The following is a 56,497-nucleotide window of genomic DNA, read 5'->3' on the forward strand; positions in this document are numbered from 1 at the left end:
GCTCCAGCTGAACGGCACTGATCTCTACTTTGACCGCAAGCTGGGCACCGGCGAATGCGTGATCGAGGGGACAGCCAGTGGGCGCAAGGTGCAGACCCGCTTTCTCAAGGTGGAGCAGAGGGAGATCATGCTCATGCCGGATATTCCTACCCAGACCCATCCGTGGAACAATGAGTACACCATCACTGTGAGCACCCGCTACACCGAGCACGGCACCCTGCGCACTTGCACCTACGAGCGCAGGCTGCGCACGCCCTTGGTGATACCGACTTTAGACCTAGGCCAAGCAACGGGTATTCTCAGCGGTGCCGCTGATGTGCCATACGTGCAGGTTGTAGGGGGTACCACTTCCGGTGAGGCTACCCTGCGCATCCAGGTGCTCTTGGATCTGCAAGCAGACTGTCTGCGCTTTAATCTGCTGGATATGACTGAAGGTGGGACGGCAGGCGCAGTTGTGAACGTCACCGCAAACGGCGACATCACCTTGCCAGGCTTTGCTGGTTCGCCAGTCACTACTCTGGATATCCGAGTGCTTGAGTACGCGGCCCTGAAGGAGATGCTGCGCAATGACTACAAGTGTCGGCTGGTGGATGTGCTGGTGATAACGTGAGGGGAGAGGTAATGACACGCACAGGGGCTTCCCCCTACCACCATATCGTAGCACGCTCTTCATAGAGGTCTCATGGCATTCCACCTTACAGCCCAGCTGCTCTACACCTACGGCGGGCCACCGCTGATAGGCGCGTTCATCGGGTATCTCACCAATGATATCGCCATCAGGATGCTCTTCCGACCTCTGCATCCCTGGCGCATTTGTGGGATCAGGGTCCCTTTTACACCAGGGATTATCCCCTCTAAACGACACCAGTTCGCCGAAAACATAGGGGCGATGGTGGGCGACCAGCTTCTCACCTCCCAAGACATTGGTGCGGCGATGTCCGCTGAACGGTTTCAGGCGCATCTGCGCCTTATTGCTGAGGAGAAGGTAAACGACTTCCTGGGCAAGGAGCTTGGCCCACTACTCAACCTGGTGCCGCAGCCGTTTCGCGTTCATGCAAAGATTGGCCTGCGCACCCTCAAGCACCAGGTTCGTACTGGCATTCTGACCTATTTGCGCTCTCCTGCCTGTGCCAAGGCAGTGAATGTCGCCCTAGCTGATCAGCTCAGACGACTCGGCAGCCGCAAGCTGGATGAGCTACTACGGCCTGACGACCGTCAGGATTTGTATGCAGCATTGGCCGCTCTGAGTACAGGCGTATTGACTGAACCCGCTACTGCCGCGCGGCTGACTAGCTGGATCGAGACCGCCCTAACTGAGGCTGCCGTAGCAGGCAAAACGGTTGGGGATCTCCTGCCGACTAGCCTGCGGGAACTGGCCTGTACCCTGATCGCCGAGCACGCCCCGCAGGTTTTAGCTGAGGCTGCCGTTATTATGGCAGAACCCTCTATACGCGCGAAGGTGGCCCAGGCCGTGCGTGGTGGCATTGATCATTTCATTGATAACCTCGGGCCAATGGCAGCTATGGCGAAGGGTTTTCTCAACATGGACAGCTTGGATGGGCTGATTAGTACCTGGCTGACCGAGCACGAGGGTAACTTGGCTGCTTGGATGAAGCAGCCAGAGATCGAGACACGTACCGCCGAGGCATTGCGCAAGCAGGCCGAGACCTTCTTTGCAACGCCGTTGGCCGAGTTGTTGGTCAAGGTTGAGCCAGAACAGCTGCGGCGGGTGTGTCAGCAGGCCGCAACTCAGTTACTTACCTCGCTTGCGGAAGGTCAACTGCTGCCCTCCCTACTGAGGGAGCAGCTGGAGGCATTGCTGGAGCACGGCCAGATCAGTCTGGCTGACCTGAGTGGTCGGCTACCCCTGGCCAGCCGCCGCAAACTCCGCCAGGCCCTGAGCAACGAACTGCACGCGCTGACTGACTCTGAACCGCTGCGGCGACTGGTCAGTAGGCTGATCAACTCCTTGCTTGACCAGCTTGTGGCCCGGCCTACCAGTGTGCTCCGCGATCTGCTGCCTACTGAGTTGCGCAGGAGCATCATTGATTATCTCGTCCTCACGGCCAACCGCTTGCTGATCCGGGAGGTACCTGGTCTGACTGAATCCCTGCGTATCCGTGAGCTGGTACGGAATAAGGTGGATTCCCTTGATCTGCTACGGCTTGAACGCCTGCTCCTCTCGATTATGGAAGAGCAGTTCAAGTACATTAATCTGTTCGGCGCACTGCTGGGTTTCCTGATCGGCCTGATCAATGTAGCGGTGATGGGGCTGTTGTAAAGGGAGGGGAACGGGCAGCTCTTACGCATAACTTGCTTTACTCGTTACGATTCCACTGGAGGTACAGTTTGCTCACTGCTGTGCCACTGTGTTCAAAAATCACGACTTACTCAGTTCGTTTAAGTCTGTCCATGCCCATCAATAGACGATTGTCAGGTGAGAAGTTGTTTTTTTACAATGGTACAGATTTTTGTATTGCTATCGTTGTCGGTACATGCTATAGTAGGGCATAACTTCAGGGAGGAGAGCAATGTTGAATCTTCCTTTCAGGCTGTTGACAGCTGTTCATATCTGCTGTATACAACAGCAAGCGAGGTTAAGTTTCCCTCTCTGGGAGGCCAATGTTTTGGCTGATGCGAAAAAGCGTAGCACGAAGAGCATCCCTGTTCAGTATGGATGCTGCTGTCATGATTCATGTGCAGGTTATTAAATTGATGCTGCAACCACACAAACAAAGGAAAGGAGGCAGGTAAATGAAGAAGGATCGCGTGGCTCTTGGAGCGGCAGCTCTCTTGGCTTTGGCCGGTTTTGCAAATGCAGGAACGACAGCCCCGTCGCAGGATTTTGGCGGAGGTTATGTTCCTGAGAATCCTGGCGTTCAGGATCAGGGGCCAACTGTAGAGCAGCTACAGCCGATGCAAGAGGAGCCGGTGGTTCAGGAGCAGGCTCCAGCTGCACAGCAGGAGCAGGTTGTGTATGATGACGCAACTCAAAGCGCAGGTCCGGATCAGATGTTGTCCGGTGGTGCGCCTGGAGTGCCAGTTAATGCCAAGCCTGGCGAGTGCTACTCCCGTTGTATCGCTCCTGCGAAATACAAGAATGTGACCGAGAGGATCATGGTTAAACCCGCTACCGAGCGGATTGAGACCATCCCAGCTAAGTACAGATGGGTTGATAAGCAGGTCGTGGCCAAAGAGGCTTCTGAGCGGATTGAAACCACCCCGCCGAAGTTTGCATGGCGCACTGAACGGATCGTCCTCCGTCCAGCCTCCGAGCGGTTACGGGCTATTCCTGCTCAGTATGAGACCCGGCAGGAGCAGGTTGTAATCAAACCCGCCTCTACTCGGATCGTTACCACTCCACCGGTCTTTAGAACGGTGAAGCAGAAAGTGCTGGTGCAGGCTGCTTCCACTAAATGGATCAGAACTGCAGTGCCTTGCTCTCCTGAAGATGTAAAGCTTGGTCTGACTGATTGCGAGACCCTGTGCTTGGTCGAGACTCCGGCAATGTACAAGACCGTGATCAAAAAGATATTGGTCACTCCTCCGCAAGAGAAGCAAGTCACCATTCCGGCTGAGTTCGAGACCATCACCAAAGATGTGTTGGTTGCTCCGGCCCGGGTAGAGAAGGAAGTTATCCCCGCCGAGTACCAGACCGTCAGGAAAAAGGTCATGATCGAGCCGGCTAAGACGGTCAGGATTCCTGTACCTGCTGAGTACAAGACTATCCGTGTCAAAGAGGTTGTGCAGGAGGCGAGCGAGCGTCGTATTCCGGTACCTGCTGAGTACCAGACAATCACCAAGCGCGTCAAAATCAGCGACAGCCAGATCGTTTGGCGGGCAGTGTTGTGCGAGGATCAAATCAAAGACAGCAAGGTGCTGGGCGTTCAGAAAGCACTGTCTCAGGAAGGCTTTGACCCTGGCCCGATTGACGGCAACTACAATGAGCAGACTCAGCAAGCTATCCGGGCCTTCCAGCGGTCCAAGGGCTTGCCAGAGGGTGGTGGCATGACCATCGAGACTCTCGAAGCTCTGGGTGTTTACGAGTAAACACTAAACTGAGTTAGTTGTAAGGCAGGGATGCTTTTTTTAGAGTCCCTGCCTTTTTTATTTCTACTCTTAAACTCTCCAAACTCTGACAGCGGCATCCCTTCCTAAGGGAAAAAGTCGTTTTATTCTGTCGTGTTGATCAGTGACAAGAATTCCTACCTGTTGTGTCTTCTGTCAATCCACCTTGTCAAATTGAGCATTAAGGGCTATTATTTGCCTTGTGACTACATTACCCTGTCCCTTAGGGTGTTGTGTAATAAATGAGTGTCGCCAGCGAAGGGGTATTCTCCCCTGAGCTTCGCAATAAAGAGCAAAAATAATAGCTATGTCTGCCTGTTCGCGCCTCACTTCTTCCTCATCCATCTACGTCGCTGGTCATCGCGGCTTAGTCGGCAGCGCGATCTGCCGTGCGCTGACGCAAGCGGGCTGCACGAATCTGCTTACCCGCAGCCGTGCCGAGCTGGATTTGACCGATCAGGCTGCTGTGCGCGGCTTTTTCACCGAGGCGCGGCCTGAATTCGTTTTTCTTGCGGCGGCCAAGGTCGGCGGCATTCACGCCAACAACAGCAGCCCGGCGGATTTCATCCGCGACAACCTGCTGATCCAGACCAATATCATTGACGCGGCCTGGCGCAGCGGGGTGAAGAAGCTGCTCTTTCTCGGTTCGTCCTGCATTTACCCCAAGTTCGCGCCGCAGCCGATGAAAGAGGAGCATCTCCTCAGCGGCACATTGGAGCCGACAAATGAATGGTATGCTGTGGCCAAGATTGCAGGTATTAAGCTTTGCCAAGCCTATCGGCAACAGCACGGCTTTGATGCCATCAGCTTGATGCCCACCAATCTCTACGGGCCGCACGACAATTTCGACTTGCACAGCTCGCATGTCTTGTCTGCGCTTATCAGGAAATTCCACGAGGCCAAGCTGAATCAGCTGCCGGAGGTGGAAATCTGGGGCAGCGGCACGCCAAAGCGGGAGTTTCTTCACGTTGACGACCTTGCTTCCGCCTGCCTCTTCCTGATGGATAAGTACAGCGGCGGAGAAATCATCAATGTCGGTTCAGGGCAGGAAGTCACTATCGCCGAACTGGCCGCCTTGGTCAAAGAAATTGTCGGCTTTCGAGGCGGACTCCGCTACAACACCGCCATGCCTGACGGCACACCCAGAAAACTGCTGGATGTCACCAAACTCACCGCCTTGGGCTGGCAGAGTAAAATTAGCCTGCGGGACGGCATTGCCGCCACTTACCAGTGGTTTCTCGATCATGAACAGCAGGCCCGCTTGTAAATGAACAGCCTGCTCGCCTTTCTCCGTCTGCTCTATGACCGGCGCAAACTGATCGCTGCGATGGCGGCGCGGGAGCTGCGCGCCCAGTATGTTGCCTCCTCGTTGGGGCTACTCTGGACGTTGATTCATCCGGTGGTGATGATCACGGTCTTCTGGTTCGTTTTCAGCGTCGGCTTCAAGACTCAGCCGCTCAATGACGTGCCTTTTGTCGTCTGGCTCACCGCTGGTCTGGCCCCGTGGTACATCTTTTCCGATATTGTCAGCGGCTCGACCGGCATCATCATCGCCCATGCCCATCTGGTCAAGAAAACGCTCTTTTCCTCCCAGCTGCTGCCGCTGGTGAAAATTCTGTCCAGCTTGGCGACACACGGTATCTTTCTCGCTGTGCTACTGGTACTGCTGATTTTTCAGCAAATGCCTTTCAGTCTCTATTATCTGCAAGCCCTGTATTACCTGCTCTGCCTGCTGACGCTCTCGCTGGGCATTGCTTGGGCCTTAGCTGCGCTCAACGTCTTTGTCCGCGACGTTGCCCAGCTCGTGGCCGTGGCCCTGCAAATCGGCTTCTGGGTCACGCCGATTTTCTGGGACATCAAGATGATGAGTCCGCACATCCAGCGGCTGCTCAAGCTCAATCCGGCCTACTACATTGTGCAGGGCTACCGCGAGTCCTTCATCACCTTTCAGCCCTTCTGGTCGCACCCGCTGCACACTGCCTATTTCTGGACGGTCACGGCAGCGGCACTGGCCTGCGGTGCATATATTTTCAGGAAGCTGAAGCCCCAGTTTCCTGACGTGCTCTGAATCATGTCTGATTTGGCCATTTCTGTCCGCGAGGCGAGCAAGGTTTATGCGCTCTATAGCAAGCCGGTGCACCGGCTATTAGAAATATTCCATCCTCGCGGCAGAAAATATCACACGCCCTTCTGCGCCTTGGACAAAGTCAGCTTCGAGCTGCACCGGGGCGAGGCCCTTGGCCTGATTGGGCGCAACGGCAGCGGCAAGTCCTCGCTCCTCCAGCTCATCACCGGCATTCAGCAGCCGACGAGCGGCACGGTGCAGGTCAATGGCCGCATCTCCGCCCTGCTGGAGCTAGGCGCAGGCTTTAACCCGGAATTCACAGGCCGGGAGAATGTGTATCTAAATACAGCGATTCAGGGCATCTCCGAAGAGGACACCGATGCCCGCTTCCAGCGCATCGCCGAGTTCGCCGACATTGGCGAGTTCATTGACCGCCCGGTGAAGACCTATTCCAGCGGCATGTACATCCGCCTCGCCTTTGCCGCCGCAGTCAGCGTCCAGCCGGAAATCCTGATCGTGGACGAGGCCCTTGCTGTTGGCGACATCTTCTTCCAGCAGAAGTGCATGACCCACATGAAGAAGATGATGGAAGGCTGCACCATCGTTTTGGTCAGCCACGACATGCACTCCATCGTCAACCTCTGTAATCGGGTGCTGCTGCTGGAAAACGGGCGCGTGACCTTTGACGGCGCCCCAGTGCAGGCGGTGAGCAAATACACTAAAATCCTCCACGAGGAGCAGTTTAGCGGTGGCAAGAAGCGGGTTAAGCGCGAGACCTCCCTCTCTTCCCCTGCTGTCAGTGCTGGTTTGCCAGAGGACTTTGCCGAATGGATCAAAGTGCCGCCGGAAAAACGCTCTGGGGTCGAGCAGGTGGTGATTGAATACCTGAGCATCACCTGCGAGGGCAAGCCAGTCAATCTGGTGCAGAAAGGCGACCTGATCACCATCCGCCTACTGGTTCATGCCGCAACCGATTTGGATGAGCTGATTTTCGGCTACAATGTCAAAGACCGGATTGGCAATGCCTTGTTCGGGGAAAACAGCCTCTGCCTGAACGCACCCGCCCCGCACTTGGCTGCCGGACATAGCCTTGTCGAGTATTCCTTTTACTGGCCGGAAGTATATCCTTACAAATACACCATCACCGTTGGCATTGGCCAGGGAGAGGTCGCATTAGGCCATGTGGTGCAGTGCTGGGCGCATGACATTGTTTCGCTGACCGCCGTAACTCCTGGGCGTTCGATTCATGGGATGTTCAACAATGAGCTGAATTCGCTGGCGATTACTCCAGTGCAGACAACTGAGGATGCACTCTAGTGCCTGTTCACACCAGATAAGAACGAGTCGTTTACCAAGGAGTTTGGCTCGATAGAAGAGGAGTTCTGCCAACTTGCAAAGGAGTTGTACTCGGCAAGAAAGGAGTTTAGCCAAGCCGCAAAGGAATCTTGCTGACTTGCAAAGGAGTTTGAGTCGGCCAAACTCCTTTGCGGCTGACTAGGAAAGCAGTTTGGCCAAGCCGAACTCCTCTTCTGCCGAGTACAACTCCTTTGCAAGTTGGCAGAACTCCTCTTCTATCGAGCCAAACTCCTTGGCAAACAGGAAAAGGTCGACAGAAATTCGCTGTTCGAGATTCACCAAGAAGCAAAAATCAACAGGCTCCAATCAATCTGCCAACAAAGAAACACGATGTATGAGCAACACATTATAAACGACAGCGGCACATTGCGGCAGATTGAAGAAGCCCTGCTGGCCACCTATTTTAAAAACTACGACCAGGCCTTTCTCCAGACAGAAACCGGGCAGGAGGACATCAAGGCTAATGTCTTCCGCCGTTACAACAATTCGCTGACCCATGTGGTGCCGTGGGTGGCCCGGCAGATCGACCTGCGCGGCAAAACCTTGGTGGAGATCGGCAGTGGCACTGGCTCCAGCACCGCTGCCTTTGCCCATTTTGTCGAAAAGATAGATGGCTACGACATTGACGGGCAGGCTCTGGCCGGAGCGCAGGCGCGGCTGAAGGTGATGGGGCTGAACAACGTGGATCTGCATCTTGTCGAGGCAGAGCAGTTGGTTGAAACCCTGCGGAAAAATCATCCCAACGGCGCAGATATCGTTTTGCTTTTTGCCGTACTGGAGCACCAAACCATTCGCGAGCGGCACGAGACCCTTAAGCTGTGCTGGCAGCTGTTAAATCCAGATGGTTTGCTGGTTGTCACGGAAACCCCGAATCTTTTGCAATACACCGATTTTCACACGTCGCTCCTGCCGTTTCTTCATCTCTTGCCCGCAACACTGTATGCCCGCTATGCGGACCACTCTCCCAGAGAAGGCTTTGGCGGCTGCTTTGCCAAAGCTGATTCCATGTCCTTGCAGGAGTTGGACACCTCGATCATGCGCTGGGGTCGGGGTGCGAGCTTTCATGATTTTGAACTGGCTCTGGGCAAGGATCACGGCAGCTATCTTGTCGCGCATGGCTTTGAGGAGGAAATTCTGAGCTGGGTGGATGTGCATTTTGAGGAGGAGCTGCTGCGTCATTATTTCCTGACCAAAAAGTTGGATGTCCCTCTGGCCTTTTCCAGGGTGGTACTGAATGTGATCTACAAAAAAAGTGAAAGGCCTAGCGCAGAGCTTGCGCTTGTGCCGGAAAGCATTTTTGTTGCCGATAAACAGTTACTGAGAGAACAGAATTCAATCATTAGAACTCTGAATGAACGGCTGGCGGTCACGGAAAAACATCTTAACGAGGTTCTTTCCTCAAAACGCTGGCGCATCGGCAATCTTATCGCCGCACCGTACCGGAAACTGAAGGCCCTGTTGTCATGAAGGTCGTTTCCTTTGAGTTTGCTTTCATTGCTGGGTTGAACAAAACACAGGCTATGGAAGTCATAGTTGAAGATATGGGTTTATTTTAACTGGCTCAAGTAACGGAACTCAATGCCGCGCGTTTCTGTCATTATCCCCTGCTTCAATCAGGGACAGTTTGTCGATGAAGCGGTTGGTTCAGTCCTCGCACAGACATACCAGGACTTTGAGATTATTATTGTCAACGATGGATCCACAGACAATGAGACCAACCATATCCTAGCTGACTGTACACGGGACAAAACCCGTGTCATCACGACCTCCAACCAAGGCTTATCGTCAGCCAGGAATAATGGTATTCGGGAGGCGGTGGGGGAGTATATCCTGCCGTTGGATGCAGACGACCGTATCGGCCCGACCTATCTGGAGCAGGCTGTCCGTCTGCTAGATGCTGACCCGGAATTAGGCATTGTTTACTGCAAGGGGCAATATTTCGGCGACCGGAACAGCGAGTGGTTGCTGCCTGACTATAGTCTGGAGGAAATGCTGCTCAATAACGTCATCTTCTGCACTGCCTTTTTCAGAAGAGTGGACTGGGAGGAGGGAGGAGGCTTTGACCCTGCAATGATCTACGGCTGGGAGGATTATGATTTCTGGCTCTCCCTGATTGAGCGTGGACGGCAGGTCAAGAGAATTCCAGAAATACTCTTTGACTACCGAATCCGCTCCGATTCCATGCTGCGCAGCCGGGAAAAAAAGCAGAAGGTCGAGACTCTGGTCAAAATTTTTCATAAACATGAAGCCCTCTATCGACAGCATATAGCTGTCCTTTTTGACCGATTGGTTGACATCAAGGGTGTGTATCTGGAGGCTGTCCTTTTTAGCCGTGAGCGAAACAGCGATACGCAGGAGGTGTTAGGCACCAGAAAGGTGGACATCCAGACCAAGACCTTGGTCTTTGAGCAAATCAGGCTGAAGAATAATGCTCTCCTGGAATTACGCCTGCTCAATGAGCAGGCAATCATCAGCATCAATGCCGTGCAGTTGCGGAATGGCGAGAAAACCGCAGAGGATGTGTTTTTTACGAGCAATGCGGTACTTACTGAGAGCAGTCTCCATTTTTTCAACACCAAAGAGCCTCGGCTGATGCTCCACACAAATGCACAGCCGCAGAGCGAACTAAGCCTAATCATTGATTTGGAGTATCTCATTATCGGCGACAGTGTTCCTGAACATATTATCAAAAAGCTCAAAGATGAGCTTGCCACTTCTCAACATCTGCTCGCCGCTCTGAAAGAATATATCGGGAAAAAGGCGGCAGCGCATTCATGTTCCTTTAAAAATACGGTCAAAAGGATATGGCTATTTTTTACCAGCAGGGCGTATCGCGCTATTTCCCGTTCTGGTCTTTTTGATCGAAAATTTTATCTGGCTGAATACCCAGATGTCTTTTTTCAAGGAACGGATCCACTGATCCATTACTGTGAAGCAGGGTGGAAAGAAAACCGAAAACCGAATGCCTCGTTTGCCCCAGAAATGTATAGAAAACGCCAACATCTACCTTCCGAGGTGCATCCCCTGCTGCATTACCTTGAACATAAGCGGCTAGACTAAGCCATGAAACGAACCGGCATCATCATCCTTAACTGGAATGCCGCTGAAGAGACGATTGGGTGTGTCCGGCATCTACAGTCCTTTCTCAGCGAGGAAAAGACCATCTATGTTGTAGACAACAACTCAGCTCCGAAGGACAAGGAAAAGCTGCGCAACAGCGGTCTGGCTGCCGTATTTATCTGGAACGATCAAAACCTTGGTTATGCAGGCGGCAATAATGTCGGCATCCGTAGGGCCGTGAGTGAAGGTCACGAGTTTATCCTGTTGATGAACAACGATGCCAGAATTGAGGAAAAGGATTTTCGGCTCTTAGAACAGGCAATGGCTACGGAGCCAAACTTGGGTATCGTCGGGCCGATTATCCGCGACAAACCCGGCGGCGCGATACTCAACGCGGGTGGCAGGGATATAGGCCGTCATTATATCTCCCATTTCAAGACTCCTGTTCAGTCAGATGCGCTTTACGATGTTGCCTATGTCTCTGGTACTGTCTGTCTGCTCCGTGCATCCCTGTTTGACCTGATTGGCCTGCTGGATGAAGATTTTTTTTTCAGCGGTGAGGTTGCCGATTTTTGCACAAGAGCGCGGAAAAAAATGCTCACCTCAACTGGTTACTGCCGCATAACAGTACAGCCTCTTGCCTCTGCGGTGCATGATCTCTCCGCCTCGCATGGAAATCGAGGCGGAATCTATACATACTACACAGTCCGCAATCGTTTTTTGTATATTCGCAAACATCTGCGTTTATCCATTCCGATTCTCTTCCCATATTGGACGGCCCTCCATCTGCGCCATACTTTTTTCTGCATTAAAGAGAAAAAAAAGGTGGAATTGCAGATGGTGTTGAAAGGCCTACTGCATGGTCTGATCGGAAAATTCGGCCCTCTTGCCGGAACAGCATAAATGGACATCCAATTTGTGCAACATCTTTTGGCAACCGTTGAGGATACCTCTGTCAATTCCCCGGAACTGGCAAGGAGCTGGGTCAACGGCGTAACAGAGTGCCATCTCAATCCAGACCGGACCAATATCCTGCGTCTCTTGGCACTTGGGCCGGAACTGAATGTCTTAGAGATTGGCTGTTCAAGCGGAATACTATCCAGATACCTTGGCGAGCAAGGCCACCAGGTCACAGGAATCAAGACGGGGCCGAATTGTCTCGCAGCGGCCAAGCTGCGCTGCGCAGATATGGCCAACGTCACCTTTGCCGCAGACGCAGATGAGATTACTGCGGCCCTGGAAAAGACCTACGATCTCGTCCTATTGGTGCCACCTCTGGCTGAGTTGCTGGAGACGGTTCTGCAAGGCGGCGACAGCAGAGAACAGGGAGTCAGCGCAGTCGGAGAGATTGCCGCATCTCTGCGGATACTCATGAGTCTCCTAACTGAAAACGGGCTGCTTGTTCTTGGTACCGGCAACCGACTGGGCTTAAAGTACTGGCTGGGAGCGACAGAAGAGTATTATGGCAGACCGTATGCTGGTTTGTGGGGCTACGGTTCACGTGAACAGAGTCCCTGGATGTTCTGCCGCAACGAATGGCTGGATATCCTGCGGCAAGCGGATATACCGCATCACCGTTTTCTCTACCCCTTCCCGGATCACCAGTTTGCGCATCTGATGCTCTCTGATGATTTTATCCGTACTGATCCCTATGCCCATTCTCTCCTCTACCGGATGAGATCGCGGGATGTATCCGTACCGGACTGGTTACCAGATCAGGATGAATTTCTCTATTGGAAATCACTCCATCAGGCCGGTCATCTCCAGGATTTTGCCAACTCCTTTCTCCTTGTTGCCGCCAAGAAACAGGCCGTATTGACCGAGGTTTTTCTCTATGATTTTATCAGGCTCTCGAAAAGCCAACGGCAGCGCAAATACCATACGCTTACCTACAAGGAAAAACAACTGCCGGTAGTAGTTAAGAAGCAGGTTGAGGAAAAAAAAGCCCCAGACATTAGCGATCATGCCGCAGTATCGCATGAGCCTTCCTCCCATACCTATATCCGAGGCCCGCTGCTTGCCGAATTGTGGCTTGATGCCTTAGTCATGAGTGGCAGGACAGGTGATTTTAAAAAACTGCTCCAGGAATATTATCAGTTTCTGAAGGTAACACTCCAGCAAGCTGAACAACCAGGCCGGTATCTTGATCTGTTGCCCTTTAATATCATCTTTGATGCCAACGGTCACTATCAGGTATTTGATCAGGAATGGGGTGTGGACTGCGCTGATATCAGTCCTGAATTCATCCTATTCCGTGCCCTGCTCTGGTTTGGCTTTGCCCATGATGCGCATCTCAGCTGCCGCCTGGTTGAGGAGAAGCTGACCAATATCGCTGAATTTATCCACTTCGGTTTTCAGCTCCTTTCCTTGGAACAACAACCATCCTTTATCGAACAAGAAGGGCGTGTCCAGCACAGCATTGATCCGAGCCAAGGCGTAGAGCAGGTACGGGCGGTTCTGTACCAACCCTTTCAGCAGGCTATCAGGACATACCAGAGTACACTGTTCAAAACTGAGCTGTATTGGGTGACAGAGACCACTCCCTTGTCTGCCAACAACAGTCTGACGGTGCACGGCCAGACAGGACGCGAGCAGCAGACGCTTTTCTTTGCCCTGCCTGATCCTGTCGAGCAGCTGAAGATCCTCCGCTTTGATCCAGCGGACAGACCTGGCCTGCTCCATCTGCATCGCCTGACACTCTGGCAGGCCACTGCCGATTCGGAGCAGGGTCGTGTCCTCTGGGAGGCGGTCGGCAGCCACAGAATCGCGGAACTTGCCATTTTGGAGAATCTGCATTACTGTTCTTCAGCTCTTGGCGAGGTGTTCCTCTCTGTTGGGCAGGATCCGCAGGTTATCATTGAACTGCCTGAATTCGTCACCGAGCAGAGCGGACAGGGGCGTTTGCTGTTTGAAGTGGTCATAGACTGGCCGCAGTCCGCAGATTACCTGGTTGTTCTTGACGAGATCCAGACCCAGCGACGTTTACTGGCCAACATGCAAGAGACTGCCCGGCTCCACTTGGCAAAAGAACAGGTCCGGTTGCAAGAAGAACAGCGGCGTTTAGGGGAACTCCAGGAACACATGGCCATCATGCGTGAACGCCTTGTTGCCTTGGAATACAAACTTGATGCCGTCCGTAGAACATGCGTAGGCAGACTTCTGCGGAAGTTAAAATTCTCTCCGTTCCAGTTTTAAGTGCATCAAGCGCAGAGCCAAGAAGAGCCTATTTGCCGGGCAGAGAACTCATGCGGCTTCCTGTTGGAATGAGGTGGCATTTTCCTGCTTGCAGAGGAGTTTTGGGAAGAGTAGTGCTCGTTGAGAAAGGAGTTTGGCTCGGCCAGAAAGGAGTTGGAGTCGGCAGAAGAGGAGTTTTGCTTGGCAGAACTCCTTTCCTGATTAGCCACAAAGGAGTTTGGCCGACTCAAACTCCTTGCCAAGTCGGCAAGACTCCTTTGCGGCTTGGCCAAACTCCTTTGGTACTCGGCCAGACTTCTTTGCTGCCGACTCAAACTCCTTTGCAAGTCGGCAGAACTCCTCTTTGGCCGAGCCAAACTCCTTGGCCAGCGAGCAAAAAAGGAAGCGAAAGAGGTATTACGCGGTTGCTCAGAATATCGTGATCTGCTGAACTTACTTTGAATTTTTCCTCTTGCCTAGTGAACTGATTGGTAGGTTCGTTTATTTGCGATGAGGGTACATAATGTTAATAGGCTCGCAGGCATGGACGAATCTTCCCCAGGCCTTTTCCAGGGTGATCCTGAGCGTGATCTGTAAAAATTTTGTCATCAGCAGGCTCAATGAACAGCGGGCGACTGAAAAACATCTCAATGTGGTTCTTTCCTCGCAACGCTGGCGCATTGGCCAGTTTGTCGCCATGTCCTCCTGGCAACTGAAGGCTTGGCTGGCATGAAGATTGGCTTTTTGCTTGGTTCACCCGGCATCAGCGGCGGCAGCTACGTCATCTACGAACATGCCTCCCGCCTCAAGCGCAGAGGACACCAAGTTGCCATCATTACCCGGCATGAAGTCAACGCCGCTGAATATAGTTGGCACCCTTGCGCCCATGAGTTGGACTGGCTTTATCTTGAACAAGCGCGAGCAGAATCTTTCGATGTGCTTCTTGCCACGTGGTGGAAGACTCCTTTGCTGTTCTCCGAGCTGCAATCAGTGCATTATGCCTATTTTGTCCAGTCCATTGAAAGCCGATTCTTTCCGCCGCCAGATCCGCAGCACTACAAAAACCTAGACAGGATCATCTGGCGGGAGATGTGTGATAAAACATACTCCTATGCCGTTCCAATGCTCACTGAGGCGGCTTGGATTCAGGAATATCTCTACAAGAACTACAATAACCAGGCTTGGCTGGTCCGTAACGGCATTCGCAAGGACATCTATACTGTAGATGGCGAGACAATTGATCTCCGTAAGCCGGATCGCTTTCGGGTGCTGGTGGAAGGGCCGGTTGATGTGTTCTTTAAGAACGTGCCGACGGCAATCAAGCTGGCCAAAGAGGCGGGTGTGGATGAAATCTGGCTGCTTACCTCCTCGGCTATTCAGCAGTACCCTGGAGTTGACCGGGTTTTCTCCCAGATACCCATCCATGAAACTCCTGCGGTGTACCGTTCCTGCGATCTGGTACTCAAACTGAGTTATGTAGAGGGAATGTTCGGCCCGCCGCTGGAGATGTTTCACTGTGGTGGCACAGCATTGGTCTATGATGTCACTGGTCATGACGAGTACATTGTCCACGATCAGAATAGCTATGTGGTGGCCAAGGATAACGAGCAGGAGGTTGTTCGACTTCTCCAGCATCTCAAAGACAATCCGCAGGAACTGGCCCGGCTCAAGCAGGGTGCAGCGGAAACAGCAGCGGCTTGGCCGGATTGGGAAATCTGCTCTACCCAGTTTGAACAGGCCTTGCGCGAAATAGTCGCGGGAAAACCGGTCAGCCGGGAGTATCTAGTGCGCTACACCAAGGAGCTGCTTGATAGCCTGCAACCCTCTATCAATGCCAAGATACAAGAAGCCTTTGCCGCCCGGGAACAGGCTGATTGGACAGGAGCAGCGGTGAATCGGAATAACTTTTGCCGCTTCTACTGGGATGGCCAAGGCGAATTCACTGACAGAAAATTACAGCATCGGCATTATCTGAGTGGAGAATGGACAACGCTCTCCTTTGAATTGCCAGTTGAAGAAACACCTCTCTGGCTCCGGCTTGATCCTAGCCTCCGTATCGGTATCACCGAACTGGCTTTTATCACTGTGCGGAACATAAGCCAGGACAGAGAAATCATGGCCTTCAGGGAGCAGGAGGAGTTCCAGCTTCTTTTCTTAGCACAGGATTTGAAGTGGATTTGTCCTGAACGAAAAAATCTCCTCTTCACCTATGGCCATGCGCCAATCATCCTCTTGCCACGGCTTGAGGAAAACAGCGTAGCCCTCGGCGACCTGCTCGAAGTCTCAGTTAGGTTGAAAGAAACCGGTATGCAGCAGCTCAGTATCACTGAACGTCAAACGCATGAGGCTGGCGACAGTAGAAATTCCATGCGGCTGCATTGGGACGGAGCTGGAAAATTCAACAGGAAGAAATCGCTGCTCCAGCCTTATCCAAGCGACGAATGGACAACAGTCTCCTTTGAGCTGTCGGTTCAGGAATCCCCGCTCTGGCTCCGGCTTGATCCCAGCTGTCGCGCTGCTCTCCTTGAACTGGCCTCTATCACCGTGCACAACAAGACTCAGGACAGAGAAATCATGCGGCTGCAAAAGCAGGAGGAGTTTCAGTTACTCCTGCTGAGTGCTGATTTGACGTGGATCTTTCCTGAGCGAAAAGATATTGTCTTTTCCTGTGGTGCAGATCCCTTTCTGATCATGCCGAAAATAGAGCAGGACAAGGCTGCGCTTGATGATCTGCTTGAAATCAGGATTAAGCTGAAAGAGACTAGCCCGCAGCATTTTTTTAAACAGCATCAGGTCTGTCTTACCGACAGAACAGTTCCGCGCTGGAAACGACTGCTTCAGCTCTTTAAGAAAAATCTCTGATTTTGCCCCCAATGGGACGCGCCAAACCACACCAGCAATATTCCAGACGTTTTTTCTGTACCGTCTTACCCCTCTTCGGTATCCTGCTACTGTATGCCTACCTTTTTGATCCTTGGCAGCTTTTTCATCAGCCTTGGTTCAGAAAACCAGTATTTATCAGTAATGCCCGCTTTCAAAATGCAGGCCTTATCAACAGCTATGAATTTGATTCGGTAATCCTTGGCAACAGCATGGCGGAAAATTTTTCTGCCAAGGAAGCATCAGCAATCCTGAGCGGCAAGTTTGTCAATCTTTCTATGGCTGGTTCCTTGTTCAGCGAGCGGCAAATTGTGCTTCAGCATCTTTTCCGCAAGAAAAAGGTCAGACAGGTTATTATTTCGCTGGATCATTTGCCCTATGTCCACGCTGGTCAGTACAGCAAAGATATGCCGCCGGAGAAATTTGTCTTTCTCTACAACCGCAATCCCTTGGATGACTTCCGTCTTTATTTTGATGTCCAGCTGCTCCGCTGCTGGAATTTTATGCAGAACAACTCCTGCTGGGATGAGATTCCCGGTTCAGCGCGCGTAAAATCCTTGGAAGAGCTGTACAAGTGGTTTCCTTATTACACCAAGGCGTTTGGCGGCACTAAGGCCTGGTGTGCATGGACAAAGCAGTCTCCGCCGTTCAAAATCTTTTTAGAAGAAATCATCCGAGTAGCCGCTAGCGTGCAGAAAGGGAAAAAAGATATCTGGAGTGATGCGCTCATCGCTGAATGTCACGGCAACAGCAGCTCTTCTTTTGATCAGCATCTGCTGCCTTTTCTCCAAGAGCATCCTGATACGCAGTTCTTGCTTTTTTTTCCGCCCTATTCTCGACTCTGGTACGCTATGCAGGCCCAGTATTACAGCGGCTATTACCAAACGTATCAGATGTTCGTTCAGCATGTCGTTAAGACAGCGGGAAAATATCCCAATGCGCAGATCTTCGGCTTTGATAGTCAGGACTTCACCGCTGATCTGGCCAATTACAAGGATCAGAGCCATTATCACAAAGACATTAATGCCAAAATTCTGCATCTGATGGCAGAAAAAAGCAGTTTGCTGACCGAAGCGAATCTTGCCACGTATCTCAGAGAGACTGAGGAGCTGGCTAAACGCTACGATCTGCAAGGCGTTGCCGAAATATTTCAGAAGTGCCTGAAGCCGTAAGCATCCGTAACTCTGCCCCGGAGACCCGCACAGGCTATGCTGTTTAATTCTTCTCTGTATATTGTTTTCTTTCTGCCCTGCGTCATCGCCGGTTATTTTCTCCTCAACCACTGGCGGTTCGTGACCGCAGCAACAGTTTGGCTGGTACTGGCCTCGCTGTTCTTTTACGGCTATGGGAGTGCCTCCTCTCTGCCGCTTATCACCGCCTCCATCGTGGTTAACTTCGCCTTTGGGAGCTCACTGCGCCGACAAGGCAACAAAAGTCGCCGCCTCATCCTCGCGTTTGGCATTCTTTTCAACCTCGGCCTGCTCGGTTATTACAAATACGCGCTTTTTTTTCTGGAGAATGTCAACCTGCTAGGAGCCTCTTTTCCTTTACCGCATCTGGCTCTGCCGCTCGCGATTAGCTTTTTCACCTTCCAGCAGATCGCCTATCTGGTTGATTGCAGCCGGGAGCAGGTCGGCAATCACAATTTTTTCAGCTACTGTCTCTTTGTCACCTTTTTCCCACTGCTTTCCGCTGGCCCGATCTCTCGGCATCATGAACTCATGCCCCAGTTCAGCCGTTTGCGGAACAGAGTGTTCTCCTCGCGCAATACTGCCTTGGGCATCATCTTCTTTTCCTTAGGCCTGTTCAAAAAAGTCTGGATTGCCGACCAATTTGCAGGCTGGGCAGGTGCAGGCTTTGCTGCCAAAACCCTGACGTTTTTTGATGCCTGGGGCACGGCCTTTAGCTATACGTTTCAGCTGTATTTCGATTTCTCTGGCTACACAGACATGGCCATCGGCTCTGCCCTGTTCTTCAACATCGTCCTGCCGATCAACTTTGATTCCCCCTATCAAGCAACCAGTATTCAGGAGTTCTGGCGACGGTGGCATATAACCTTATCACGCTGGCTTAGGGACTATCTGTACATTCCCTTGGGTGGCAGTAGGCAAGGTCAGTACAAAACCTGCCTGAACCTACTGCTCACCTTTCTGCTGGCTGGGTTGTGGCACGGTGCTGGCTGGACGTTTGTCCTTTGGGGATTGCTCCACGGCACAGCCTTGGTTGTTCATCGCCTCTGGAAAGGCCTTGGTCTGCGAATGCCTGCTCTTCTTGGCTGGCTTTGTACCTTTCTTTTTATCAGCACGTCTTGGGTGATCTTCCGGGCGACAAATCTGGAGGAAGGGCTGCGGGTGTTAAAGGGAATGGCCGGACTGAACGGCGTAACCTTCAGCGCAAGGATGGCAGGACTGCTGCACCACATAGGGCTGTTGGACTGGCTCGGCACCACTGGAACATTGCTTCTGCCCGGCCAGATGCGCTGGTATCTGCTGTTATTCGGCCTAGTCCTCTTCTTCCTGCCAAATTCCTGCCAGATTGGCGGGCTACAGGGTACCTTCTCTACAGAGGAAAAGGGCAATCAGCAGGGCAATAGGCTGCGCCAAACCCTCTTCCACTTTCAGCCCAACTGCTATTGGGCCTTGGTAAGCGGCATCATGTTTTCGATGGCCCTGTATCGCCTGGTTCAGATCGCCCCTTCAGCATTCTTGTATTTTAATTTCTAAATGAATACCTTCCTCTCACACAGCCCTGTTCTACAGGCCTTTATTGCTGCGTTGTTTACCTGGGCAGTCACTGCTGCTGGTGCTGCACTTGTCTTCCTTACCAAGAGGGTAAGTGAACGCTTGATGGACGCCATGCTCGGCTTTGCTGCCGGTGTAATGATTGCAGCAAGCTTCTGGTCACTATTAGCACCTGGGATCGACATGGCCGAGCAACTTGGTCAGCTTCCTTGGCTGACAGCAGCAGTCGGTTTCATGGCAGGTGGCCTCTTCATGCGCTTGACAGACAGGCTCCTCCCTCACCTGCATCCGGGCTTAGGCATGGACAAGAAAGAGGGGATTAAAACCTCGCTTCAACGCAGCACACTGTTAGTATTGGCCATCACCTTGCATAATATTCCAGAGGGCCTGGCAGTCGGGGTAGCTTTCGGGGCCGCAGCTGCACATCTGCCTTCTGCAACCCTTGGTGGAGCCATTGCCTTAACCATTGGCATTGGGCTGCAAAACTTCCCGGAAGGAACTGCTGTTGCCATGCCTCTTCGCAGAGAGGGTATGTCGCAGTGGAAGAGCTTCTTTCTCGGCCAGTTGTCTGGCATGGTCGAACCTATTGCCGCAGTTGTCGGTGCCCTATTTGTTCTCAAGATGCAGGGCATTTTGCCCTACGCCCTCTGCTTTGCTGCCGGTGCCATGATCTTCGTGGTGGTGGAGGAACTTATCCCAGAGTCACAGCGCAAATATGAACATATTGATCTGGTGACTATGGCTACCATGGTCGGCTTTACCGTGATGATGATCCTCGATGTGGCCCTAGGATAATTGGGCCTCCTTTCTCTGTAGCAAATCCCCTAGTTACCCCCCTCTTTGCCGTATTCCTATACCTAGTGTTGCGAGGCAACATGCATGCATGTTGGTCGGCAACTATTACGCATGTTGGTCTGCAACTATCACCATAGTTGAGCGGCAACTATTACCATAGTTGGTCAAGAACATCAGCTGAGTTCGGCTGTCTTGGTTATATCATGCTTGACACTCATGAGCTGAAAGAATACAGTGCATCATTATCCGATAACAATCAGCATGAATTGATGGCGTAGGCCAGCGTAAACGATAATGAGAAAGCACCTTCTTCTTACCGCATTCCTCCTGCTGAATAGCTGTAGCCGGGCGGTGCCGATACATGATATTTAGGGTTTATTATCCAGACAGCCTTTGAGGAATAATGCAGAGTTTATGGAAGCAACAAGAGGCCTTGGCCTGCGCTGATGAGCTGGCTTTGCGGGTCTATTCTTCGCGACTGCTTGGCCAGGAACCAGCCTTGGTACTGCATGGCGGTGGTAATACTTCTGTGAAGATCAAGACCACGAATGTCTTGGGTGATCAAGAGGAGATATTGTATGTCAAAGGCAGTGGTTGGGATTTGGTCAGCATTGAGGCAGCAGGCTTTGCCCCTGTACGCTTACAGCCACTCCTTAGGCTCGCACAGTTAGAGGCACTCTCTGATCCAGAGATGGTCAATGAATTACGGATCCATACAGTCAGAGCTGATGCACCGGCACCTTCGGTAGAGACTATTCTTCATGCCCTTATTCCCTTCCGTTATGTTGATCATACCCATGCAGATGCCGTAGTGACGATCACTAATACCAAGGATGGACAACAACGCATCCAGGAGATCTATGGTGAGCGTGTTGTTATCGTGCCCTATGTGATGCCTGGCTTTGATCTAGCACGCGAGGCAGGCCGCATCTTTACTGCGCAGGCTGGGCCACAATGTATTGGTATGGTGCTGATGAATCATGGCATATTCTCTTTCGGTGATACTGCACAGGAGTCCTACGAACGCATGATCAGCTTGGTGGATCTGGCAGAGAATTATCTGCGCGCGCACCAGGCTTGGGAGCTTGGCACACCAGTTGAAGAAGAGCTGCACTTTCATCGCGGTGAAGTCGCCCAACTGCGGCAAGCTGTATCAGTCAAGACAGGCCGACCCATGCTGCTCAATGTGACCAACAACCAGCGCGGTTTGGCCTTTGCCCGGCGGGCTGATGTGAGCCAGATGAGTCAGCGCGGCCCAGCCACCCCGGATCATGTTATCCGTACTAAAGCAGTACCAATGATTGGCCGAGATGTGGAGCACTACGCAGAGAACTACTGCCATTATTTCCAAGCTCACGAACCCGCAGCCAACGAGCGCAAGACCATGCTTGATCCAGCACCACGAGTGATCTTAGATCAGCATCTTGGCCTCTGTTGTGTAGGTGCATCTACGACTGAAGTAGATATCGTTACGGATATCTATCAGCATACAATGGACTGCATCCTCAGAGCTGAACAGCTTGGTGGCTGGCAGCCCTTGCCGACTAGTGATCTCTTTGCTGTGGAATACTGGGATTTAGAGCAAGCCAAGCTGAAAAAAGGGGGCAAGGCAGCTCTTTTCAGTGGGGAAATTGCCCTGATCACTGGCGCGGCTTCAGGGATTGGCAAAGCCTGCGTGCAGTCTTTCCTCAAGCGCGGTGCCGCTGTGGTGGGTCTGGATATTGATGCGCGCATTAGTGCGGTATCTTCTTCGAGCGCGTTCCTTGGTCTGCGCTGTGATATCAGCGATGAGAGCCAAGTTGCGGCAGCCTTGGATCAGACTGTACGCCATTTTGGTGGTTTGGATATGCTGGTACTGAATGCAGGCATCTTCCCAGCCAGCAAAGCGGTAGCCGAGCTGTCTGGTGCCGAGTGGAGTCGCGTACTGCATGTGAATCTGGATGCTAATCTGACCTTGCTGCGCGAAACGCATCCTTTGCTCAAGGCCGCACCCAATACAGGCAGGGTCGTAGTTATTGGCTCCAAGAATGTGCCTGCGCCTGGTCCTGGGGCAGCGGCCTACTCTGTTTCTAAGGCTGCGCTTACCCAATTGATGCGGGTTACTGCCCTTGAATGGGGTAAGGATGGTATACGTATCAATGCCCTGCATCCAAATGCGGTGTTTGACACGGGCATCTGGACAGATGAGGTCTTACAGACCAGGGCAGCCCATTATGGACTCACCGTACAGCAATATAAGACCAACAATGTATTAGGCAGAGAGGTACGCAGCCTTGATGTGGCAGAACTAGCAGCGGAGTTGTGTGGCCCGCTCTTTGCTTGCACTACGGCGGCGCAAGTGCCAGTAGATGGCGGCAATGATCGGGTGATCTGAGGAGGGGATAGGGCATGTCCCTTTGCCGCATGAGTTCTCTTTTCTGACGCAGTAGGCCCTTACAGTTAGGGGTGATATCCTGTACGCTCTTTATAGAGCATGAGACAGTTCCATCACCATACTGATAAGGAGTCTGCTATGAACAAGAAACCAGTCTGCATCGCTTCCAGCCTGCGGGCCGTGTTCAATGCAGCATCGTCAAGAGACAGCGAGGCTGTTGCTGAAGGCTTCGTTATTGGCAATGGCATCATCGCCGATCTACCACCGGATGCCATTATTGAGGACTTGCCTGATGATGCCATTACTGTGGAGGAGCAAGACACCGTAACAGGCTAAATGAAACTAGCTATGTACAATAAGAAAAGGGTCTCAGGCTACTGCCTGAGACCCTTGTATTTCCTTGTGGTAGCGGGGACCGGATTTGAACCGATGACCTTCGGGTTATGAGCCCGACGAGCTACCAGACTGCTCCACCCCGCGACGCGTGCCGAATACTATAGTCTATCCCTACCTGGCTGTCAACAGCAAAACTCCCTTGCCCTCAACTTTCTTCCTGCGACCGTATCATGCTGATCTGCGCCAGCACCTTGTCCGGGAAGGGCCTCAGCTTGCCCTGCCGGTCGATACAGGCGTGCTTAGTGAAGCCCTTGACCAGCAACAGCTCCTTTTCCTCCCGCAGGCAGCTAATCCGGTAATGGAAGCGGACAGTATGCCGGGTCAGCTCGGCCATTGAGGTGGCAATCGTGATCAGGTCGTCATAACGACCCGAGGCCTTGTAGCGCAGGTAGCACTCTGTTACCGGCAGGATGATGCCCTCCTTCTCCATCTCGCTATAGGGCAGGCCGTGACTGCGCATCATCTCGGTGCGGCCCATTTCCATGAAGCGGAGATAGTTGGCGTTATAGACCAAGCCGCCCGCATCGGTATCACCGTAGATGACCCGATACTGGAGCCGAAAGACCAGCTCGCCCAGCTCCATGCTGAGATCAGCCATGTTGCGCCTCGTGCTGGACAAAGCGGGCAAAGAACTTGGCTCCGCTCTCGATGTATTCCGCAGTCGCCTTGATGTTCGCCTCAGTGTAGCTGACTCCTGACTTCCGGCCTGCTCCCCTGGAATCATAGAGGAACATGGGCACGGGCCAGTCTTCGTGGGTGCGGCGGGCTATCGGGGTGTAGTGATCCATCGTCACTACCAAGCGATACTCCTCGCCGCGCCGATCCATCTCGGCAACAATCGGGGCAACGATCTTGCTGTCAAAGTCCTCGATGGCCTGCACCTTGTCCCGCGCTGCGCCCTGATGCCCGGCCTCATCCGGGGCCTCGACATGCACTAAGACGAAATCCTGCGTCCACAGCGCATTGAGCGCAGCCTCAGCCTTGCCCTGGTAGTTGGTGTCGAGATAGCCAGTTGCGCCCTCCACCTTCAGCACCTCCAGACCACTGCATACGCCCAGTCCCTTAAGCAGATCAACCGCTGAGATCAGGCTGCCAGTCACGCCGTAGCGCAGGCGCAGGGGAGCCATTGCCGGTTTGCCGCCTTCCCCCCAGAGCCAGATAGCATTGGCAGGGTTCTTGCCAGCGGCCAGGCGCTTCTGGTTGATCGGGTGCTCGGCCAGCACTGCCCTTGCCCCGCGCAGCAGGTCAGCAAGGTAAGCAACAGCCAGCTGCTGCTGATAGAACTCAGTCACCTCCTTGTCCATCCAGTCGTGCGGCGGCACGGTGCGCAGTCCCTCTGGCACCAGGCCTTGGTGGATGAGCAAATGGCGATAGCTCACGCCTGGATAGAGCCTGAGCTTGTCCGTGCCCCAGGCATCTTGAATGGCAGTGATCAGCTCGGCGGCCTCAGCGGTGCTGATATGGCCTGCGCTGTAGTCGAGCATGGTCAGGCAGTCGTTGTCCTCATAGCGCACTGTGACTAAGTTGCAGCGGAAGGCCGCGCCGTTCGACGGTACAGCCAGGCCCATGCTAGCTGCTTCCAGTGGTGCCCGGCCTGTGTAGCAGTTCTCTGGCTCATAGCCGAGCAGGGAGAGATTAGCCACGTCGCTGCCAGGCGGATAACCTGGCGGCACAGTGCGCACCAGCAGCGGCTCGGCCAGCGCGCAGAGCCGGTCAATAGCAGGCTTGTGCGCCGCTTCCAGCGGGGTCTTGTTGCCAAGCGCAGGAACGGGCGTGTCGCCCATGCCGTCGCCAATGAGGAGGATATATTTCATGGTGATATGTAGTGATTGGCGCAGGGGAAGACATCCTGCGTCGGTTGCTGTCCTCCAAGAAACAAGGACGGACGCGGTAGCTACGGTTCAGTTCAACTGATTGAGATAACTTGCCCAACCTACCTGCTGCGCATCGTAGAGCGGATCGCTGCGCCTGTCAACCATTTTCCTGCCTGCGTCACAGCCTGCTGTGGCGGATTCTCTTACCCTGGTGGCAGCTATCAAGGCGGCTGCTAGGCCCCTCGCTTGCATGTGCTGCTCCTTTTCAACAGCTGTGACTGAATAGTTCCGCTTTCTGACCTACAAGTGACTTGCGGTAAAGGAAGAAATGAGGCAAGATGGCACCTGTCAAAGGAGCAGGGCTTACCTGCCCGCATTAAGCACTAGCATTTCTCTAGGAGGAGTCATCATGCTACTGTCACTGAAAGACTGTCAGGCCGCTTTTGCCCAGGCAGCGCAGGCGAGAACAGTTACCATTACTGTAGATGGAGAGCACCGTGTCATCACCACGCCCTTTCCTTCTCCGGGTGACTGGCGAGATGTGTGGATCTACTTTATCATGCTGGATCGCTTCAACCGGGACGATGGTCAGCCACCAAGAAACATGCCCTATGACGCGCCCTTTGGTGAGTTCCAAGGCGGAACCTTCAATGGTGTGCGGGCACAGCTCAAGTACATCAAGGAGCTAGGTGCGGGGGCGATATGGCTCACGCCAGTGCTGAAGAATCGCCAGACTGATCCTGGCAGCTACCACGGCTACGGCATCCAGGACTTCCTCCAACCTGACCCGCGCTTTGCCTCAGAGCCAGGCAGGGAAGATGAGGAGCTACGCGCCCTGGTGGATGAGGCGCACGCCCTGGGCCTCTACGTAATCTTTGACATCGTGCTGAACCATACAGGCGATGTCTTTGGCTACAAGGACTTTGGTTCTAAAGCACCGTACCGTGAGGAAGGATACAACAACAATATCGAGTGGCGGGATGAGACCGGGCAGGCGCGGCCTGACTTCCCAATCATTGATACAGTTCCCGCAGCCCAACGTCAGCCCGATGGCTTCATCTGGCCGAAGGAGTTGCAGCACAACAACTACTTCCGCCGTAAGGGCATGGGTGGGGAACAGGGCGGTGACTTTGAGTCACTGAAGGAGCTGGTCACAGAGCTGCGTGACGACGAGCACGTCCGTCCGGTCTGCAACGCCTTGATCACTGCCTACCAGTATGCCATTGCGCGCTATGATGCGGACGGCTTCAGGATTGACACGCTGAAGTACATTGATCGCGACTTCGCCCGTATCTTCGGCAATGCGATGCGAGAGTATGCCCTGAGCATTGGCAAGAGGAACTTCTTCACCTTTGGTGAAGTCTATGACAACGAGGAGAAGATCAATGAGTTCCTCGGGCGCAATGCAGGGGATACCGACGGCATCGTTGGCGTGGATGCCGCCTTGGACTTTCCGCTCTTCTACCGCCTGCCCTCAGTGGCTAAGGGCTTTGCTCCACCGAGCGAGGTGATCGGTGTCTTCCAGCACCGCAAGGAAGTTCAACGCTTCACCATCAGCAGCCACGGTGATGCGAGCCGCTACTTTGTCACCTTCCTGGATAACCATGACATGCGCCAGCGCATCCGCTGGGCAGACAGTGATACACCTGATGCCTTTGATCAGCAGATTGTCCTGGCAGTTGCGTTGCTCTTTGGCTTGCAGGGCATTCCCTGCCTGTACTACGGCACTGAGCAGGGCCTGTGCGGTCACGGCGGCATTGACTGGTGCGTGCGGGAAGCACTGTGGGGCAAGCCTGGTGGTGGCTTTGACCGCAACCATCGCTTCTACAAGGCGATCCAGGAGCTGTCGCGCATCCGCGACGAGCAGCCTGCCCTGCGCTATGGCCGCCTCTACTTCCGGCAGCTCTCAGGGGACGGCGTGCGCTTTGGCGTGTCCCCCTTTGCGCCAGGCGTGCTGGCCTTCTCCCGCATCCTGAACGACCAGGAAGTGCTGGTGCTGGCCAACACGAGTACGCAGGATGAGTTCAATGGTTATGTGCTGGTGGACTGGCATCTGCACAAGAATGGTGATCAGCTACGGGTGCTGAACAACCCAGCTGCTCCAGCACCAGGGCCGGTGAAGACTGGCTCAGGTTTGGAAATCCACGAGGTAGATGGCGGGATCACTAGCGGCCCAGCCCGGATGATCAATGTCCGGCTGAAGCCGATGGAAGTACAGATTCTCGCCAAGTAAGTTGGTAGCAGGGGCACGGCGCGCCGTGCCCCTCCCCCTCCCCTCACGTTATCACCAGCACATCCACCAATCTACAATTGTAAGTATTGCGCAGCATCTCCTTCAAGGCAGCATACTCCAGCACCCGGATATCCAGGGTCATAATCGTTGAACCGGCAAAGCCTGGCAGGGTGATGTCACCATTCGCAGTGACGTTCACAACTGCGCCTGCTAGCCCACCCTCGGTCATATCTAGCAGGTTAAAGCGCAGGTAGTCTGCTTGGAGATCCAAGATCACCTGGATACGCAAGGTTGCCTCACCGGAAGCAGTGCCACCGGTGACGCTGACATAGGCAGTATCCTCTGCTCCAGTCAGGATTCCGATCTCTATCCCAGGGCCAAAGTTCGGGATGAGCACTGGCGTGCGTAGCGGCCACTCGTAGGTAGTGGTGCGCAGTGTACCGTGCTCGCTATAGCGGGTGCTCACCGAGACCTTGTACTCATTATTCCAGGGAAAAGGCTGACTAGGAATGTCCGGCATGAAGATGATCTCGCTATTCTCCACCTTGAGAAAGCGGGTCTGCACGGTACGACCACTCGCTGTACCCTCGATCACACACTCACCTGCACCAACCTGTTTGCGGTCAAAGTAGAGATCATCGCCCGTAAGTTGGAGCGCGCCGTTCGGGTTAAGTACATCTTTCAGATCCCACAGACTGTCCTTGGCTTTCGCAATCAGCGGCAGCTTCTTCTCCTGGGCCAGTCGTTCGGCCTGTCCATTCTTGCTCACCGTCTCAACCAGCCGTTTCGAGGGATAAAGACGCACGTTGAGCGATTCTGCCAGTGGCGGTAGCGGGTCGTCTGGGCTGTCTAAGCGGCCACTGAAGGTAACGTGGCAGGTGAAGAGGTTGGCCAGTGTCACCTGATTACCGTTGATGAGCTGTTCGCCCAGCTCGTCAGCCAGATCAAGGAAGAAACTTGTAACCAACGTCTGGGTGTAGAGCGGGTTGCGCTGCTCCATGCGGGCCGCCAGCTCATCGTTGCCCAGCACTGCTCTGGGGACATGCCGGGGCACATAGGACGGCGGGGAGGTTAGGGCATTGACTTCTGGTCGCCAAAGTATCGTGGTCATAGCTGCTCTCCAGTCTTGAGGTTAACTGCGCTGCATGACTTCTGAAACACCTTGAACAGGGCAGAATAGGAAAGAGGCAGCAGCTTGTCAAGAAAAATGCGCAGCAGGCCGACAAGAAGATGATCGCTCGTACATCCTCAAGATCATCGGCGATGCTCGAAAGAGATGATCGCCGTACATCCTAGAGACCATCGAGCGTAGGTCGCTCAGACCATCGAGCGATGATCTCAGGGACTATCGCTCGTACATCCTAAGGATCATCGGCGTACATCCCAGGGATCTACGGCGATGATCGAAAGAGAAGATCGGCGATGATCTCTTGGTGGGCCGCTGCCAGGGTAGTTGTTCGGCAAGGCTGCTTGTCTTTTCAGAACAGACGTGACACAATATGAATACCACGCGGTACCGCCTACAAGATAGGCATCAGATAATTGCCTGCACAGGGAGAACACCATGAAAACACCACTGACAGAACTGCTTCTTATGAGCGCGCTGCTGACGGCAAGCTCTGCGCAGGCGGCAAGCATCACTGTGGATGGCACGATCTGCACCTTGCATGATGCCATCACCGCAGCCAACACCGACACGGCCAGCGGCGGCTGCGCAGCTGGTTCAGGAGAGGACAGCATCATTCTTCAGCAGGATGTGCTACTGACCGCGCCGCTGCCGCAGATCAGCAGCGCGATCACCATTGAAGGCGGCGGGCACACTATTAGCGGTAATAATAGTAATGATGTAGGCTCTGTATTGCGCGTTGCTAGCACCGGTATGCTCACGCTCAATAATACCATAGTGACTGGCGGAAGTGCGCTCTATGACGACAACGGTATTATGGGTGGCATAGGCGGTGGGATTCATAACTATGGCGGTACGCTCACGCTAACTAACTCCACACTCAGCCGCAACTGGGCCTACAACGGTGGCGGTGGGATTTACAGTGCCTCTGGTACAGTCATCCTGAACAGCTCTGTCCTCATCGACAACAGTTCCTACTCCGGTGGCGGTGCTGGGATTCACAACGCCTCCGGCACGCTCACGCTGACTCACTCCACAGTCACTAGCAACTCTACAGAGTCCAGCGGCGGTGGGATTTATAACGGCTCCGGCATAGTTACGCTGACTCACTGCACGGTCAGCGACAACTCGATCGACTACAGCAGTGGCGGGGGGATTGCCAACAACTCCGGCACCGTCACGCTGACTAACACCACAGTCAGCGGCAACCAGACCGACTACGGAGGCACTGGCGCGGGGATTGGCAACGGAGGCACGCTCACTCTGACAAATTCCACAGTCAGCGGCAACAGTGCTCTCTCCTTAAACGGCATGGGCGGGGGGATGTACAACTCAGGCACGGTCACACTGACTAATTCTACAGTTAGCGACAATAAGGCCTACGGCGGCGGCGGGATGTACAACTCAGGCACGGTCACACTGACCAACTGTACAATCAGCAGCAATGAGGCCAGAGGAGAAGGCCCCGGTGGGATTGCCAACTCCGGCACGCTCACACTGACGAACTCAACGGTTAGCGGCAACTCGGCAGTCGACTACTACGGCGGGGGGGTTTACAACGGTGGTGGTACGGTCACGCTGCGTAGTTCCATTATTAGTGGCAATAGTGGTAGCCCCGCAAACGAAGTCTATCGCTATGACGGAACAATCACTACGGATAGCTATAACCTGTTCGGCCACAACGGTGAGACCAACGCGCAGGCCTTCTTCGGTTTCACCCCTGGAGCCACGGATAGCACCGCTACCAGCGATGGCGGCACACCGACTGCGCTGGCCGCTCTTCTCAGCCCCTTGGCCAACAACGGCGGCCCCACGCAGACCCACGCCTTAGTTGCGGGCAGCCCGGCGATTGACCTGGACACCGCGTGCAGCACCAACCTAACCACAGACCAGCGAGGCCATGTCCGCCCAGAGGGCACAGGCTGCGATGCCGGTGCCTTTGAGTTTGCTCCTGACGACACGGACAGCGACGGCATCGCGAATGCCACGGATAACTGCCCCACCACGCCTAACGCTGACCAGAAGGACAAGGACGGCGACGGCATCGGTGATGCTTGCGACGCAGTTGATGACCGCGTGAACATGGCTCCCATCTACAAGCTGCTGCTGAAGCGATAGCCCACCGCTCCCCAGCATCGTCAGGAAATGTAGCTCCATTGCCTGAACTGCTCCTGCAACGCCGGGTCATCCTTGAAGGCAAGGTAGAACAGATACTCCGGCGCGATGTCCAGCTCGTTCTTTTGCCTATGCCATGCTCATAAGCAGCAGCCCTTCAACATGATTGAAATGTCTGTCTAATGTGCAGAGTGGCAGGCCGTGCTGCAAGGCAGACGCAGCTATCCAGATGTCATTGGTCGGAATCGGCGTGCCTTTCTGCCTGAGCCGGTTGAGGACAGAGCTGTAGTGCTCGGCGGTCTCCTCGTCTACCGGATACAGAGCAACTCGCGGCGAATCAAGAAAGATGCCCAGCTCCTGCCTGTTCTTCTGCTCTCTGCTGCCTGCGCGGAAGCCGGAGAGCAGCTCGCCGACAGAGACGGACGAGATGCCGATATGCGCCACCCGGCGCAGCAGGCGGACTGTCTCCGCATCGCCCCGCATGGCGGCAGAGTAGATATTGGTGTCGATCAGTACCCTGTTCACTGCCACAGCTCCGGGTCAATCCGCCGTTCCGCGCTGATGCTGCCTTGGATGCTGCTGAACTCCTCTTCCGTCCATGCGCCGAAAAGGCTGTCAAGGTCGTCATGCTCCGCCGTGAACCGCTTCTCCTTCTCAAGGCCGAGATGCTGCCGCAGCGTGTCCAGAACGAACTGACTGACGCTCTTCCGCGCTGATGCGGCCCGCTGTTTCAGCAGAGCCGCGAGCTGCTCGTCAACACTCTGTATTGATAGTGATGCCATGATATGCCTCCTTAGTTAAGGTTACTCCTCCCCCAGCATCCTGATCCGTACCGTCGGCGCAGCCACGGTATCCAGCGCGTCTATCTCCCGCAGGGCAGCAGCCACCGCCTCTTCCTTAGCTGTGTGGGTGAGGATAACCACCGCCACCGGCTCGTTCTCCCGCCGTCCCTTCTGGATGACCGACTCGATGCTGATGCCGTGCTCGCTGAGGATGGCGGCGATCTTGGCCAGCACGCCGGGCTTATCTAACGCTGTGATGCGCAGGTAGAAGGGGCAGGCCAAGGCCGAGAGCGGCGCGATGGGACGGTCAACGATCTGCTCTGGCAGATAGGAGAGCGCAGGCACCCGCCCGACGGCTCCAGCGGCGATATTGCGGGCGATGTCGATCACATCCGCTGCCACTGCGGAGCCAGTCGGCAACCTGCCTGCGCCTGCGCCGCTGAGGATGATGCTGCCGGTCAGGTCGCCGCAGAACTCCGCTGCGTTGTTGGCCCCGCTGATCGAGGCGAGCAGGTGCGCGGTCGGCACCATGGTCGGATGCACCCGCGCCTCAATCGCCCCGCCCACATCCCGACTGACGGCCAGCAGCTTAATCCGGCAGCCGAACTCGCGGGCGAACTCGATATCCACCGGCTCTATCGTGCTGATGCCCTCAGTGGCGATCTGCTGCGGGCTGATGTTCATGCCGTAGGCAATGGTCATCAGGATGGCCAGCTTGTGAGCGGTGTCGATACCCTCCACATCATAGGTGGGATCGGCCTCGGCAAAGCCCAGTCGCTGCGCCTCACGCAGGGCCTCGGCAAAGGGCAGCCGCTCCTCAGTCATGCGGGTGAGGATGTAGTTGGCCGTGCCGTTGAGGATGCCCATCACCGCCAGCAGCTTGTTAGCCGCCAGCCCTTCTTTCAACGCCTTGATCAGCGGGATGCCGCCGCCCACGCTGCCTTCAAAGCCGACCTCCACGCCCTTGGCTGCGGCTGCGGCGAACAGCTCCTTGCCATGCTGCGAGAGCAGGGCTTTGTTCGCCGTGACCACGTGCTTGCCCGCAGCTATCGCCTTGAGGATGCACGTCCGCGCTGGTTCTATGCCGCCGATCAGCTCGACAAAGATATGAATGCTGGGGTCATTGATCAGCGCGTCTGCGTCTTTGACCAGCTCTACTCCGGCCAGCTGCTGTGGCAGGCTGCTCAGGGAGCGGGCGGCGATCTTGGTCAGCTTGAGGGAGAGGCCGCTGCGGTGCAGGATGCGCTCATGCTGGGAGCAAAGGGCTTCGGCCAAGCCGCTGCCCACGGTGCCAAAGCCGAACAGCCCTATATTGATTGTCTGCATAGTAGTTCCATCAGGTTGGGGGAGAAAGGGGATGCAGCCCCTGTTTTTACCCTCTTTGCGCCTGCTTGTCAAAAGGATGCGCCGCATTTCCGCTGGCGTTGGCAGCGTGGCTGCGGTATAGTCTGGCGGTGTAGCAGCCCATGCGCAATCAGGGAGGCAGCACCTCCCTTCACATCCTTTTTCCTTCTATTATATAGAGAGGTCAGCATGAACATCCTCACCTTTGGACCCAACGGCAGCGGCAAAGGCACTCAGGGCGCAATCGTCAAAGAGAAGTACGGCCTTGATCACATCGAGTCCGGCGCGATCTTCCGCGAGCACATCAAGGGCGGCACTGAGCTGGGCAAGAAAGCGAAAGCCTACATTGACCGGGGCGACCTCGTGCCGGACGAGATCACCGTGCCGATGGTGCTGGAGACTTTGGCTAAATCCAAGGATAAAGGCTGGCTGCTGGACGGCTTCCCGCGCTCGCTGGAGCAGGCTAAAGCCTTGGACAAGGCCCTGACTGAATCCGGCATGGCCCTCGACTATGTGGTTGAGATCACGCTGGAGCGGCAGATTGCCAAAGAGCGGATCATGGGCCGTCGGCTTTGCGCCAATGACAACAACCACCCGAACCACATCGCCTTCGCGGCGATCAAGCCGGTGGAGAAGGACGGCAGGTTAGTCTGCCGGGTCTGCGGCGGCGAGCTGAGTGCGCGTGCTGATGATCAGGACGAGGCAGCCATCGGCAAGCGGCATGACATCTACTATGACGACAAGACCGGCACTATGGCCGCAGTGAATTACTTCAAGCAGAGCGGCAAGGCCAAGGTGATCTCGGTGGATGGCTCCAAGGCGATTAAGGAGGTCTCGGCGGAGATATTGGGTAAGCTGGTGTAAGGGCGGGTTGTTGCAAGGGGGCGGACGTGGTGTTCCGCCCTTTCGTTGAACGGTCAACAATTCAGAAAGACACAATGACCTTATTTCCTTGCAGCTGGCTCAATGGCAAGGTGGAAATGTCTGAAGAGCGGGAGCAGCATATTGCGGAACGGCATCCTGATTTCTTGCCGGAGCACCGCGCATTGATTGCCGAAACGCTGGCTGACCCTGATCAAATCCGCCGCAGCGTTCGTTTCGGCAGTGCAAGGCTGTTTTCCCGCTGGTATGCTGATCTGAAGAATGGAAAGCATGTGGTTGTCGTGGTGGTGAGCGAGATTGCAAACGAACGGCATTGGATCATCACGGCCTACATAGCCAGGAAACTGACAGAAGGAGAAGCGGAATGGCAGAGAAATTGATTTTCAAGTACGACCGCGAGGCTGACATCCTCCATATTGATAAATGTCTGCCCTATGCCGAGCAGGAATCAGAGGAAATGGGAGATGATGTGGTGGCAAGGTTGAATCCGCACACCAACGAGATTGAGAATTTAGAGGTGCTCTTTTTCTCGGCAAGGCTTTTGCGGAATGAGCTGCTTGAACTGCCGGTCAGTGCGGAGTTTCAGTTTGCGGGCAGGCAGATGAGTGGCTTGGCGGGGCACTAACTCGCCAGAAGTCCCAGCGGAGATACTGAGCAAGTTGGCGTAAAGGCGGGTTGCAAGGGGCGGACGAGGTGTTCGCCCTTGATCCGCATCATCGATCATAACGCTTATGTCTCTCCGATGTAAGCACTATGATCGGTACGATGTGCGAGCTTACATCGATGCGATCTAAGCACTATCATCTCTGCGATGTAAGCGTTATCATCTCGGAGATGTAAGTGCTATGATCTCTCCCGCTATGGCAGCATCATAAATCGCAGCATGGTGGCAAGGCCAAGGCGATTAAGGAAGTCTCGGCAGAGATACTGGGCAAGCTGGCGTAAAGGCGGGTTGGGGAAAAGGGGTGGACGTGGTGTTCGCCCTGCATAATTAGATACCATAGTGATGAATTCAAATATCAAGCAAAAATACCTGCGGCACTTAGACGAACTGATTAGCGAAGCCCAATCATTGCCGATTGGTTCGAGACGGGAACGTGTCTATACGCCTTGTTCCGGTAACGAATCCTATGAAACGGTAGAATTCTTAATGTTTGCTGAGTTTGTGCAATGGCGAACTTCTGCTGCTTCCGTTCTTGATGCGGTAGTTCCACGCACGAGCATCCACAGGAAAGCGGTTGACGCATTTCCTGATTTAAAGAACAATCTTTATAGCCGAAACTATGGGGTTTCTTTCTTAAAGTCCATTCGTCACGCCTTCGAACAGGGTTTGTTTGAGGACATATCTTCACAAATCGATGCGGAGATAAGCGCGGAGTATCTTAATCAGGCCGAAGCTCTCCTTTCCTATTCAAGGCCATCTGATCGCGGTGAGGTTGCTGCTGCGGTAATCACAGGTGCTGTTTTAGAGCATGGGTTGAGAATGCTTTATGGCAAGCTGGAGCCAAAGGAGCCTGTTGAGTCAGACGGGAAGGCTCTCACCTTGGGTGGTCTCATTGAAGCTCTAAAGAAGAGAGCAGTCTTCAATGAACTGACGGCAAAGCATCTAAGAGCGTGGGCAGATATAAGAAATACTGCTGCTCATGGGAGGTTCGACGAGTTCACGCGACCACAAGTTGAGAAAATGGTTGCAGGTGTCACTGATTTCTTAGCACGACATGGATAACCCTATGTACTATATCACCGAAACAAACAAATCATTCGACCAATCCGCCGCAGACCTTGAAGCGGCAGTTAAGCAGCACGGCTTTGGTGTGCTGCATGTCCACGATTTAGGCAGCACGCTCCGCAGCAAGGACATTGCCTTTGACCAGCACTGCAAGGTGTTTGAAGTCTGCAATCCTGTGCAAGCCGGAAAGGTTCTGGCAACCGACATGCGCCTGAACATGGCCCTACCCTGCCGTATTTCTGTCTTCACCGAGAACGGCACGACGAAGATAGGCACCATCAGGCCAGTGCAGATGCTTTCCATGCTCTCGCAGGAGGCAGCCTTGGCGCAAATCGCCAGCGAGGTTGAGGCAAAGATTATCCAGATGATTGACGAGGCGAAGTGAGGCCTGAAGCACGACATCAACAAAGCTGAGAGGTGAACAAACATGGACGCAGCAGCCTTAATTCAAACCAGCCTTGCTGAATCCAAGCGGGCCAAAGATGCCTTTGCCTCTGAGTCATCCGGCAAGCTGATCGAGCTGGCCGAGATGATCACCGCCAGCTTCCGCAGCGGCGGCAAGTTGCTCATTTTCGGCAACGGCGGCAGCGCGGCAGATGCCCAGCATGTGGCAGCGGAGTTCGTCAACCGCTTCCTGCTCAACCGCCCGCCTTTGCCCGCCATCGCCCTGACCACCGACACGTCAATCATCACAGCGGTGGGCAACGATTTTTCCTACGATCTGATCTTCGTCAAGCAGGTGCAGGCCCTTGGCAAGCCCGGCGACGTAGCTCTTGGCATCACGACTTCCGGTACTTCGCCCAACGTGGTGAAGGCATTGGCTGTCGCCAAGGAAATGGGTCTGAGAACTGCCGCGCTCACCGGTGGCCTGAACATCAAGCCAAATGGCGTGGTGCAGCATTGCGATCTGCTGCTGAATGTGCCGTCCAGCTCCACGCCCCGCATTCAGGAAGCGCATCTCTGGATTGAGCATCTGCTCTGCGAGATAGTGGAAAGAGAGATGTTCGGGGATATGAAGTAGCCTCTTGCCGATTCCAACATGAAATCGGCAAGGGCGCAGACAAAATGCACTATTGCGCTGTGGTAGCTACTTGAATAGTGTATTTTCCAGTATTCGCCGCACCAGCACATGCCATAATGGTATATGAACTTGCAGAAATACCCGGAACGTTAAGTGTGGCTTGATCAGATGTATTGTCAGCACTGTTTGCTATCACTTGTGCTGAGGCGTTATATAACTTGATAGATGGAACAGTGCCGATTCCTGCTACTGTAACCTTCAGGTTCACGCCAGAGTTAGCGATATCGATCGGATATTCATTACAGACCCCTGGCTTGAGAAATTTGCTTTCCGTTGACAAGGTGGTTTGCCCGTTAAGACGCAAGGAGAAGTAAGCTGGATTATCGCTCCCTGGCCAGCCGGTGCCAAAATAATCCTTTTCGTTACTGTAGGGTGCTCGCACCCGCCCAAGAAGCCCACGACTGGACATTGTACCCCATACCTTGATGGTGTTGGTCAGTTTACCAGTCCGGTCTTTCTCTGCCATAGCTTGGGCAAGAATGGCATCATAGAAGTCAGACGACTTATTTCTGAAACCGCCTGCTGGTGAGAAATAATACATGCCCCTATAGACGTATGGGAGTGCCTTCTTTTTAAGAATCTGCGTGAGATCGTAGAGATAACCTCCCCAGATTTCACCCGTGTAATGCTCTTCAGGGAAGCAATAAGTAATTGTCTCCTCGCTACCTTCTGGTGTTTCTTCAACGCAATGATCTGGATCTGGCCAATCAACATCTGCGGGATACATTCTGGTGTTGTCAAGATTTCTAACGTATTCTTCTGGACTCCATGCCCAAACCACATCCCCCATTTTGGGACTTTTTGTGAACAAATAGGCAAACCAGTCAGCATTGCCTTCGCCCATAGCTCTTCCGTATCCATTCACTGCGCCACCAAATTGCCTATCAAAGTAACTCCATTCCATCATGGCGTGGGTAAATTCATGCATAACCACGCCATCATCAAGAACGAAATCTTCTGAATCAGGACCACAGGTGTTTTCGTCACCAAACGCAAAACCTGGTGGATAATTAGGAAGCAATTCTGGGGAATAATAAGCATTACACATTTTGACGTTGATTCCAACCGGAATTGATAATGTATAGAAATAATCAGGTCTTTTTGGGCCATATTTTGTGACAACATTATTTTTCCACCATCCCCAAACCCTGTTCATCCTATAGTAAATATTAACGGCATCAAACCAAGGTTTTTCCCTGCCATAAGGATTATAAAGAAATCTTAGGTTTGGAGCGTAAGGATCATCTCCGTAGCTATCACTCTCATCATCATATATATCGGCATGTTTTCCCCACAGCCCTCCTGTAAAATAATCCTCCTGTTCTGTGAACAGGCTTGGGAGACGAACCACCGAAAGCTTGTTATCCAGCCAAGCTTTGTTATTTTTATAAACTCTGCCGTAACCCGTGCGAAGCGACACAATTTCATTGTTTTTGTAGAGTACCTTCGCATCTTGGGCATCAATAAAATACACCCAGAAACCAAAGGGATCTTTTGAGGACACCGTTACTTTCCAGATAAAATAATACTTATCATTAATTAACTCAATCATCTCCTCAGCGCGGGCTTCGCCAAAAGATGCGCCGCTTTGGACACTTGCTTTGAGATCATCCATAACTGTTTTCACAGCCTTTTCTTGGGAAATTTCTCGGCTGTTAACAGGTGTTACTTCACTCGCATAACTGCTTTGCGCCATTGTTACTTGGCCGTTTTTGTTAGAATGGACAAGCATAATCGCATTATTGACAGGAACGTCGCCATACATTTGCTGTAACCTGACATGGCTCCTGTCTTCTTCATTGTCAACCCGCAAGGTTTTTATATTTGCCAGATCGCTACGAAGTCCGAAAACTTCACTGCTTTCTTTCAGAAAGCTCTTGGCGACCTTCTCTGGATCACTCCCATAGCTTTTCGATCTGCTCCCATACAGTGTCTTAACTGCGCCGCTTCTCCGATCAAGATTTGCTTTCCATTCACTTCCTTGCGCTGCGTTCAACTTCTCAACGCTGCGGAGAGCTGTATTCATGCTGCTTTTCTCGGAACTTCCCGTCTGGCTTGGGGCAGAAGTTTCTCCATAATGCTCAACAAGCTCAATGCTTCCCTGGGCGGATGCAGTTCCTAGCAGACTGGCAATAATTATTGGCGAAAGCAACGCGGCACTTTTCTTCATTTGAGACCTCTCTTGGTTTATCTTTTTAGAGCAGATGTTGGCTACTACACAACGGACTCAGCTTTATATCGTTTTGGCTGAAATGTCAATATAATCATACGGACCTTTTTGGAATATTTCAAGAAAATTAAGAAAGATCAATTGTTTTTAGCATAAGATCGCAATTGCCCTGCCGCTAAAAAAAGGCTAAGATTGCCGAGATGAATAGTACGGGCCGACCAGCCTTGACATGAACCTGCAACTCCGTCTTTTTCATGACCCAGCAATCTATCTCCCCCATCGACTTCACCAGCCTCAACACCTATTCCCTCCACGAGCGTCATTCCAAAGTGACGGTGGCGGATTTCGCCCAAGCTGCAAAGCCGGGAATGACTGTGCGGGAATTGATCGCCAATTTGCCAAAACAGCTCGCAGGCAAGGATTTCCCAGAGTTGATCGAGCGGATTGCCGCAGCGGTGACGCAGAAGCGGCCTGTGCTGGTCGGCATGGGTGCGCATGTGATCAAAGTCGGCTTGGCTCCGATTCTGATTGATTTGATGGAGCGGGGAATTATCTCTGCGCTGGCCTTGAACGGAGCTGGCATCATCCATGATGCGGAAATTGCGATGGTTGGCCGCACCTCTGAAGAGGTTGCCAACGTGCTTGGCGCAGGTGCCTTTGGTGCGGCGCGGGAAACCGGCGAAGTTCTCAATCAAGCGATCAACCAAGGAGCAAAAGAGGGCATCGGTTTGGGCGAGGCGGTGGGCAATGCTCTGCTTCAGCAGAATTTCCCCTTTAACGGCCAAAGTTTGCTGGCGCAGGCGCGGCGGCTTGGCATTCCCGTGACCGTGCATGTGGCGATGGGCACGGATATCATTCATATTCACCCGGCGGCGGACGGCGCGGCCATCGGCCAGTGCAGCCACCACGATTTCCGCGTCTTCTGCCGCTTGGTCAGCGGGCTGGAAGGCGGGGTGTATCTCAATCTCGGCTCGGCGGTGCTGCTGCCGGAGGTCTTCCTCAAGGCCCTGACCGTTGTCCGCAATCTTGGCCATGTGGCGCAGCGTTTTACTACCGCTAACTTTGATTTTATCCGCGCTTATCGGCCCGCAACCAACGTGGTGCATCGGCCCACGCTCGAAGGCGGCAAGGGTTTCAATTTCACCGGCCACCATGAGCTGATGATTCCGCTGCTGGCGGCGGCAATCGTGGATAAACTGGCTTGTTCTTAATAATGCAACGGTTTGCTTGAATTTTTCGTCGTTTGCAACGCGCAATTTGCCTTTTAAATCAAGACGATTCACGTTTAAATCATGGCAATTTACACTCCAATCGCAACGTTTCACACTTAAATCAGCCCGATTTACATTTGAATCAGGGCAATTCATGCGTACATCGTCGTGATTTCAATTTGAATTGGAACGATTTACATTGAAATCAGAGTAATTCAAATGTGAATCAGGCCGATTTCAATGTGAATCAGGATAATTTAAGCGTGAAACGTTGCGATTCAAGTGTAACTTACCCTGATTTAAATTGAAATCAAGCCGTTTTTAGTGTGAATCGGGCCGATTTAAGCATGAAAAGTTGCGATTCTAATGTGAATCAGGACGATTTAACTGGGGTTTCAGCCAGACGGGGTGGGGTTTGCGGCGCATGATGCTGGCAACGGTGCGCAAGCAGCTGAGTTTGCTGCGGGTGGCGGTGGTTATGGACAGGTTGAGGGATGTTTGATATAGTTGGGTTCTTTTTAGCCTATTTCATGAGATTCTGCTATTTGCTGAGAGGACAACTCAACGCAGAAAATATAGCGAATGGCGGACTACTATGTATTTCTACCAAGCAATAGAGGTGATATATGAAGAAGAGTGTTCAAATGAGGCATCTTAGCTGTCCTATGCATCCATTGAACCCATCTTGGCAGGCTTTAAGTCAAATAGATTCAGTGAGCAAAGAGATATTAGACCTTGCCATATATCTATTGCAGCTTGGCAGTTTTGCCGAAAAAGAAATAGATGATTATATGAATGCAGGTGTCAGTTTAGACTCCCATATCTTGGGGAATAATCCAATGTTAGACACAGCGTTAGATTTGTTAGGGATACCTTCTGATAATACTGCCCAGATCGGACAGTCTCATGAAAACAGCTTTTGTCGAGATTATATCAAAGATGTTTTTATAGAGACAATCGTAGAAAAAGAAGATTACGCTTCCTTCTTGAAGGAGGTAACTAAGATTAAAGACATCATAAAGGAGAAATAAAAATTAAGCGTAACCTTCACAGATTTCAACTCACCCGATGAAGTGCAGAAAGCATACAGCATCACGTATGCTGAAGAGGTGGAAGCATGAATATAGATGACGTTACAATCGGCAGGAGAAATGTAATTTTTAAAAATAGATGACAGAATGACCAAGCAAGAGCATATCCAATACTGGCTTGAAAGTGCCCTGCATGATTTGGACACTGCCGAAAGCATGTTTGCTTCCGGCAAATATGACTGGTGCCTCTTTATCGGCCATTTGGTCTTGGAGAAAACGCTCAAGGCAGTTTTTGTTGACCGTAACGATAATAACATGCCGCCTAAAATCCACAGTCTCGTCAGGCTGGCTGATCTTTCCGGCCTTGAATTAAGCCGGGAGCAAAAGAACCTCCTCGATAAAATAACGGACTTCAATCTGCAAACCCGTTATCCAGATTACAAACTCGATTTCTACAAACGCTGCACCAAAGAATATGCCAGCGAATATTTCTCGAAAATTAAGGAGCTTCATCAATGGCTATCCTCCCTGACAAAATAAGCAAAATTATATCCAGCTATCTTGGCGCGTTGAACAGCAATAACATTCCCGTCAAAGAAGCGGTTCTTTTCGGCAGTTATGCAACAGGAACGCAGCAAGAATGGAGTGATATAGATATTGCCTTAGTTTCTGACGTGTTCATCGGCAACATAATGGATGACAAAGATAAAATCAGAGACATCACTCTGTCTATCAGCAGTGAAATTGAAGTGCTGCCGTTCGCTACCGCTGATTTCAACCTGCATAATCCATTTGTCAAAGAAATTCTGAAAACAGGAATCCGGCTGATTTGAAGGAAAGAGACGCACTGGAAGAATGAATCCCTATCAGGCACTTGTGACCAGCATTCTGCACAAATACGCGACAGGAAGAATCATTGAAAGGCAGAGTTATTAGCAACAGATTTCAGTTCGCTCAATGAAGTGCAGAAAGCATACAGAATGAAAAGTTTATCGCAAGGAAGAGTAATATGAGTCCATCCTACCATCACGGTTACGTGTGCAGCAAATTGATTGCGGCGTTAAGTTTCGTACCGGACATCACCGTCTTCACCGAATTGACCTTGCAAATTGAAGACAATGATTATATTCCTGATATTTGCCTATATCCTAAACGCGAAGTGAATCTGACCGGAAAAGATATACTCCGCATGACCGAAATGCCGTTGGTGGTCATAGAAATTCTCTCGCCAACGCAGATTGTCCAAGATATTTTAGATAAATTTGATCGCTTCTTTCAAGCTGGGATTCGCTCATGCTGGCTTGTGATCCCGTTTGCGCAAACAGTGAGTGTCTATCAGTCAATCAATCAGGCAACGGTGTTCCACAACGAAAAGATTCACGATTCTGTATCGCAGATCGAGATTGAATGGCAGGCGGTCTTTTCTTGATAGCACATTATGGCCTTCACAGACTTCAACTCGCCCGATGAAGTGCAGAAAGCATACAGCATCACGTATGCTGAAGAGGAATTTCGGTACAAAAATGAATGCGCACGAAGAAAAAGGGCTGATCGCCTCGGTTGAAAACGAGGAATGGACTTCTGTCAGCGATTTGAATTCTTTTAAAAAGAGACTGATGCAGGCCGCTGCCGAACAGAAAGTCTTGTTTGACAGTCTATTGAAAAAATGGGGCAAAGTTTCTGCTTCCGAGGCAGAAAAAATTCTGGAAGAGCGTGAATCTGTAGAGCCAGAGGCAGATTTATCCCCGGAACTTATCAGCATCCTGAAAAAACGGATTGCGCAACGCGGAAGTAACAGGCAATAACATGGCCGCACGAGATTTTGATCATTTACGATGCGGAAAAAGAGGCAGTGACAGAATGGAGAAAATAGACCGTTACCGTGATTATATCAGAGAAGTGATTGGCCGCCACAGCGTTCCTCCAGCATACGGCGATGCCGAGATGCAGCAGATTTTTGATGCGGAACACGATCATTATCAACTTGTTCATACCGGATGGCATGAAACGGAACGTTTGTATGGCTGTGTTCTTCATCTGGATATCAGAGACGGCAGAATCTGGATACAATACGATGGCACGGAAACCGGCATTGCAGATGAGCTTGCCGAACTTGGCATCCCGAAGGAAGATATCGTGCTGGCTTACCAGCCGCCGTACAAAAGACCGTACACAGGATTCGGGCCAGAGGGAATAAAACATGCCTGATCCCCAACACATCGCCGCGCTTGAGCAAATCATCCGCGCCCGCCGCTCTGTCCGCAGCTTTTCCGGCCAAGTCCCGGATGAAACCTTGCAGAAGATCGTTGAATCTGCTTTATATGCGCCGTATGCCGCCGGAACCGGCATTCCGTTCAAGGACATCAGGCGGATTTTCATCTTCCGGCAGGGCACGGCGGCCATGACGCAGGCGCAGGAGATCATTCAGGAGCATCTTCGCCGCAGCGCGTTCAAACTGAGGATTGCGGCATTGTTTAACAGGAAGATGCGAACCTTGGCTGGGCGGGTTAAGGCTTCGGCAGAGAAAGGCATCCCAGGTTTGCGTGAAGGTTCGCTGATTGTCGCCGCAGAAAAGAAAGGCTTTCCTTCCGTTGAAGCGCAGTCCTTGGCGCATGTGCTGCAAAACATGTGGCTGACCGCAACGGCGCACGGAGCCGGCCTGCAGCTCCTTTCTCTCACCGGCGGGCTGGCGAAAAACCAACGATTCATGCAGCTGCTCGGTCTGCCGCCCAAAGAATGGGCCTTGTCCGGCTGCGTTATCGGCATTCCCAAGCAGATTCCAGCAGTGCGGGAAGAACGCAACGCGAACGATTTCATCTTCTGGCTGGAATAAGCCAATTTCACAACTCATCTTGCTATGAAACAACATATCCGCATCGGCACCCGCGCCAGTTTGCTGGCTGTCACGCAGTCCACTTGGGTGAAAAATCAAATTGAACGGCAGCATCCTGGCACCACAGTGGAGCTGGTGAAGATCATCACTAAAGGCGACAAGATTCTTGATGTGCCGCTGGCAAAAGTGGGTGGCAAAGGGCTGTTTGTCAAAGAAATTGAAGACGCGCTCTTGGACGGACGGGTTGATCTGGCGGTGCATTCGATGAAAGATGTGCCTGCCGAGCTGCCTGCGGGTTTGCATGTGGCCATCGTGCCGGAACGCGAAGTGCCTTTTGATGCTTTTATTTCGGTGAAATATAAGACGCTGGCAGAGCTTCCCAAAGGCGCGGCCATTGGCACCTCCAGTCTGCGGCGCAAATCGCAGCTTGCGGCTATTCGCCCTGATGTGCAAATTCATGATCTTCGCGGCAACCTGGACACCCGTTTGCGTAAGCTGGATGAGGGCGTGTATGATGCGATCATCCTTGCAGGCGCGGGATTGAACCGTTTAGGAATGCAAAATCGGATCACCGCCCTGTTTACCTCGGAACAGATGCTCCCGGCTATTGGCCAAGGCGCGTTGGGCATTGAGCTGCGCGAAGCGGACAACGATTTGCTGGCCGGACTTCAGTTTCTCCATCATGCGGACACAGCAGCGGCTGTGGCAGCGGAAAGGGCGTTTCTTCTCCGCTTGGAAGGCGGCTGCCAAGTGCCGATTGGCGGCTTTGCGACGGTTGCAGGCAATACGGTGAAATTGACTGGACTTATTGCTTCCTTGGATGGCGAGAAGGTTTTTAAAGAGCAGCTTGCCGGGCCGGTTGCAGAGGCAGCAAAAATTGGCAAAACGTTGGCTGAGAAGCTGCTTGCCGCTGGTGGAAAAGCGGTTTTGGATGAGGTGTATGCGGGGTGAAATTGATAACAGCTTGCCTGCATGAAGCCGCAGCAGAAGTGTTGAGCCGGATGAACACGACAAGCTGTCAATGTAGCGCAGCAAAGCTCCGCTTCGTTTGCAAAGGCGTGCTTTTTGAGTTTTTCTTTGCAGTTTCTGGCAATTGAATCGAGACAGAGCGCGTTTGCAACGCCTCGTTTCACACTTAAATCGCTCCGATTCCAATTGGAATCAGGGCAATTCACATTGGAATCAAGCCGATTTCAATTGAAATCGTCCCGATTTCGGTCGAAAACGAGGCGATTTAAGTGTGAATCGTGTCAATTTCAATTGAAATTGGGGCAATTCAAGTGTGAATCAAGGTGATTTAAATTGGAATCAGGCTGATTCAAGTCGGAAACGGGGCAATTCCAATGTGAATCGTGTTAAAGTCAATTGGAATCAAGGCGATTCCAATTGACTTTGGGGCGATGCAAGCGGGGAATCGGGCGGCGCAGCCGTGAACTGAGCCGTTTGCTTGCGTAGGTCTGATTGAGTGTAACGAAATCAGACAATTTGAGAAAGGAGTTGTCCGCTTTCGTTGCGCTTAAGCATATCTGTTGACTTAGAAGTTGCTGGCCGCTGACAAAAAGGTGGTTTTGGATGAGGTGGCTGCATGAATTGTCATAAAATGATGCGGATACGCATTGATTTCTAGGCTATAGGGACGCATTGCAGAACTGATGTGTCCCCTCTCTTCTTAAACGGAAAAATATGCTGGAAAAAATATTTTTGAATCTTATCGAAAAGATAATCAAAGTCCAAGAATCACATAAAATATCTCCCGGACAAGAATCTTTTCTCTCTCGTAATTGGGAGTTTATTTTCTCAGATTTTGAAGGCTGGACAGTTCTGTATTGTTCAGCGTTCAGACATGATGGATATTGGCTTTATCCGATGCTTTTTCCACGGAAGAAGATTGATAAGCTAAAAAAACAGTTGCCGAGCTTTAGCTTCATGCCTCCTTCTGGTGCTTATGGTCATGTAGAGTCGAGTGAAGGTCGCCATTGGATTGAGCCATGCTGGGGTGCTTTTGCAAACTTTAGCAATTCCTCAATTCCATTATTCTTTGCCAGAAAATATTTGGGGCGACCGAAAGATAAAGAGGTTTATTATGAATTTAATCAATTGGTCACGCATATCTTGGATTTGCATTGGAGCGAACAACGAAATTCTTATTGCAGGCTTGACGAAATGGGGAATGAAATTGAGATTATAAAAATAATTAATTATGAAAGATTAAATTTAATATTAATGAGAAGGCGATCTCTTGAAAAAATAATGCACCTTGGTGACTGGGTGTTAGTTCGCTATATCGAATTTAGTCGTTTTAGTAAAGATTGGATATTCTCTGGTTCCAGCATATCGAAAATTTATGAGCCAGAAGAATATGAAGCGAAATTTGAGATTAGAAGGTGCAAAAAAGATGAGTATATAGAGTTTAGAGGTGCTCAGATCGAGCGACCAAAAATACCCAAAGAACAACTTTTATCTTGGCAATCAAGTGACGAAGAAGAAGAAAACGAAAAGAAATACGCAGAATTCATTGTCCAAGACTGGAAAAACGAAAAAATACTGAAGAATTATTCGATTGACCCTGAAAATTTTTCTAATTATTTTACAAACAGCGATTTGCCGTTTGAAACCAGCCCAATTTTCTTTAAAGCTGAAGTGTTAGATAAATATAAGAATAATCCAGATAAATATGAGTTACAGGAGCGACACATATCTTGCAGAGGTGGATGGTATTTAGAAACCTACGATATCAACGAATATAATCAGGTTCATACATACGCTGTATATCTCGCACGACTTCCTTATAAAGAACAGCTCCATTGGTTGCAATATAACGAAGAACCAAAGGGGGAAATAGCTGAACGTGCATTTCAGACAGATTTTGAGGGCAGATGGTCTGATTCTGCCTCCCTGCTCGAACAACTCAAGGAAGCCCTTGAGTTGTTAGGAAAGACTGAAGTTGGAAATGAGAAGTTAATTATTTGGTCTCCAAAAGGAGGAAGCTGGGAAGCAACAACTAAATGTCTCCATTATGTTAACTCTGAAAATCCAAATCAATGGCATGATTTTATTATTGCTTTAGCAAATACTACCTATGAAGGATTTCTGAAGGATCCATTAAGCAAAATCGCTGCAAAATCAGGAAATACGGATAAGGATCTCGGCACACTTGGTTTATTGAAATTCATCTTAACCGCGTCAAATAATAAAGACAAGATACCAAGTATTCATGGAGTGTTGAATGACTTGCGAAGTACAAGAGGGAAAGGAAAGGCTCACGGCACTTGGGAGACACCAGAAGGGTCACTAATAGATGATGCAACAAAAAGATTGAAAGACATTATTCAGGCGATAAATGAATTGCAGGAAATTATTAAGGATATGTAATTATACTTCTTCCTATAAGAAAATATTGGATGAGCCAAAACAACATGCCTGACTGCAATCAGATGATTGTTACCACAGTTTTCCGGCATTATCCAGCGGCGCAGGCAGTGTATTTGTTTGGCTCAATGGCAGCTTGCGTAGACAATTTGAGAAAGGAGTTGTCCGCTTTCGTTACACTCAAGCAGACCTACTGGCTACTGGCTGAAGCATTGGAACAAAATACGTTTACTTACTTCTTGGATTACTACCATGAATCGTTTTTTCTTAGTTTTGATTTTGATGCTTGCAGCAGCAAGCAATGTGAATGCTAAAAATTGCAAAAAAGGTATACCGTGCGGAAACACATGTATATCGAGAGATAAGGTATGCGGAGGAAGACCTTCGGATTCTTCATCGTCAAAATCATCAGGAAGCGGCAGCTCGTCGAATTCTTTAAGATCAAATAGTCCCTCTCGGAACTATTCTTCAGGAAGTAATATTTCATCGGATTCGTCCTCGCCAACGATAAGTTATCCATCTTCAGCAAAACCTCAGACAACCTATGAAGGTAATGTCGTTATAGCAACTGATAGTGAAGCTAAAAAAGATAACTCAGCGCAAGTTGGCGACAGGAAGGATGATAAAGAATTGGCGGTCGAGGTTGGCGATGAAAAAAAGATAACTAATTCTCCTAAAACAACAACAGCTGTAGCTGCTGAGATATTGGATGCGGATATTTTTCAGTGTGCTGGCAAAAAGCAGCAAGAAATTAAACTATATGGTCTCGATGCTCCTGAAGATGGGCAGCCTTTTTATCAGCAGGCAAAAGATATGCTCAAAAAGCATACTTATAAAAAGAAGATAACCGCAAAGATATATTCTCAAGATAGCGATGGAACAGATATGGCTGTAGTATTTACGAATGGAAAAAATGTAAATGAGCTGATGGTTAAATCAGGACACGCTTGGGTTCGCAGAGATTTATGCGAGGAAGCATTTTGCGATGATTGGATTGAAAGCGAGGAAGAAGCTAAATCTCAAGGAAAAGGGTTATGGAGTGATCCCGGTCGGATTCCACCTTGGGTTTGGAAATAGAAGGCGGCAAGGCTGTGCTGAATGAGGTGTATGCGTAACGCTGGGCGGTTAATACGAGGCGATTGACATGCCGACAGTGCTGAGGCAAGGGCCGTATCGTTTTTTCTTTGTCGCGCTTGACCGCGCTGAACCGCCGCATATTCATGTGCAGCGGGATACGCTGGTTGCGAAGTTCTGGCTTGACCCGATCATGCTGCACAATGCGGGCGGTTTCAGCCGGAAGGAACTGGGTGCTGTTGCAGAATTGGTTGAAAAGCACAAAACGTTGTTCTTGGAGAAATGGCATGAGTTCTTTGGCAATTGAAATGCAGGATGTGCGGGCTAAGAATGTTTTTGTCAGTGAAGATTCTTTGCAAATAGACCTTGCAGATGGCCGCACTATTATTGCTCCGCTTATGTGGTATCCCCGTTTATGGCATGGAACTCCTGCTGAACGCAATATGTATCAAATCATTGGCGACGGCGCGTATATTCATTGGCCAGAATTGGATGAAGACTTGACAGTTCTGGGAGTTCTTGCAGGATATCGTTCTGCTGAACGTCCTGAATCGTTGAGACAATGGCTTGCTGAACGTGCGCAATCTGTCGAGACGAATTGAGTGCTAGAATATTTCCAGCCTGCTTACAGAGGAGTTTGGCCCAGTTTTTGGATCAGCAAGGGAAGAGTCCTGCTCGTTTGCCAAGGAGTTTGGCTCGACAAGAAAGGAGTTGTACTCGGCAGGAAAGGAGTTCGGCTTGGCCAAACTGCTTTTCTGGTTAGCCACAAAGGAGTTTGGCCGACTCCAACTTCTTGCCAAGTCGGCCAGACTCCTCTGCGGCTTGGCCAAACTCCTTTGTTACTCGGCCAGATTCCTTTCCTGCCGACTAGCACTCCTTTGCAAGTCGGCAGAACTCCTCTTTGGCCAAGCCAAACTTCTTTACAAACGAGCAGGAAAAGAATATTTTCTCCAAGTTATGCAAAAAATACCGCGACAGGAGAAGACGGCTCGCTCTTCGCTCCAACCTGATTGGCCCTTAATCCTTTAGAATCCTGAAAAATACCGGCAAACCATGAACGATATCCCTAAAAAAGGCAAAGTTTATTTAGTTGGCGCAGGGCCTGGCGATCCTGGCTTGCTCACCCTGCGCGGCAAGCTCCTTCTGGAGCGGGCCGAGGTGGTGGTGTACGATTATCTTGCCAACAGCAAGCTGCTCAACCATGCGCCTGCCGAGGCCGAGCTGATCTATGTCGGCAAGAAGGGCGGCGGCCTGCACGCCATGCCCCAGGAGGAGATCAACCGGCTGCTCGTCGAACACGGTGCCTCTGGGAAGCGCGTGGTGCGGCTTAAGGGTGGCGATCCCTTTATCTTCGGGCGCGGCGCGGAGGAGATTGAAGAGCTGGTAAAGGCGGGCATTGCCTTTGAGGTGGTACCTGGCGTGACCTCAGCCACGGCTGCGGCCACTTACGCGGGCATTCCCATCACTCATCGGGAGTATACCGCCTCTGTCGCCTTTGTTACAGGCCATGAAGCCCCTGGCAAAGAGGAATCGAACGTGGCCTGGGATAAGCTGGCCACCGGCGCAGGCACGATTGTGGTCTATATGGGGATTAAGAACCTGCCGATCATCGCCCAAAAGCTGATCGACAATGGCCGTTCGCCTGATACGCCGGTTGCGGTGGTACGTTGGGCCTCAACGCCGCAGCAGCGGTCGGTAGTTGGGACGTTAGCAACTATCACTGAGGTGGTGCAAAAGGCCAAGATCGGGCCGCCTGCCTTGGTGATTGTTGGCGAGGTGGTTAAGCTGCGTGAATCCATTGACTGGTACGAGCACCGCCCGCTCTTTGGCAAGCGGATCATCGTCACCCGCACCCGCGAGCAGGCGAGCGAGCTGGTCTCCAAGCTGGAGGAATACGGGGCTGAGTGCTTGGAGTACCCGACCATTCACATCGAAGCGGTGGACGAGGCGGACAGCCAGGTGCTCAACGCAGCTCTGGCAAACATGCTCGCTTATGACTGGCTGCTCTTCACCAGCCTGAATGCTGTCACCTATTTCTTTAAGCGGCTGCACGAGAAAGGCTTGGACAGCCGCGCTCTTGCTCCCTGCAAGATCGGCGCAGTGGGCAAGACCACGGCAGATGAGCTGGGCAAATACGGCCTGCGGGCTGATCTGATCCCTGAGAAATTTACTGGCGAAGGCTTGGCCGAGGCTCTCATTGCCGCAGGCGAGGCGCAAGGCAAACGTTTCCTTTTACCTCGTGCCCTCAAGGCGATGGAAACCCTGCCAGAGATGCTGGAGGATGCGGGCGGAGTAGTTACCGTGGCCCCTGTCTATCAAAATGTACCACCGCAGGGCAGGAAAGAGGAGCTACGGACGGAACTGAGCAAAGGTGAGGTTGACCTTATCACCTTTACCAGCTCCTCTACTGTGACCAATTTCCTGACCATGCTTGATGCCCAAGATGAGCAGGAATTGCACCATCTGCTGGAGCAAGTCAAAATAGCAGCCATCGGCCCAGTCACTGCGGAGACAGTGCGTAAGCACGGCCTCCAGGTTGATATCCAACCGGACAAGTACACAATTAACGAGCTGACAGAGGCTATAGTCGGGCATTGCCGTCCTGGATTATCAGTATAATATTTTTGCAACGTACAGCTTTTTGGATTGTTATTCTTATTGGCAGACGCTATACTGAAGATGAGACCTCCATATGTTCTTCCTGCTGTGGGCAAGGTCGAAACCTTACTTAGGAAGCGCAGAAAATGACTCGAAAAAACTACACCTATCTGCTCGCGACTCTGGTTAGCATTAGCAGTCCTGCTTTGGCAGCCCAGCCACCTTCGGTCTGTGTTGCTGACTGCGGCGACAGTAGCGCGGCGGTCAGCAGCCTGCTCCTGGCTGCTGGCATGTATGGCGGCGTGGACGGCGCATCTGCGCAGGGCGTTGATTTCTCTCTCAACGAATCGGCGAAGATGTTCAAAGGAGTCTTTGCCGAGCAGGGGCCGGTTGACGGACAGGATATCACGCTTTCCTACAGCGGCTCCGAAGGTCGGCTTGGTTTATCTGCCGGTTATCTTTATACTGCTCCAGAAAACCGTTCACAAGCCGGAATTGTTCTGTTCGGATTGGATGAAGAACATAGTCGCAATCTGCTGCATGACGACAACGAGAAGCCGTGGTATGTCACCCTCAATGTGGCCAAGAATTTCCAGATCAGCGACAGCCTCGCTCTGGGAGTTGACTCCAGAACCATGTTGATCACCCCCTCGCTCCAGAATGAGGAGAAAGACAGCCAGGCAGTCTGTATGTCCTTCAATCTTCCGGTGTCCTACGGCAAGTTCCTGACTGTCACCCCAGAGCTGCAATGGTCGCGCGCTCTGGAGGCGGGCGGGCAGGCTGCCGCAGCCAGCAGCAGTGCGGATGCTTCAGACAAAAATCCGAACACCTTCTACGGCGGTATGTCAATCAGCTTTTCTTATTGACCAGAGAAGAGAGTCGCAGCAGGATTACAAGGAGAGGCAGTTGCCTCTCCTTTTTCTTTTTGGGTTCAGCCAAAAAACAAACTGGCTTGCTTTTGGCTTGAAGCAGAAGTTGGTGCGTAGTTGAAGAAGAAAAAAAGAAAGCACCCCAAAGGGTGCTGTTCTTTTCTGTTGTGCGAGAAAATGCTATTTCGTTTAGAACGCGACGTTCAGACGCAGGTAATGCGCGAAATAGGCATCCTCAGCAGCACCGCTACCATCAACAATGCTGGGAGTCAAATAACCAGCCTTGTAGGTCAAGCTGGCAGACTCGTTCAACGCATAGCCAGCAACGCCAGAAACTTCGATAGCATTGTCAAGCTGACCTGCATCGTCGTTGTCAAAATCAGCATACAGGAGATTGCCTGTCAGGGTAAGACGCTCGCTGACTTTGTAGTTGGCAACAAAGGCTCCGAACAGCAGGTCTCCACCATCGCCAACCTTCAGCACTTGAGTAGAGGTGTCACCGCCGACCATAACAAAACCGAAGTCGTTGTCAGCAACATAACCATCTTTGGTCATACCTGCGAGTACAGCCGGAGTAAACTGGCTGGATACCGCTTTGGACAGCATAACATAACCGCCCATGCCATCATCCTCGGTGCCCTGTACATCAGCGGCCTTGTAAGCAAACTCAGCATGGAAGCCGAAGTCGCAATTGGCCCCTTCGTTGTTCAGGAACACATCACCCAAGAAGCCGGATTTGTCTTTGTTACGAACCGGGTCGGTAGGTACATCAAAGAGCATGAGAGTTCCAACATTACCGGCAGCATCTACACCTGAAACTGACACATCGGTAGTTGCAGCAGCCCACTCTCTCTGATCATCATCATAACGACCATAAACCTTCAGGTTCCAGCCATTCTCCAGCTTAAAACCTGTGACAAGACCGTATTCCATGTAGTCATTGTCATTCCATTTGTCTGTTGCAGTATTTCCTTCAGCCCGTACACCGACAAACGGGGTGATGTCAACATTACCCTGCTTGTAATTGGCGACCAAACGGGTCGGACGGATGTTCCACGAGAAGAATCTGGAGTAGTCAGGATTGATCCGACCTGCTTTGATCGTCCAGTCTCCGAGTGGCGCAGTCAGATAGGCGTAGTCAACGGAGAGATCAGTTCTGCTCTTCTGGCCATCCCACGGAGCATCATCCTCAAAGCCATAACCATCGAAATACAGGCGGGCTTTGGCCGTGACCTTATCGGCTGCGCCCTTACCCTCAAAGTTCAGGCCAACGCGGGATTCAAAAAAATCGTCATAGCCGTTTGCACTATCCGCCGTACGCTGATAGTCCTGCTTTCCGATGTAGGTCACGCGGGCATCGCCGCTGATATTTACCCCTGCTTCAGCCTGAGCAGCCAGCGAACCAGCCAGCATCAGAGCAGTGCCGGCAACAAGCACTTTCTTCATCATAATCTCCTTTTCTGTGTTTTTTGACAGAGTCAGCCCCAAGCATGTTTCCGCATACTGATAAATACAAAATATGATACTTTCGCGCAAGAGTCAAGTTAAGTTTTTTGGGGCATACAATTTTTTTATTCCCTCCATCTGCTTGCGGACAGCGTGGCAGGGGCAAAAAGACGTTACCTGGCAAAAGCATAGCTCATGATTGCAGGATATTATGGGCCAATTCTTTTTTTTACAGCGGCTCAATGAGAAAATTGCAAAAAAAGATTGACACCATTCTGTTTATTGGTAATTTTGCCTCAGTCGGTGCATAATCAGGCTGCGCTGCGGAAGCGGTAGCGCGGTTGTTTTCAACAGACTTTTAAAGACGGAGAGGAAAAAAAGCATGTGGGAAGTGGAGATAAACAAGAGTAAATGCACCGGCTGCGAAGAATGCGTCGGCAGCTGCCCGGCAGGCGTACTGGAATTGGTTGATGGGAAATCAGAAGCGGTTGATCTTGATGAATGCTTAGGTTGCGAGACCTGTATGGGGGTTTGCGAGGCCGAGGCCATCACCGTAACTGAAGTCTGACAGTACCTGACAGACGCGCAGACGGATTTTTTCATCCGGCTGTTTTCATTCTGTCTTGCCGCCGCCGTCGTAGAACGGTATAACAGAGAGCAACGAGGCTGTTTTTTTCACAAAAGGGTTTTGCTGAACCCGCCACCCAAGGAGAACGAAATGTTTGATGTAGTCGTTGACAAGGAAAAATGCACAGGTTGTGAAGAATGCGTTGGCAGCTGCCCTGCCTCCGTACTGGAGCTGGTTGACGGAAAATCCGAACCGGTGAACATGGACGAGTGCCTGGGTTGCGAGACCTGCGTCGAGGTCTGCGAGTACGAGGCCATCACTGTTACCGAGATGTAAATGCTGGACAAGGCCAGCTGAAGCGTTTGGCTTCAGCTGGCCCTTAGCCAGTGCTTCCCTGTTCTTTTCTCTCCGAAGTCATGCGTCATGACGCATCTGGAAATTTATCAAGTCTTGGCGAAAACCAACTGTGGACGTTGCCAACTCCCCTCTTGTCTCGCCTTTGCCGCCGCTGTAACTGCCGGACAAAAAAAGCTGGCTGACTGTCCCCTGCTGAACAAACAGGTGCACGAGCAGCTCCTGGTTGGCCTGAGCGAGCAACCTGAGTCTGAGCTGCACCAATTCACCGAACACCTGCAGCAGCTTAAACACCAAATCGTCCGTCTTGATCTGGCCACTCTTGCGCCGCATCTTGGCGGGGTTTTTCAAAATGGCAGACTGGTTCTTTCCTCTTTTGGCAAAGATTTTCAGATTGACCAACAGGGACAGGTGCATTCAGAATGCCATCTCATCCCGTGGATCAAGGTGCTTTTGTTGGCTTATATCGCCAGTGCGCAGCATCAGGAGATCACAGGCCGCTGGCTGAATTTCCGCGACTTACCTGGCGGCATGGAACGGCGAAATCTCTTTGCCAGCCGTTGCGAACGTCTGCTCAAACAACTTGCTGATCAGCATCCTGGCCTGCTCCATGATCTTGCTGATCTGTTTCTCGGTGTGCCTGCTTCAGGTTTTAACGCTGACCTAGCCCTGATTCTCCATCCCCTGCCCCATTTTCCTGTACTGATCTGCTGGCAAGCCCCGGAAGACGGCATGGACTCCGAGTTAACTGTCCTCTTTGATGCCTGCTGTGGCGTGAATCTGCCTGCGCAGTTGATTTTAGCCCTGGGCATAGGCATGGCCCGGATGTTTGAGAAGATTGCCCTCCTGCACAAATAGGCAAGCTGTTTGACAGCCGCCTTGCTCTCCTTTATACTGCTGCCTAAATTGGTCACTCATAACTCTCTTCAAGGAAGAAACATGGCGAAAACTGTGCTGGTCACAGGCGGCTGCGGTTTCATTGGGGTGAATTTTATCCACCTCCTGCTGGCGGAAAAGCCAGACTGGCAGGTCATTAATCTTGATAAGCTGACCTACGCAGGCAATTTGCACAGTCTCGCTGATCTCAGCAGCCATCCGAACTATACCTTTATCAAAGGCGATATCTGCGACAGTCCATTGCTCGACCAAATCTTTATTGAGCAGCAAATAGATACAGTAGTCCATTTTGCCGCTGAATCGCATGTTGACCGCTCGATTACTGGGCCTGCTGAGTTCATCCAAACCAATGTCTTCGGCACCTTTACCCTGTTAGAAGCCGCAAAGAAACACTGGTCAGGCCAAGGCGAGCATTGCCGCTTCCTGCATGTTAGTACCGACGAGGTTTTTGGCTCGCTTGGTCAAACGGGTTTCTTTACGGAGGAGACGGCCTATGATCCCCGTTCGCCTTATTCCGCGTCCAAAGCCTCTTCCGATCATCTAGCCCGTGCGTATTTTCATACCTATGGCCTGCCGGTGCTGATCACCAACTGTTCCAATAATTATGGCCCATATCAGTTCCCGGAAAAGCTGATCCCATTGGTATTGAACAACGGCTTGCACGGCAAAGAACTGCCTGTCTATGGTGATGGCGGCAATGTGCGCGATTGGCTGTATGTCCAGGATCATTGCGAAGCCATTGTCCGCGTGCTTGAGCAGGGCAGAATTGGTCAGTCCTACAATATCGGCGGCCACAACGAGAAAACTAACCTCCAGGTGGTGGAATTGCTCTGTGATTTGCTGGATGCTCAGGCTGGCCCGCTGGCCGCAAACAAATCCAGACGCTCGCTCATTACCTTTGTCAAAGACCGTCTTGGTCACGACCGCCGCTATGCCATTGACGCGAGTAAAATGGCCAACGAACTGGGCTGGCTGCCGAAAGTTACCTTTGCCCAAGGCATTGCCAAGACCGTGGACTGGTATTTAGCCAATCAAGCCTGGATAGCCTCGGTGACAGATGGCTCCTATCAGCACTATTATCAGAAAATGTACGGAGATCGTTCATGAAGGTACAGCCCAGCAGCATTCCCGATGTCCTGCTTATCGAACCCAAGGTCTTTGGTGATGAGCGTGGCTTTTTCTTCGAGAGTTTTAACCAGCGGCAATGGCAACAGGAGACCGGCCTCAACACCATTTTCGTTCAGCACAATCATTCTCGTTCTGGTAAAAATGTTCTGCGCGGTCTGCATTACCAAATCCATCAGCCGCAAGGCAAATTAGTACGGGTAATACAAGGCGAGGTCTTTGATGTGGCTGTTGATCTCCGTCGTAGCTCGCCGACATTTGGACGCTGGGTCAGTGCCATCCTGTCTGCCGAGAACAAGCAACAGCTTTGGGTGCCAGAGGGCTTTGCGCACGGTTTCGTGGTCTTATCTGAAACCGCTGAACTCCTCTATTCGACTACGGATTACTACGCACCCACCTATGATCGGGCGATCATCTGGAATGACCCAGCACTCAACATTGCCTGGCCACTTACAGGCGAACCCTCACTCTCCGAGAAGGACAAACGGGCTGTCTTGTTCAAGGATGCAGAGCTGTTTGCCTGACTTTCCTAACGGCTTTTCCAAACCATCCCCCATCTTCCCTAAACACATCCTAGAGATGTATTGCCAATACATTCTAGGATGTATTCCGCCGCGCTTCCCCTTGCTGCACATCTGTAGGATCTTTCTGTCATCGCAGCTATTTTGTTGACAAGAATAGATGTGCTCCTTAAAGTACCGAATCAATACTCCGCAGTCTTTCTATCTATCAACTGAAAGGAAGTAAGATATGATTCCAGGCCCAACTGAAATTCGCGAGTGTTCATCATGTAGGAAGCATATCGCCCAGAACACGCTCATATCAGGCAATAACTATGGAGCTGTTTTTTGGACGGATGGCAAGACAGATGCACCGATGCTGCCTGACCAGCCCTGGCTGGTCAAATGCCCGCACTGCGGTGCCCTCCTCTGGATCG

59 protein-coding genes and 1 tRNA gene (1 of these 60 cut by a window edge) are annotated in these 56,497 nt (G+C 52.0%); 48 read left to right on the forward strand and 12 right to left on the reverse strand.

What is annotated here, in order from left to right; translation table 11 throughout:
- From ACNKIB_RS04655 to ACNKIB_RS04680, 6 genes are all read left to right on the forward strand, one after another.
- On the forward strand, positions 1–610 hold a 610-nt coding region (locus ACNKIB_RS04655), incomplete at its 5' end, for a hypothetical protein (protein ID WP_417909382.1).
- 72 nt (positions 611–682) lie between these two features.
- Positions 683–2,281, forward strand: coding sequence for a DUF445 family protein (locus tag ACNKIB_RS04660; protein WP_417909383.1), 1,599 nt, complete (start codon positions 683–685; stop codon positions 2,279–2,281).
- Between the two features lie 473 nt (positions 2,282–2,754).
- A complete protein-coding gene (locus tag ACNKIB_RS04665) occupies positions 2,755–4,050 on the forward strand; it encodes a peptidoglycan-binding protein (protein ID WP_417909384.1) in 1,296 nt (431 codons plus the stop codon).
- A gap of 325 nt (positions 4,051–4,375) precedes the next feature.
- Entirely contained in the window at positions 4,376–5,335 is a 960-nt protein-coding gene (gene fcl, locus ACNKIB_RS04670) for a GDP-L-fucose synthase (RefSeq protein ID WP_417909385.1), read from the forward strand.
- Positions 5,336–6,136 carry an ABC transporter permease gene (locus tag ACNKIB_RS04675; RefSeq protein WP_417909386.1) on the forward strand — a complete coding sequence of 267 codons (801 nt, stop codon included), beginning with the start codon at positions 5,336–5,338 and terminating at the stop codon, positions 6,134–6,136.
- A gap of 3 nt (positions 6,137–6,139) precedes the next feature.
- Positions 6,140–7,450, forward strand: coding sequence for an ABC transporter ATP-binding protein (locus ACNKIB_RS04680; RefSeq protein ID WP_417909387.1), 1,311 nt, complete (start codon positions 6,140–6,142; stop codon positions 7,448–7,450).
- A gap of 177 nt (positions 7,451–7,627) precedes the next feature.
- Here the strand turns inward: ACNKIB_RS04680 and ACNKIB_RS04685 are convergent, their stop codons facing one another.
- Positions 7,628–7,795: a hypothetical protein gene (locus ACNKIB_RS04685; RefSeq protein WP_417909388.1), complete on the reverse strand. Its 168-nt coding sequence runs from the start codon at positions 7,793–7,795 to the stop codon at positions 7,628–7,630.
- A gap of 24 nt (positions 7,796–7,819) precedes the next feature.
- Between ACNKIB_RS04685 and ACNKIB_RS04690 the strand changes: the two genes are divergently transcribed.
- From ACNKIB_RS04690 to ACNKIB_RS04745, 12 genes are all read left to right on the forward strand, one after another.
- Positions 7,820–8,956: a class I SAM-dependent methyltransferase gene (locus ACNKIB_RS04690; RefSeq protein WP_417909389.1), complete on the forward strand. Its 1,137-nt coding sequence runs from the start codon at positions 7,820–7,822 to the stop codon at positions 8,954–8,956.
- A 111-nt stretch (positions 8,957–9,067) separates the two neighbouring features.
- Positions 9,068–10,549 (forward strand): glycosyltransferase family 2 protein, encoded by a 1,482-nt coding sequence (locus tag ACNKIB_RS04695; protein ID WP_417909390.1) that lies wholly within the window; start codon positions 9,068–9,070, stop codon positions 10,547–10,549.
- Positions 10,550–10,552: 3 nt separating this feature from the next.
- Positions 10,553–11,452 carry a glycosyltransferase gene (locus ACNKIB_RS04700; RefSeq protein WP_417909391.1) on the forward strand — a complete coding sequence of 300 codons (900 nt, stop codon included), beginning with the start codon at positions 10,553–10,555 and terminating at the stop codon, positions 11,450–11,452.
- On the forward strand, positions 11,453–13,744 hold the full coding sequence (locus ACNKIB_RS04705; protein WP_417909392.1) for a methyltransferase domain-containing protein: 2,292 nt from the start codon (positions 11,453–11,455) through the stop codon (positions 13,742–13,744).
- A 264-nt stretch (positions 13,745–14,008) separates the two neighbouring features.
- A complete protein-coding gene (locus ACNKIB_RS04710; RefSeq protein ID WP_417909393.1) occupies positions 14,009–14,185 on the forward strand; it encodes a hypothetical protein in 177 nt (58 codons plus the stop codon).
- 61 nt (positions 14,186–14,246) lie between these two features.
- Entirely contained in the window at positions 14,247–14,456 is a 210-nt protein-coding gene (locus ACNKIB_RS04715; protein WP_417909394.1) for a hypothetical protein, read from the forward strand.
- On the forward strand, positions 14,453–16,585 hold the full coding sequence (locus tag ACNKIB_RS04720; protein WP_417909395.1) for a glycosyltransferase family 4 protein: 2,133 nt from the start codon (positions 14,453–14,455) through the stop codon (positions 16,583–16,585). Before ACNKIB_RS04715 ends, ACNKIB_RS04720 begins: the two co-directional genes overlap by 4 nt.
- Before the next feature lie 11 nt (positions 16,586–16,596).
- Positions 16,597–17,775, forward strand: coding sequence for a hypothetical protein (locus ACNKIB_RS04725; RefSeq protein WP_417909396.1), 1,179 nt, complete (start codon positions 16,597–16,599; stop codon positions 17,773–17,775).
- Between the two features lie 36 nt (positions 17,776–17,811).
- The gene (locus ACNKIB_RS04730) at positions 17,812–19,326 is read left to right on the forward strand and encodes an MBOAT family O-acyltransferase (protein ID WP_417909397.1); all 1,515 of its coding nucleotides are present in this window, start codon (positions 17,812–17,814) and stop codon (positions 19,324–19,326) included.
- Positions 19,327–20,139, forward strand: coding sequence for a ZIP family metal transporter (locus ACNKIB_RS04735; RefSeq protein ID WP_417909398.1), 813 nt, complete (start codon positions 19,327–19,329; stop codon positions 20,137–20,139).
- Positions 20,140–20,542: 403 nt separating this feature from the next.
- Positions 20,543–22,513: a bifunctional aldolase/short-chain dehydrogenase gene (locus ACNKIB_RS04740; RefSeq protein WP_417909399.1), complete on the forward strand. Its 1,971-nt coding sequence runs from the start codon at positions 20,543–20,545 to the stop codon at positions 22,511–22,513.
- Positions 22,514–22,651: 138 nt separating this feature from the next.
- A complete protein-coding gene (locus tag ACNKIB_RS04745; RefSeq protein ID WP_417909400.1) occupies positions 22,652–22,849 on the forward strand; it encodes a hypothetical protein in 198 nt (65 codons plus the stop codon).
- Between the two features lie 67 nt (positions 22,850–22,916).
- Here ACNKIB_RS04745 and ACNKIB_RS04750 read toward each other — a convergent pair.
- The 4 genes from ACNKIB_RS04750 to ACNKIB_RS04765 all read right to left on the reverse strand — a co-directional run bounded on the left by ACNKIB_RS04750 (position 22,917) and on the right by ACNKIB_RS04765 (position 24,975).
- Positions 22,917–22,993, reverse strand: a tRNA-Met gene (locus tag ACNKIB_RS04750).
- A 61-nt stretch (positions 22,994–23,054) separates the two neighbouring features.
- A complete protein-coding gene (locus ACNKIB_RS04755) occupies positions 23,055–23,507 on the reverse strand; it encodes an acyl-CoA thioesterase (RefSeq protein WP_417909401.1) in 453 nt (150 codons plus the stop codon).
- A complete protein-coding gene (locus tag ACNKIB_RS04760) occupies positions 23,500–24,723 on the reverse strand; it encodes a cofactor-independent phosphoglycerate mutase (RefSeq protein ID WP_417909402.1) in 1,224 nt (407 codons plus the stop codon). The genes ACNKIB_RS04755 and ACNKIB_RS04760 overlap by 8 nt, the downstream gene beginning before the upstream one ends.
- A gap of 87 nt (positions 24,724–24,810) precedes the next feature.
- The gene (locus ACNKIB_RS04765) at positions 24,811–24,975 is read right to left on the reverse strand and encodes a hypothetical protein (protein WP_417909403.1); all 165 of its coding nucleotides are present in this window, start codon (positions 24,973–24,975) and stop codon (positions 24,811–24,813) included.
- Positions 24,976–25,132: 157 nt separating this feature from the next.
- On the opposite strand from ACNKIB_RS04765, the gene ACNKIB_RS04770 reads away from it, so the two are divergent.
- On the forward strand, positions 25,133–26,956 hold the full coding sequence (locus ACNKIB_RS04770) for an alpha-amylase family glycosyl hydrolase (RefSeq protein ID WP_417909404.1): 1,824 nt from the start codon (positions 25,133–25,135) through the stop codon (positions 26,954–26,956).
- Between the two features lie 43 nt (positions 26,957–26,999).
- Here ACNKIB_RS04770 and ACNKIB_RS04775 read toward each other — a convergent pair whose 3' ends face one another.
- Complete coding sequence (locus tag ACNKIB_RS04775) at positions 27,000–28,067, reverse strand: hypothetical protein (protein WP_417909405.1); 1,068 nt, start codon at positions 28,065–28,067, stop codon at positions 27,000–27,002.
- 453 nt (positions 28,068–28,520) lie between these two features.
- On the opposite strand from ACNKIB_RS04775, the gene ACNKIB_RS04780 reads away from it, so the two are divergent.
- A complete protein-coding gene (locus ACNKIB_RS04780; protein ID WP_417909406.1) occupies positions 28,521–30,200 on the forward strand; it encodes a choice-of-anchor Q domain-containing protein in 1,680 nt (559 codons plus the stop codon).
- A 126-nt stretch (positions 30,201–30,326) separates the two neighbouring features.
- On the opposite strand, the gene ACNKIB_RS04785 is transcribed toward ACNKIB_RS04780, so the two are convergent.
- The 4 genes from ACNKIB_RS04785 to ACNKIB_RS04800 all read right to left on the reverse strand — a co-directional run bounded on the left by ACNKIB_RS04785 (position 30,327) and on the right by ACNKIB_RS04800 (position 32,514).
- Complete coding sequence (locus tag ACNKIB_RS04785) at positions 30,327–30,722, reverse strand: type II toxin-antitoxin system VapC family toxin (protein WP_417909407.1); 396 nt, start codon at positions 30,720–30,722, stop codon at positions 30,327–30,329.
- Positions 30,719–30,979, reverse strand: a complete 261-nt coding sequence (locus ACNKIB_RS04790; RefSeq protein ID WP_417909408.1) for an antitoxin — start codon at positions 30,977–30,979, stop codon at positions 30,719–30,721. The genes ACNKIB_RS04785 and ACNKIB_RS04790 overlap by 4 nt, the downstream gene beginning before the upstream one ends.
- A gap of 21 nt (positions 30,980–31,000) precedes the next feature.
- The gene (locus tag ACNKIB_RS04795) at positions 31,001–32,305 is read right to left on the reverse strand and encodes a homoserine dehydrogenase (RefSeq protein WP_417909409.1); all 1,305 of its coding nucleotides are present in this window, start codon (positions 32,303–32,305) and stop codon (positions 31,001–31,003) included.
- 68 nt (positions 32,306–32,373) lie between these two features.
- Positions 32,374–32,514, reverse strand: a complete 141-nt coding sequence (locus ACNKIB_RS04800) for a hypothetical protein (RefSeq protein WP_417909410.1) — start codon at positions 32,512–32,514, stop codon at positions 32,374–32,376.
- Between ACNKIB_RS04800 and ACNKIB_RS04805 the strand changes: the two genes are divergently transcribed.
- From ACNKIB_RS04805 to ACNKIB_RS04830, 6 genes are all read left to right on the forward strand, one after another.
- The gene (locus ACNKIB_RS04805; RefSeq protein ID WP_417909411.1) at positions 32,513–33,187 is read left to right on the forward strand and encodes an adenylate kinase; all 675 of its coding nucleotides are present in this window, start codon (positions 32,513–32,515) and stop codon (positions 33,185–33,187) included. The two genes, ACNKIB_RS04800 and ACNKIB_RS04805, sit on opposite strands and share 2 nt — an antisense overlap.
- Before the next feature lie 74 nt (positions 33,188–33,261).
- The gene (locus ACNKIB_RS04810) at positions 33,262–33,585 is read left to right on the forward strand and encodes a hypothetical protein (protein ID WP_417909412.1); all 324 of its coding nucleotides are present in this window, start codon (positions 33,262–33,264) and stop codon (positions 33,583–33,585) included.
- Entirely contained in the window at positions 33,570–33,830 is a 261-nt protein-coding gene (locus ACNKIB_RS04815; RefSeq protein WP_417909413.1) for a DUF2283 domain-containing protein, read from the forward strand. The genes ACNKIB_RS04810 and ACNKIB_RS04815 overlap by 16 nt, the downstream gene beginning before the upstream one ends.
- Positions 33,831–34,211: 381 nt before the next feature.
- Positions 34,212–34,931, forward strand: a complete 720-nt coding sequence (locus ACNKIB_RS04820) for a hypothetical protein (protein ID WP_417909414.1) — start codon at positions 34,212–34,214, stop codon at positions 34,929–34,931.
- A 4-nt stretch (positions 34,932–34,935) separates the two neighbouring features.
- Positions 34,936–35,319, forward strand: coding sequence for a DUF302 domain-containing protein (locus ACNKIB_RS04825; protein WP_417909415.1), 384 nt, complete (start codon positions 34,936–34,938; stop codon positions 35,317–35,319).
- Positions 35,320–35,361: 42 nt separating this feature from the next.
- Positions 35,362–35,955, forward strand: a complete 594-nt coding sequence (locus ACNKIB_RS04830; RefSeq protein ID WP_417909416.1) for a D-sedoheptulose-7-phosphate isomerase — start codon at positions 35,362–35,364, stop codon at positions 35,953–35,955.
- A gap of 49 nt (positions 35,956–36,004) precedes the next feature.
- Here ACNKIB_RS04830 and ACNKIB_RS04835 read toward each other — a convergent pair whose 3' ends face one another.
- Positions 36,005–38,185 carry a M36 family metallopeptidase gene (locus ACNKIB_RS04835; RefSeq protein WP_417909417.1) on the reverse strand — a complete coding sequence of 727 codons (2,181 nt, stop codon included), beginning with the start codon at positions 38,183–38,185 and terminating at the stop codon, positions 36,005–36,007.
- Positions 38,186–38,439: 254 nt separating this feature from the next.
- Here ACNKIB_RS04835 and ACNKIB_RS04840 point away from each other — a divergent pair, with 254 nt between their 5' ends.
- From ACNKIB_RS04840 to ACNKIB_RS04915, 16 genes are all read left to right on the forward strand, one after another.
- Positions 38,440–39,396, forward strand: coding sequence for a hypothetical protein (locus tag ACNKIB_RS04840; RefSeq protein ID WP_417909418.1), 957 nt, complete (start codon positions 38,440–38,442; stop codon positions 39,394–39,396).
- Between the two features lie 626 nt (positions 39,397–40,022).
- The gene (locus ACNKIB_RS04845; RefSeq protein WP_417909419.1) at positions 40,023–40,427 is read left to right on the forward strand and encodes a hypothetical protein; all 405 of its coding nucleotides are present in this window, start codon (positions 40,023–40,025) and stop codon (positions 40,425–40,427) included.
- Positions 40,428–40,574: 147 nt separating this feature from the next.
- The gene (locus ACNKIB_RS04850) at positions 40,575–40,967 is read left to right on the forward strand and encodes a HEPN domain-containing protein (protein ID WP_417909420.1); all 393 of its coding nucleotides are present in this window, start codon (positions 40,575–40,577) and stop codon (positions 40,965–40,967) included.
- Complete coding sequence (locus ACNKIB_RS04855) at positions 40,943–41,260, forward strand: nucleotidyltransferase domain-containing protein (RefSeq protein ID WP_417909421.1); 318 nt, start codon at positions 40,943–40,945, stop codon at positions 41,258–41,260. The genes ACNKIB_RS04850 and ACNKIB_RS04855 overlap by 25 nt, the downstream gene beginning before the upstream one ends.
- A gap of 176 nt (positions 41,261–41,436) precedes the next feature.
- The gene (locus tag ACNKIB_RS04860) at positions 41,437–41,856 is read left to right on the forward strand and encodes a Uma2 family endonuclease (RefSeq protein ID WP_417909422.1); all 420 of its coding nucleotides are present in this window, start codon (positions 41,437–41,439) and stop codon (positions 41,854–41,856) included.
- A 37-nt stretch (positions 41,857–41,893) separates the two neighbouring features.
- Positions 41,894–42,232: a hypothetical protein gene (locus ACNKIB_RS04865; RefSeq protein WP_417909423.1), complete on the forward strand. Its 339-nt coding sequence runs from the start codon at positions 41,894–41,896 to the stop codon at positions 42,230–42,232.
- Positions 42,233–42,287: 55 nt separating this feature from the next.
- Positions 42,288–42,635 carry a XisI protein gene (locus ACNKIB_RS04870; protein WP_417909424.1) on the forward strand — a complete coding sequence of 116 codons (348 nt, stop codon included), beginning with the start codon at positions 42,288–42,290 and terminating at the stop codon, positions 42,633–42,635.
- A complete protein-coding gene (locus ACNKIB_RS04875; RefSeq protein ID WP_417909425.1) occupies positions 42,628–43,260 on the forward strand; it encodes a nitroreductase family protein in 633 nt (210 codons plus the stop codon). The genes ACNKIB_RS04870 and ACNKIB_RS04875 overlap by 8 nt, the downstream gene beginning before the upstream one ends.
- A gap of 24 nt (positions 43,261–43,284) precedes the next feature.
- A complete protein-coding gene (hemC, locus tag ACNKIB_RS04880; protein ID WP_417909426.1) occupies positions 43,285–44,211 on the forward strand; it encodes a hydroxymethylbilane synthase in 927 nt (308 codons plus the stop codon).
- A 732-nt stretch (positions 44,212–44,943) separates the two neighbouring features.
- On the forward strand, positions 44,944–46,632 hold the full coding sequence (locus tag ACNKIB_RS04885; protein WP_417909427.1) for a hypothetical protein: 1,689 nt from the start codon (positions 44,944–44,946) through the stop codon (positions 46,630–46,632).
- Positions 46,633–46,881: 249 nt separating this feature from the next.
- Positions 46,882–47,706 carry a thermonuclease family protein gene (locus ACNKIB_RS04890; RefSeq protein ID WP_417909428.1) on the forward strand — a complete coding sequence of 275 codons (825 nt, stop codon included), beginning with the start codon at positions 46,882–46,884 and terminating at the stop codon, positions 47,704–47,706.
- Between the two features lie 67 nt (positions 47,707–47,773).
- Positions 47,774–48,010, forward strand: a complete 237-nt coding sequence (locus ACNKIB_RS04895) for a DUF4160 domain-containing protein (protein ID WP_417909429.1) — start codon at positions 47,774–47,776, stop codon at positions 48,008–48,010.
- Positions 47,991–48,305 (forward strand): DUF2442 domain-containing protein, encoded by a 315-nt coding sequence (locus ACNKIB_RS04900; protein WP_417909430.1) that lies wholly within the window; start codon positions 47,991–47,993, stop codon positions 48,303–48,305. Before ACNKIB_RS04895 ends, ACNKIB_RS04900 begins: the two co-directional genes overlap by 20 nt.
- Before the next feature lie 109 nt (positions 48,306–48,414).
- Entirely contained in the window at positions 48,415–48,732 is a 318-nt protein-coding gene (locus ACNKIB_RS04905; protein ID WP_417909431.1) for a hypothetical protein, read from the forward strand.
- A gap of 24 nt (positions 48,733–48,756) precedes the next feature.
- On the forward strand, positions 48,757–50,322 hold the full coding sequence (gene cobA, locus ACNKIB_RS04910) for a uroporphyrinogen-III C-methyltransferase (protein WP_417909432.1): 1,566 nt from the start codon (positions 48,757–48,759) through the stop codon (positions 50,320–50,322).
- Between the two features lie 125 nt (positions 50,323–50,447).
- Complete coding sequence (locus ACNKIB_RS04915) at positions 50,448–51,167, forward strand: hypothetical protein (RefSeq protein ID WP_417909433.1); 720 nt, start codon at positions 50,448–50,450, stop codon at positions 51,165–51,167.
- Positions 51,168–51,359: 192 nt separating this feature from the next.
- On the opposite strand, the gene ACNKIB_RS04920 is transcribed toward ACNKIB_RS04915, so the two are convergent.
- Positions 51,360–52,619 carry a hypothetical protein gene (locus ACNKIB_RS04920; RefSeq protein WP_417909434.1) on the reverse strand — a complete coding sequence of 420 codons (1,260 nt, stop codon included), beginning with the start codon at positions 52,617–52,619 and terminating at the stop codon, positions 51,360–51,362.
- A 379-nt stretch (positions 52,620–52,998) separates the two neighbouring features.
- On the opposite strand from ACNKIB_RS04920, the gene ACNKIB_RS04925 reads away from it, so the two are divergent.
- The 6 genes from ACNKIB_RS04925 to ACNKIB_RS04950 form a co-directional block, all read left to right on the forward strand.
- A complete protein-coding gene (locus ACNKIB_RS04925; protein ID WP_417909435.1) occupies positions 52,999–53,184 on the forward strand; it encodes an ATP-binding protein in 186 nt (61 codons plus the stop codon).
- A 150-nt stretch (positions 53,185–53,334) separates the two neighbouring features.
- On the forward strand, positions 53,335–53,520 hold the full coding sequence (locus ACNKIB_RS04930) for an indolepyruvate ferredoxin oxidoreductase subunit alpha (RefSeq protein ID WP_417909436.1): 186 nt from the start codon (positions 53,335–53,337) through the stop codon (positions 53,518–53,520).
- A gap of 87 nt (positions 53,521–53,607) precedes the next feature.
- Complete coding sequence (locus ACNKIB_RS04935; protein ID WP_417909437.1) at positions 53,608–54,396, forward strand: DUF3786 domain-containing protein; 789 nt, start codon at positions 53,608–53,610, stop codon at positions 54,394–54,396.
- Positions 54,397–54,477: 81 nt separating this feature from the next.
- Positions 54,478–55,542, forward strand: coding sequence for a dTDP-glucose 4,6-dehydratase (gene rfbB / locus ACNKIB_RS04940; RefSeq protein WP_417909438.1), 1,065 nt, complete (start codon positions 54,478–54,480; stop codon positions 55,540–55,542).
- Positions 55,539–56,084 (forward strand): dTDP-4-dehydrorhamnose 3,5-epimerase, encoded by a 546-nt coding sequence (gene rfbC, locus ACNKIB_RS04945; RefSeq protein WP_417909439.1) that lies wholly within the window; start codon positions 55,539–55,541, stop codon positions 56,082–56,084. The genes rfbB and rfbC overlap by 4 nt, the downstream gene beginning before the upstream one ends.
- A 226-nt stretch (positions 56,085–56,310) precedes the next feature.
- Positions 56,311–56,497, forward strand: the beginning of a protein-coding gene (locus tag ACNKIB_RS04950) for a hypothetical protein (RefSeq protein WP_417909440.1). 473 nt of this gene lie beyond the right edge of the window; 187 of the gene's 660 nt are visible here — the first part of the coding sequence; the start codon lies at positions 56,311–56,313; its stop codon lies beyond the right edge, outside the window.

Source organism: Candidatus Electronema sp. PJ (assembly GCF_048287395.1).
GTDB lineage: Bacteria > Desulfobacterota > Desulfobulbia > Desulfobulbales > Desulfobulbaceae > Electronema.

Coding starts and splice junctions, on each gene's coding strand:
- ACNKIB_RS04660 (WP_417909383.1), top strand. CDS start 683: ATGGCATTCCACCTTACAGCCCAGCTGCTCTACACCTACGGCGGGCCA.
- ACNKIB_RS04665 (WP_417909384.1), top strand. CDS start 2,755: ATGAAGAAGGATCGCGTGGCTCTTGGAGCGGCAGCTCTCTTGGCTTTG.
- fcl (WP_417909385.1), top strand. CDS start 4,376: ATGTCTGCCTGTTCGCGCCTCACTTCTTCCTCATCCATCTACGTCGCT.
- ACNKIB_RS04675 (WP_417909386.1), top strand. CDS start 5,336: ATGAACAGCCTGCTCGCCTTTCTCCGTCTGCTCTATGACCGGCGCAAA.
- ACNKIB_RS04680 (WP_417909387.1), top strand. CDS start 6,140: ATGTCTGATTTGGCCATTTCTGTCCGCGAGGCGAGCAAGGTTTATGCG.
- ACNKIB_RS04690 (WP_417909389.1), top strand. CDS start 7,820: ATGTATGAGCAACACATTATAAACGACAGCGGCACATTGCGGCAGATT.
- ACNKIB_RS04695 (WP_417909390.1), top strand. CDS start 9,068: ATGCCGCGCGTTTCTGTCATTATCCCCTGCTTCAATCAGGGACAGTTT.
- ACNKIB_RS04700 (WP_417909391.1), top strand. CDS start 10,553: ATGAAACGAACCGGCATCATCATCCTTAACTGGAATGCCGCTGAAGAG.
- ACNKIB_RS04705 (WP_417909392.1), top strand. CDS start 11,453: ATGGACATCCAATTTGTGCAACATCTTTTGGCAACCGTTGAGGATACC.
- ACNKIB_RS04715 (WP_417909394.1), top strand. CDS start 14,247: ATGTTAATAGGCTCGCAGGCATGGACGAATCTTCCCCAGGCCTTTTCC.
- ACNKIB_RS04720 (WP_417909395.1), top strand. CDS start 14,453: ATGAAGATTGGCTTTTTGCTTGGTTCACCCGGCATCAGCGGCGGCAGC.
- ACNKIB_RS04725 (WP_417909396.1), top strand. CDS start 16,597: ATGGGACGCGCCAAACCACACCAGCAATATTCCAGACGTTTTTTCTGT.
- ACNKIB_RS04730 (WP_417909397.1), top strand. CDS start 17,812: ATGCTGTTTAATTCTTCTCTGTATATTGTTTTCTTTCTGCCCTGCGTC.
- ACNKIB_RS04735 (WP_417909398.1), top strand. CDS start 19,327: ATGAATACCTTCCTCTCACACAGCCCTGTTCTACAGGCCTTTATTGCT.
- ACNKIB_RS04740 (WP_417909399.1), top strand. CDS start 20,543: ATGCAGAGTTTATGGAAGCAACAAGAGGCCTTGGCCTGCGCTGATGAG.
- ACNKIB_RS04745 (WP_417909400.1), top strand. CDS start 22,652: ATGAACAAGAAACCAGTCTGCATCGCTTCCAGCCTGCGGGCCGTGTTC.
- ACNKIB_RS04755 (WP_417909401.1), bottom strand. CDS start 23,507: ATGGCTGATCTCAGCATGGAGCTGGGCGAGCTGGTCTTTCGGCTCCAG.
- ACNKIB_RS04760 (WP_417909402.1), bottom strand. CDS start 24,723: ATGAAATATATCCTCCTCATTGGCGACGGCATGGGCGACACGCCCGTT.
- ACNKIB_RS04765 (WP_417909403.1), bottom strand. CDS start 24,975: ATGCAAGCGAGGGGCCTAGCAGCCGCCTTGATAGCTGCCACCAGGGTA.
- ACNKIB_RS04770 (WP_417909404.1), top strand. CDS start 25,133: ATGCTACTGTCACTGAAAGACTGTCAGGCCGCTTTTGCCCAGGCAGCG.
- ACNKIB_RS04775 (WP_417909405.1), bottom strand. CDS start 28,067: ATGACCACGATACTTTGGCGACCAGAAGTCAATGCCCTAACCTCCCCG.
- ACNKIB_RS04780 (WP_417909406.1), top strand. CDS start 28,521: ATGAAAACACCACTGACAGAACTGCTTCTTATGAGCGCGCTGCTGACG.
- ACNKIB_RS04790 (WP_417909408.1), bottom strand. CDS start 30,979: ATGGCATCACTATCAATACAGAGTGTTGACGAGCAGCTCGCGGCTCTG.
- ACNKIB_RS04795 (WP_417909409.1), bottom strand. CDS start 32,305: ATGCAGACAATCAATATAGGGCTGTTCGGCTTTGGCACCGTGGGCAGC.
- ACNKIB_RS04805 (WP_417909411.1), top strand. CDS start 32,513: ATGAACATCCTCACCTTTGGACCCAACGGCAGCGGCAAAGGCACTCAG.
- ACNKIB_RS04800 (WP_417909410.1), bottom strand. CDS start 32,514: ATGCTGACCTCTCTATATAATAGAAGGAAAAAGGATGTGAAGGGAGGT.
- ACNKIB_RS04810 (WP_417909412.1), top strand. CDS start 33,262: ATGACCTTATTTCCTTGCAGCTGGCTCAATGGCAAGGTGGAAATGTCT.
- ACNKIB_RS04815 (WP_417909413.1), top strand. CDS start 33,570: ATGGCAGAGAAATTGATTTTCAAGTACGACCGCGAGGCTGACATCCTC.
- ACNKIB_RS04820 (WP_417909414.1), top strand. CDS start 34,212: ATGAATTCAAATATCAAGCAAAAATACCTGCGGCACTTAGACGAACTG.
- ACNKIB_RS04825 (WP_417909415.1), top strand. CDS start 34,936: ATGTACTATATCACCGAAACAAACAAATCATTCGACCAATCCGCCGCA.
- ACNKIB_RS04830 (WP_417909416.1), top strand. CDS start 35,362: ATGGACGCAGCAGCCTTAATTCAAACCAGCCTTGCTGAATCCAAGCGG.
- ACNKIB_RS04835 (WP_417909417.1), bottom strand. CDS start 38,185: ATGAAGAAAAGTGCCGCGTTGCTTTCGCCAATAATTATTGCCAGTCTG.
- ACNKIB_RS04840 (WP_417909418.1), top strand. CDS start 38,440: ATGACCCAGCAATCTATCTCCCCCATCGACTTCACCAGCCTCAACACC.
- ACNKIB_RS04845 (WP_417909419.1), top strand. CDS start 40,023: ATGAAGAAGAGTGTTCAAATGAGGCATCTTAGCTGTCCTATGCATCCA.
- ACNKIB_RS04850 (WP_417909420.1), top strand. CDS start 40,575: ATGACCAAGCAAGAGCATATCCAATACTGGCTTGAAAGTGCCCTGCAT.
- ACNKIB_RS04855 (WP_417909421.1), top strand. CDS start 40,943: ATGGCTATCCTCCCTGACAAAATAAGCAAAATTATATCCAGCTATCTT.
- ACNKIB_RS04860 (WP_417909422.1), top strand. CDS start 41,437: ATGAGTCCATCCTACCATCACGGTTACGTGTGCAGCAAATTGATTGCG.
- ACNKIB_RS04865 (WP_417909423.1), top strand. CDS start 41,894: ATGAAGTGCAGAAAGCATACAGCATCACGTATGCTGAAGAGGAATTTC.
- ACNKIB_RS04870 (WP_417909424.1), top strand. CDS start 42,288: ATGGAGAAAATAGACCGTTACCGTGATTATATCAGAGAAGTGATTGGC.
- ACNKIB_RS04875 (WP_417909425.1), top strand. CDS start 42,628: ATGCCTGATCCCCAACACATCGCCGCGCTTGAGCAAATCATCCGCGCC.
- hemC (WP_417909426.1), top strand. CDS start 43,285: ATGAAACAACATATCCGCATCGGCACCCGCGCCAGTTTGCTGGCTGTC.
- ACNKIB_RS04885 (WP_417909427.1), top strand. CDS start 44,944: ATGCTGGAAAAAATATTTTTGAATCTTATCGAAAAGATAATCAAAGTC.
- ACNKIB_RS04890 (WP_417909428.1), top strand. CDS start 46,882: ATGAATCGTTTTTTCTTAGTTTTGATTTTGATGCTTGCAGCAGCAAGC.
- ACNKIB_RS04895 (WP_417909429.1), top strand. CDS start 47,774: ATGCCGACAGTGCTGAGGCAAGGGCCGTATCGTTTTTTCTTTGTCGCG.
- ACNKIB_RS04900 (WP_417909430.1), top strand. CDS start 47,991: ATGAGTTCTTTGGCAATTGAAATGCAGGATGTGCGGGCTAAGAATGTT.
- cobA (WP_417909432.1), top strand. CDS start 48,757: ATGAACGATATCCCTAAAAAAGGCAAAGTTTATTTAGTTGGCGCAGGG.
- ACNKIB_RS04915 (WP_417909433.1), top strand. CDS start 50,448: ATGACTCGAAAAAACTACACCTATCTGCTCGCGACTCTGGTTAGCATT.
- ACNKIB_RS04920 (WP_417909434.1), bottom strand. CDS start 52,619: ATGATGAAGAAAGTGCTTGTTGCCGGCACTGCTCTGATGCTGGCTGGT.
- ACNKIB_RS04925 (WP_417909435.1), top strand. CDS start 52,999: ATGTGGGAAGTGGAGATAAACAAGAGTAAATGCACCGGCTGCGAAGAA.
- ACNKIB_RS04930 (WP_417909436.1), top strand. CDS start 53,335: ATGTTTGATGTAGTCGTTGACAAGGAAAAATGCACAGGTTGTGAAGAA.
- ACNKIB_RS04935 (WP_417909437.1), top strand. CDS start 53,608: ATGACGCATCTGGAAATTTATCAAGTCTTGGCGAAAACCAACTGTGGA.
- rfbB (WP_417909438.1), top strand. CDS start 54,478: ATGGCGAAAACTGTGCTGGTCACAGGCGGCTGCGGTTTCATTGGGGTG.
- rfbC (WP_417909439.1), top strand. CDS start 55,539: ATGAAGGTACAGCCCAGCAGCATTCCCGATGTCCTGCTTATCGAACCC.